At 59.9% G+C, this 56,988-nt stretch carries 52 protein-coding genes and 5 pseudogenes (1 of these 57 only partly in view); 22 read left to right on the forward strand and 35 right to left on the reverse strand.

Going from position 1 to position 56,988, the window contains the following annotated elements:
* The 3 genes from AACY30_RS00005 to AACY30_RS00015 all read left to right on the forward strand — a co-directional run.
* Positions 1-1,413: RHS repeat-associated core domain-containing protein (locus AACY30_RS00005; protein WP_339539311.1), on the forward strand; the 1,413-nt coding region annotated here is incomplete at its 5' end.
* Positions 1,410-1,826, forward strand: coding sequence for a hypothetical protein (locus AACY30_RS00010; RefSeq protein ID WP_339467198.1), 417 nt, complete (start codon positions 1,410-1,412; stop codon positions 1,824-1,826). The genes AACY30_RS00005 and AACY30_RS00010, both read left to right, overlap by 4 nt.
* Positions 1,827-1,997: 171 nt before the next feature.
* Complete coding sequence (locus tag AACY30_RS00015) at positions 1,998-2,330, forward strand: hypothetical protein (RefSeq protein ID WP_339539312.1); 333 nt, start codon at positions 1,998-2,000, stop codon at positions 2,328-2,330.
* Positions 2,331-2,358: 28 nt separating this feature from the next.
* On the opposite strand, the gene AACY30_RS00020 is transcribed toward AACY30_RS00015, so the two are convergent.
* The gene (locus tag AACY30_RS00020; protein WP_339420450.1) at positions 2,359-2,796 is read right to left on the reverse strand and encodes a DUF3995 domain-containing protein; all 438 of its coding nucleotides are present in this window, start codon (positions 2,794-2,796) and stop codon (positions 2,359-2,361) included.
* A gap of 150 nt (positions 2,797-2,946) precedes the next feature.
* Here AACY30_RS00020 and AACY30_RS00025 point away from each other — a divergent pair.
* Positions 2,947-3,329: pseudogene (locus tag AACY30_RS00025) on the forward strand (DUF2946 family protein).
* Positions 3,330-3,398: 69 nt separating this feature from the next.
* Positions 3,399-4,144 (forward strand): annotated as a pseudogene (locus AACY30_RS00030) (TonB-dependent receptor); the annotation flags it as partial.
* 77 nt (positions 4,145-4,221) lie between these two features.
* Here the strand turns inward: AACY30_RS00030 and AACY30_RS00035 are convergent.
* Positions 4,222-5,238 carry an ABC transporter substrate-binding protein gene (locus AACY30_RS00035; RefSeq protein ID WP_339467200.1) on the reverse strand — a complete coding sequence of 339 codons (1,017 nt, stop codon included), beginning with the start codon at positions 5,236-5,238 and terminating at the stop codon, positions 4,222-4,224.
* Positions 5,239-5,372: 134 nt separating this feature from the next.
* Positions 5,373-5,822, reverse strand: a complete 450-nt coding sequence (locus AACY30_RS00040) for a hypothetical protein (RefSeq protein WP_050554011.1) — start codon at positions 5,820-5,822, stop codon at positions 5,373-5,375.
* 417 nt (positions 5,823-6,239) lie between these two features.
* Here AACY30_RS00040 and AACY30_RS00045 point away from each other — a divergent pair, with 417 nt between their 5' ends.
* From AACY30_RS00045 to AACY30_RS00055, 3 genes are all read left to right on the forward strand, one after another.
* Positions 6,240-6,479: a hypothetical protein gene (locus AACY30_RS00045; RefSeq protein ID WP_339420448.1), complete on the forward strand. Its 240-nt coding sequence runs from the start codon at positions 6,240-6,242 to the stop codon at positions 6,477-6,479.
* A 148-nt stretch (positions 6,480-6,627) separates the two neighbouring features.
* Positions 6,628-6,858, forward strand: coding sequence for a hypothetical protein (locus AACY30_RS00050; protein WP_159961506.1), 231 nt, complete (start codon positions 6,628-6,630; stop codon positions 6,856-6,858).
* A gap of 68 nt (positions 6,859-6,926) precedes the next feature.
* Positions 6,927-7,163, forward strand: coding sequence for a DUF2789 domain-containing protein (locus AACY30_RS00055; protein WP_339539314.1), 237 nt, complete (start codon positions 6,927-6,929; stop codon positions 7,161-7,163).
* Between the two features lie 103 nt (positions 7,164-7,266).
* Here AACY30_RS00055 and AACY30_RS00060 read toward each other — a convergent pair whose 3' ends face one another.
* The 14 genes from AACY30_RS00060 to AACY30_RS00125 form a co-directional block, all read right to left on the reverse strand.
* Entirely contained in the window at positions 7,267-8,943 is a 1,677-nt protein-coding gene (locus AACY30_RS00060) for a methyl-accepting chemotaxis protein (protein ID WP_445261404.1), read from the reverse strand.
* Positions 8,944-9,038: 95 nt separating this feature from the next.
* The gene (locus tag AACY30_RS00065) at positions 9,039-9,443 is read right to left on the reverse strand and encodes a TraR/DksA family transcriptional regulator (RefSeq protein ID WP_003191666.1); all 405 of its coding nucleotides are present in this window, start codon (positions 9,441-9,443) and stop codon (positions 9,039-9,041) included.
* A 325-nt stretch (positions 9,444-9,768) separates the two neighbouring features.
* Positions 9,769-10,791, reverse strand: coding sequence for an ABC transporter permease (locus AACY30_RS00070; RefSeq protein WP_339539317.1), 1,023 nt, complete (start codon positions 10,789-10,791; stop codon positions 9,769-9,771).
* A gap of 26 nt (positions 10,792-10,817) precedes the next feature.
* Positions 10,818-12,371 (reverse strand): sugar ABC transporter ATP-binding protein, encoded by a 1,554-nt coding sequence (locus AACY30_RS00075; RefSeq protein WP_339467206.1) that lies wholly within the window; start codon positions 12,369-12,371, stop codon positions 10,818-10,820.
* A gap of 65 nt (positions 12,372-12,436) precedes the next feature.
* Positions 12,437-13,372, reverse strand: coding sequence for a sugar ABC transporter substrate-binding protein (locus AACY30_RS00080; RefSeq protein WP_339420442.1), 936 nt, complete (start codon positions 13,370-13,372; stop codon positions 12,437-12,439).
* Positions 13,373-13,421: 49 nt separating this feature from the next.
* Positions 13,422-13,607 (reverse strand): hypothetical protein, encoded by a 186-nt coding sequence (locus AACY30_RS00085; protein WP_339420441.1) that lies wholly within the window; start codon positions 13,605-13,607, stop codon positions 13,422-13,424.
* A 127-nt stretch (positions 13,608-13,734) separates the two neighbouring features.
* Complete coding sequence (locus AACY30_RS00090; RefSeq protein WP_339539319.1) at positions 13,735-14,763, reverse strand: Gfo/Idh/MocA family protein; 1,029 nt, start codon at positions 14,761-14,763, stop codon at positions 13,735-13,737.
* A 95-nt stretch (positions 14,764-14,858) separates the two neighbouring features.
* Positions 14,859-15,869 (reverse strand): Gfo/Idh/MocA family protein, encoded by a 1,011-nt coding sequence (locus AACY30_RS00095; protein WP_339420439.1) that lies wholly within the window; start codon positions 15,867-15,869, stop codon positions 14,859-14,861.
* Positions 15,870-15,887: 18 nt separating this feature from the next.
* A complete protein-coding gene (gene iolD / locus AACY30_RS00100; RefSeq protein ID WP_339467210.1) occupies positions 15,888-17,819 on the reverse strand; it encodes a 3D-(3,5/4)-trihydroxycyclohexane-1,2-dione acylhydrolase (decyclizing) in 1,932 nt (643 codons plus the stop codon).
* 157 nt (positions 17,820-17,976) lie between these two features.
* Complete coding sequence (locus AACY30_RS00105; RefSeq protein WP_339539321.1) at positions 17,977-18,804, reverse strand: TIM barrel protein; 828 nt, start codon at positions 18,802-18,804, stop codon at positions 17,977-17,979.
* A gap of 26 nt (positions 18,805-18,830) precedes the next feature.
* The gene (gene iolB / locus AACY30_RS00110) at positions 18,831-19,619 is read right to left on the reverse strand and encodes a 5-deoxy-glucuronate isomerase (RefSeq protein WP_339539322.1); all 789 of its coding nucleotides are present in this window, start codon (positions 19,617-19,619) and stop codon (positions 18,831-18,833) included.
* Positions 19,616-20,524 carry a myo-inosose-2 dehydratase gene (gene iolE, locus AACY30_RS00115; protein ID WP_339420435.1) on the reverse strand — a complete coding sequence of 303 codons (909 nt, stop codon included), beginning with the start codon at positions 20,522-20,524 and terminating at the stop codon, positions 19,616-19,618. Before iolE ends, iolB begins: the two co-directional genes overlap by 4 nt.
* Before the next feature lie 163 nt (positions 20,525-20,687).
* Positions 20,688-22,625 (reverse strand): bifunctional 5-dehydro-2-deoxygluconokinase/5-dehydro-2-deoxyphosphogluconate aldolase, encoded by a 1,938-nt coding sequence (locus tag AACY30_RS00120; RefSeq protein WP_339539324.1) that lies wholly within the window; start codon positions 22,623-22,625, stop codon positions 20,688-20,690.
* A 102-nt stretch (positions 22,626-22,727) separates the two neighbouring features.
* On the reverse strand, positions 22,728-22,910 hold the full coding sequence (locus AACY30_RS00125) for a hypothetical protein (RefSeq protein WP_339539326.1): 183 nt from the start codon (positions 22,908-22,910) through the stop codon (positions 22,728-22,730).
* On the opposite strand from AACY30_RS00125, the gene AACY30_RS00130 reads away from it, so the two are divergent.
* Positions 22,909-23,817, forward strand: coding sequence for a MurR/RpiR family transcriptional regulator (locus tag AACY30_RS00130; RefSeq protein ID WP_339420432.1), 909 nt, complete (start codon positions 22,909-22,911; stop codon positions 23,815-23,817). The two genes, AACY30_RS00125 and AACY30_RS00130, sit on opposite strands and share 2 nt — an antisense overlap.
* A 216-nt stretch (positions 23,818-24,033) precedes the next feature.
* Here AACY30_RS00130 and AACY30_RS00135 read toward each other — a convergent pair whose 3' ends face one another.
* Positions 24,034-24,939: a hypothetical protein gene (locus AACY30_RS00135; protein WP_339467219.1), complete on the reverse strand. Its 906-nt coding sequence runs from the start codon at positions 24,937-24,939 to the stop codon at positions 24,034-24,036.
* Between the two features lie 301 nt (positions 24,940-25,240).
* Between AACY30_RS00135 and AACY30_RS00140 the strand changes: the two genes are divergently transcribed.
* Positions 25,241-25,924 (forward strand): response regulator transcription factor, encoded by a 684-nt coding sequence (locus AACY30_RS00140; protein WP_065876088.1) that lies wholly within the window; start codon positions 25,241-25,243, stop codon positions 25,922-25,924.
* On the forward strand, positions 25,902-27,296 hold the full coding sequence (locus AACY30_RS00145; protein WP_339467220.1) for a sensor histidine kinase: 1,395 nt from the start codon (positions 25,902-25,904) through the stop codon (positions 27,294-27,296). The genes AACY30_RS00140 and AACY30_RS00145 overlap by 23 nt, the downstream gene beginning before the upstream one ends.
* A gap of 70 nt (positions 27,297-27,366) precedes the next feature.
* Here AACY30_RS00145 and AACY30_RS00150 read toward each other — a convergent pair whose 3' ends face one another.
* A complete protein-coding gene (locus AACY30_RS00150) occupies positions 27,367-27,783 on the reverse strand; it encodes an SRPBCC family protein (protein ID WP_339420429.1) in 417 nt (138 codons plus the stop codon).
* A gap of 25 nt (positions 27,784-27,808) precedes the next feature.
* Positions 27,809-28,198: pseudogene (locus tag AACY30_RS00155) on the reverse strand (SDR family oxidoreductase); the annotation flags it as partial.
* Between AACY30_RS00155 and AACY30_RS00160 the strand changes: the two are divergent.
* Positions 28,176-28,424: pseudogene (locus tag AACY30_RS00160) on the forward strand (LysR substrate-binding domain-containing protein); the annotation flags it as partial. The pseudogenes AACY30_RS00155 and AACY30_RS00160 sit on opposite strands and share 23 nt — an antisense overlap.
* A gap of 42 nt (positions 28,425-28,466) precedes the next feature.
* Here AACY30_RS00160 and AACY30_RS00165 read toward each other — a convergent pair.
* From AACY30_RS00165 to AACY30_RS00175, 3 genes are read right to left on the reverse strand one after another with little or no spacing between them, the layout of a single operon-like run.
* The gene (locus AACY30_RS00165) at positions 28,467-29,573 is read right to left on the reverse strand and encodes an acetoin dehydrogenase dihydrolipoyllysine-residue acetyltransferase subunit (RefSeq protein WP_339467222.1); all 1,107 of its coding nucleotides are present in this window, start codon (positions 29,571-29,573) and stop codon (positions 28,467-28,469) included.
* Entirely contained in the window at positions 29,570-30,589 is a 1,020-nt protein-coding gene (locus AACY30_RS00170; RefSeq protein ID WP_339467223.1) for an alpha-ketoacid dehydrogenase subunit beta, read from the reverse strand. The genes AACY30_RS00165 and AACY30_RS00170 overlap by 4 nt, the downstream gene beginning before the upstream one ends.
* 27 nt (positions 30,590-30,616) lie before the next feature.
* Positions 30,617-31,594 carry a thiamine pyrophosphate-dependent dehydrogenase E1 component subunit alpha gene (locus AACY30_RS00175; protein ID WP_065909607.1) on the reverse strand — a complete coding sequence of 326 codons (978 nt, stop codon included), beginning with the start codon at positions 31,592-31,594 and terminating at the stop codon, positions 30,617-30,619.
* A gap of 310 nt (positions 31,595-31,904) precedes the next feature.
* Here AACY30_RS00175 and AACY30_RS00180 point away from each other — a divergent pair, with 310 nt between their 5' ends.
* Positions 31,905-33,770, forward strand: a complete 1,866-nt coding sequence (locus AACY30_RS00180) for a sigma-54-dependent Fis family transcriptional regulator (RefSeq protein WP_339539327.1) — start codon at positions 31,905-31,907, stop codon at positions 33,768-33,770.
* Positions 33,771-33,877: 107 nt separating this feature from the next.
* Here AACY30_RS00180 and AACY30_RS00185 read toward each other — a convergent pair whose 3' ends face one another.
* Positions 33,878-34,657 carry an acetoin reductase gene (locus tag AACY30_RS00185; RefSeq protein WP_339467229.1) on the reverse strand — a complete coding sequence of 260 codons (780 nt, stop codon included), beginning with the start codon at positions 34,655-34,657 and terminating at the stop codon, positions 33,878-33,880.
* Between the two features lie 195 nt (positions 34,658-34,852).
* Between AACY30_RS00185 and AACY30_RS00190 the strand changes: the two genes are divergently transcribed.
* Positions 34,853-36,997 carry a TonB-dependent siderophore receptor gene (locus AACY30_RS00190; RefSeq protein ID WP_339539329.1) on the forward strand — a complete coding sequence of 715 codons (2,145 nt, stop codon included), beginning with the start codon at positions 34,853-34,855 and terminating at the stop codon, positions 36,995-36,997.
* A gap of 4 nt (positions 36,998-37,001) precedes the next feature.
* Here AACY30_RS00190 and AACY30_RS00195 read toward each other — a convergent pair whose 3' ends face one another.
* Positions 37,002-37,439: a carboxymuconolactone decarboxylase family protein gene (locus AACY30_RS00195; RefSeq protein ID WP_339539331.1), complete on the reverse strand. Its 438-nt coding sequence runs from the start codon at positions 37,437-37,439 to the stop codon at positions 37,002-37,004.
* Between the two features lie 463 nt (positions 37,440-37,902).
* On the reverse strand, positions 37,903-38,811 hold the full coding sequence (locus AACY30_RS00200; RefSeq protein ID WP_339420422.1) for a LysR family transcriptional regulator: 909 nt from the start codon (positions 38,809-38,811) through the stop codon (positions 37,903-37,905).
* Between the two features lie 204 nt (positions 38,812-39,015).
* Between AACY30_RS00200 and AACY30_RS00205 the strand changes: the two genes are divergently transcribed.
* Both AACY30_RS00205 and AACY30_RS00210 read left to right on the forward strand, forming a co-directional pair.
* Positions 39,016-39,414 (forward strand): AraC family transcriptional regulator, encoded by a 399-nt coding sequence (locus tag AACY30_RS00205; protein WP_339467234.1) that lies wholly within the window; start codon positions 39,016-39,018, stop codon positions 39,412-39,414.
* 56 nt (positions 39,415-39,470) lie between these two features.
* Positions 39,471-42,233 carry an ATP-binding protein gene (locus AACY30_RS00210; RefSeq protein WP_339539333.1) on the forward strand — a complete coding sequence of 921 codons (2,763 nt, stop codon included), beginning with the start codon at positions 39,471-39,473 and terminating at the stop codon, positions 42,231-42,233.
* Here AACY30_RS00210 and AACY30_RS00215 read toward each other — a convergent pair.
* Both AACY30_RS00215 and AACY30_RS00220 read right to left on the reverse strand, forming a co-directional pair.
* Complete coding sequence (locus tag AACY30_RS00215; RefSeq protein ID WP_339428480.1) at positions 42,180-43,703, reverse strand: winged helix-turn-helix domain-containing protein; 1,524 nt, start codon at positions 43,701-43,703, stop codon at positions 42,180-42,182. The two genes, AACY30_RS00210 and AACY30_RS00215, sit on opposite strands and share 54 nt — an antisense overlap.
* Before the next feature lie 95 nt (positions 43,704-43,798).
* On the reverse strand, positions 43,799-44,749 hold the full coding sequence (locus tag AACY30_RS00220; protein WP_339467238.1) for a GlxA family transcriptional regulator: 951 nt from the start codon (positions 44,747-44,749) through the stop codon (positions 43,799-43,801).
* A 179-nt stretch (positions 44,750-44,928) separates the two neighbouring features.
* Between AACY30_RS00220 and AACY30_RS00225 the strand changes: the two genes are divergently transcribed.
* Both AACY30_RS00225 and AACY30_RS00230 read left to right on the forward strand, forming a co-directional pair.
* A complete protein-coding gene (locus tag AACY30_RS00225) occupies positions 44,929-45,651 on the forward strand; it encodes a pirin family protein (RefSeq protein WP_339457391.1) in 723 nt (240 codons plus the stop codon).
* 146 nt (positions 45,652-45,797) lie between these two features.
* Positions 45,798-46,184: a hypothetical protein gene (locus tag AACY30_RS00230; protein WP_339539334.1), complete on the forward strand. Its 387-nt coding sequence runs from the start codon at positions 45,798-45,800 to the stop codon at positions 46,182-46,184.
* Between the two features lie 61 nt (positions 46,185-46,245).
* Here the strand turns inward: AACY30_RS00230 and AACY30_RS00235 are convergent.
* Positions 46,246-46,791 (reverse strand): annotated as a pseudogene (locus AACY30_RS00235) (zinc-binding dehydrogenase); the annotation flags it as partial.
* Positions 46,792-47,136: 345 nt separating this feature from the next.
* Between AACY30_RS00235 and AACY30_RS00240 the strand changes: the two are divergent.
* From AACY30_RS00240 to AACY30_RS00255, 4 genes are all read left to right on the forward strand, one after another.
* On the forward strand, positions 47,137-47,865 hold the full coding sequence (locus AACY30_RS00240) for a winged helix-turn-helix domain-containing protein (protein WP_339467241.1): 729 nt from the start codon (positions 47,137-47,139) through the stop codon (positions 47,863-47,865).
* On the forward strand, positions 47,858-48,553 hold the full coding sequence (locus tag AACY30_RS00245) for a hypothetical protein (protein ID WP_339467242.1): 696 nt from the start codon (positions 47,858-47,860) through the stop codon (positions 48,551-48,553). The genes AACY30_RS00240 and AACY30_RS00245 overlap by 8 nt, the downstream gene beginning before the upstream one ends.
* A gap of 32 nt (positions 48,554-48,585) precedes the next feature.
* On the forward strand, positions 48,586-49,245 hold the full coding sequence (locus AACY30_RS00250; RefSeq protein WP_339467243.1) for a winged helix-turn-helix domain-containing protein: 660 nt from the start codon (positions 48,586-48,588) through the stop codon (positions 49,243-49,245).
* A 230-nt stretch (positions 49,246-49,475) separates the two neighbouring features.
* Positions 49,476-50,867 carry an undecaprenyl-phosphate glucose phosphotransferase gene (locus tag AACY30_RS00255; protein ID WP_339467246.1) on the forward strand — a complete coding sequence of 464 codons (1,392 nt, stop codon included), beginning with the start codon at positions 49,476-49,478 and terminating at the stop codon, positions 50,865-50,867.
* A gap of 33 nt (positions 50,868-50,900) precedes the next feature.
* On the opposite strand, the gene AACY30_RS00260 is transcribed toward AACY30_RS00255, so the two are convergent.
* The 6 genes from AACY30_RS00260 to AACY30_RS00285 all read right to left on the reverse strand — a co-directional run.
* Positions 50,901-52,976, reverse strand: a complete 2,076-nt coding sequence (locus AACY30_RS00260) for a YjbH domain-containing protein (protein ID WP_339539336.1) — start codon at positions 52,974-52,976, stop codon at positions 50,901-50,903.
* Entirely contained in the window at positions 52,973-53,740 is a 768-nt protein-coding gene (locus AACY30_RS00265) for a capsule biosynthesis GfcC family protein (protein ID WP_339467248.1), read from the reverse strand. Before AACY30_RS00265 ends, AACY30_RS00260 begins: the two co-directional genes overlap by 4 nt.
* Positions 53,737-54,390, reverse strand: coding sequence for a YjbF family lipoprotein (locus AACY30_RS00270; protein WP_339539337.1), 654 nt, complete (start codon positions 54,388-54,390; stop codon positions 53,737-53,739). Before AACY30_RS00270 ends, AACY30_RS00265 begins: the two co-directional genes overlap by 4 nt.
* Positions 54,391-54,402: 12 nt before the next feature.
* Positions 54,403-55,515 carry a polysaccharide biosynthesis/export family protein gene (locus tag AACY30_RS00275; protein ID WP_339539339.1) on the reverse strand — a complete coding sequence of 371 codons (1,113 nt, stop codon included), beginning with the start codon at positions 55,513-55,515 and terminating at the stop codon, positions 54,403-54,405.
* 86 nt (positions 55,516-55,601) lie between these two features.
* Positions 55,602-55,841, reverse strand: a complete 240-nt coding sequence (locus tag AACY30_RS00280; protein WP_339467250.1) for a hypothetical protein — start codon at positions 55,839-55,841, stop codon at positions 55,602-55,604.
* Positions 55,842-56,021: 180 nt separating this feature from the next.
* On the reverse strand, positions 56,022-56,988 hold the 3' portion of the coding sequence (locus tag AACY30_RS00285; RefSeq protein WP_339467252.1) for a mannose-1-phosphate guanylyltransferase/mannose-6-phosphate isomerase. The gene runs 443 nt beyond the window's last position; only the last 967 of its 1,410 coding nucleotides appear in the window; its start codon lies beyond the right edge, outside the window — the gene reads right to left on this strand; its stop codon occupies positions 56,022-56,024.

The following is a 56,988-nucleotide window of genomic DNA, read 5'->3' on the forward strand; positions in this document are numbered from 1 at the left end:
CACGATAAAGGCGGACACCTTTCCACAGTTGAACTGAATGGTGCGGTACTGACCTCACACCTATTCAGCGCCGGCCGCGAGCAGCAACGTGCCCAAGGAAAACTGCTCAGCAGTTACCAACACGACGACCAAGGGCGCCTGTTCAACCAAGGCATCGCCGATGCCGAAGGCACTGTTTACCGCCGCCACTACGACTACGACAAATCCGGCAACCTCACCCGCCTCCTCGACACCCGCAAAGGCGAACACCACTACCACTACGACCCGCTAAGCCGCCTCACCCGCGCCGACCACTCCCAAGGCGAGCACGAACACTTCGGCCACGACCCGGCCGGCAACCTGCTCATGCAAGACCGCCCCGGCCCGGACATCGTCGCCGGCAACCGCCTAATGATCCAAGGCGACCGCCACTACGACTACGACGCCTTCGGCAACCTGATCCGCGAGCGTCGCGGCAAAGGCCACCAGCTAGTCACCGAATACCGCTACGACTGCCAACACCGCCTCATCGGCCTCACCCAACCCAACGGGCAAACCGCCAGCTACCGCTACGACCCCTTCGGCCGCCGCATCAGCAAAACCGTAGACGGCATCACCACCGAGTTTTTCTGGCAAGGCGACAAACTCATCGCCGAACACCACGCGGACCGCCACCGCAGTTACCTCTACGAACCCGACAGCTTCCGTCCGTTGGCGCTGCTGGAAGGCTTCGGCCCAAAAGACACCAAGCCCTACCACTACCAACTCGACCAGCTCGGCACGCCACAGGAGCTCACCGCCCCGGATGGCGAAATTGTCTGGTCCGCGAATTACCGCGCCTACGGTGAAATCACCCGACTCGACATCAATAAAATCGACAACCCGCTGCGCTTCCAAGGCCAGTACTTTGACCAGGAAAGTGGGCTGCATTACAACCGCCATCGCTACTACAATCCGGATCTAGGTCGTTACCTGACACCCGATCCGGTGAAATTGGCGGGTGGGATCAATGCGTACAAGTACGTGCCCAATCCTACGGGGTGGATAGACCCACTAGGGTTGGCGTGCGTCCCTGGGAATTGCCCAGGACAAAGAGATAGAGCACTAGATAAAAGTCATGAAAAAAGGCCTCCAGAGGCCAGCGGCTCTTACCGGTCATCGACATACGAGCAAGCATCAAACAAAGCGTTGGAATGGTTACTTGAGAATGGCTTCCGAGCAGAGAAACCAACAATCGGAAAATTCCCTCCGCGTATAGGAGAGCCAGTAGGAATGCAGACAATTGATGGAAAAACCGGTTATCGCGTTGAACATGACGAAAGAAGTGGTGCCCACATAAATGTTTGGTCTGCCAAGAAAAAGGGACCGCACTACCTTTTTGATGCTAGTTCAAAAACCGTATTTCAAATTACTAAAAGGTTTGCAACAAAATGAACTATTTTGACGAAGAAGTCGTGGCCGACTTGAAAGCGTTCAACATAAAATTTGACATCCTCCTTGAGGAGGATCACGCATCATTAGTCAGTAAGATCAACGAAAATGTACCGTTCTCGGGGAGCAAAGTTGCTTGGAATAACTTAGAAACCAGCTTTAACTTTGGCTTCGCCTCATCAGATTTATCGATATCAAACCTAGCTAAAGAAATTCAAAAACTCACTAGCGATAATCCAATTTTCATTGGCGACTCTGCTTGTGACGAGGCTTATTCCATAAATCTAATTCACATAGAGAAGGCACTCAGAGTTTTTTCCGAAATCCCTCAACATACCTACATTGTGTCGAAATCATTGGCGTGGATTGCATGCATGTCATTTGAAGGAGACTTAGATCTCGCTAGACTGCCATAAACAAATAAACCAACTACGTGCGACCAGAATAAATCATTAGTAAAATCCTGTTCAACAAACGGCAATTACATTGCCGTATGGGACGGAACAGCCCCCAAAGTCCGGGACAAATCGGCAAAACGCAAGCAAATACAATGAAACCAACCACGTTAATAAAAAGGCACATAAAAAATGAAATTAATCTGCACACCGCTCACCTTGGAGGGCAGGTATTTATTAAATGTTGACGACTGCCCGGACTCTTTACTCGAATGCGTCGCTCTTACCCGCGAAGAGTACGAACAAATTCTTGAGTCAGGCGCACTAGAAGCGATAAACACCACGCTTGGAAAAATAATTGACGACTACGGAGACGAAGCCATCCACAACATTGAGGACCTCACCAAAACCTTATCGATCCTCAAGAAATATCTGACGCTCGAAAACTCACCTACGACAAGAAAATTAATCGATCTAAACATCCTTGCGATCAAAAACCGAACTGGTCTCTTTTTCTTCTTCTAGCTTATTAAAAAATCTGCATTAGTCCCTGTCACCCCCACGCCACCACCAACAACCCCACCCCCAACACCAAACACAACGGCGAATAAAAATACGTATCCAACCTCGCAAACCTCGACCCGCCGACTTTCTTGAAAAACCCCACCAATTCCGAATCCCCAATCGCCCTGGCAAACATTACCAAGGCAATCGCACTGATCCCCCACTGCAACGCCCCATGGGATACCGCCGAAAAGTACAACCCCGCCCGCAGGCACACCATCAGCGCAATCGCCACCAATCCCATGGCGACCAGAAACGTGGCGAGCGCCGAGGGCTTGAACGCAGGCTTGGGTCCGCTGGCGAATTCTCCGGGCAGTTGGGGGATGGCGGCTAAGAAGCCGAGTTTGCCGCCGGCAGCCCAGTACAGATGCACCATGCTGATGAATGTAAAAACGCCGACAATCCATCGTGCGACTACGAAGCTCATGACTGGCTCTCCCTGACAAGGTCCGAATCAGGATAGCCCCCCTGAGATTTTCTGCAGGCATTTCGTCGGCGGCTGACGGTAAAGTGCCGCCCCATGAAACTTACCCGTGCCGACCGTTCGATCATCGCCTGAACGTTCTATTGCTGCGTCCTGTTCAATGTGTTCGCCTGCAGTATCGGTCATGGGCAGATGGTCGGGATGCAGCTCAATGGCATCGGCGGCCAGTTCTGTACAGTGGACCCGCGCACCCAGGCGCCCAAGCCGTCCAACTCCACTGAGGAGAACCTGCCCACGCTGTCCAAGGCGTTTGGCTGTCCGCTGTGTTCCACTGGCGGTATGGGCCCGGCGGGGAGTTCCAACCTGAATGTGGCGGTGTTGCCACAGCACCATGCGCCACCGCCAGCTATCGTCCTGGCTGCTGACACCCTGCCCGCTGTTCAACGGGATCAACGTCGCCGACGGCCGCTACGAGCAGCGCACGATCTGGGCGCGCTCGATCATCGACTACCGCATCAACGACAACACCACCCTGAAAAACACCCTGTACGACTTGGACAGCCAACGCGATTACCGCAACCTGGAGACCTCTACGACATCCCGCGAACCCTCGGCACTTCAAACGCAACTGGGAACCGGTGACCGGCCGCGCAGGCCTGACCTATCAATTCATCCCATCGGCCAACGTGTACGTGCAATACAGCACCGCCGCCGAGCAGCCAAGCACCCCCACACAAGTGTTTGATGTCTCGACAGGTAAGCAGTGGGAAGTGGGCAGCAAGTTCGACTATCTGGACGGCCGTGGCTCGGCCACCATGGCCGCCCACAAGATCGAGCGCAACGACTTTGCCGTGACCGATCCGCAGGATCCCACCCGCAACATCCCGGTCGGCGCGCAGTCATCCAGGGGCATCGAGCTGGCCAGTTCCTTGCGCATCACGCCAAGCCTGCTGGCGGAGGGCAACTTCGCCTGGGTCGATGCCGAGTACGAGGAGTTCAACGAGAAAATTGCCAGTGGCGCGGTGGTCTCGCGCAAGGGCAACACACCGACCAACGTCCCCACGCGCTTAGGTAACCTGTGGCTGACTTATGATTTTGCCGAGGATTGGCAAGGGGCTGTGGATGCGCCGTATGTGGCTGAGGTGTATGCGGATAATACCAATACGCAAACGGTGCCGGCCTATACGCTGTTCGGGACTTTCCTGCGCTATAAGGTCGACACGCATACCTCAGTGACGGGCCGGGTGCGCAACTTAACGAATGAGATGTATGCCGAGTTTGCCCATGTGTCGCCGGCGTATTATCTGGGGCGCCGAGAACCTTCGAGCTGGCAGTACAAACCAGGTTCTAAACCTGCAATGCAATCGAATGTGGGAACGGGCTTGCTCGCTCCCACATTTTGATCTCCATTCGCCAGCGAGATCGAGGTTACTTCAGGCTCGCCTCAACCTTCTGCGCCACATCCTCCGTCAACCAAGCCTTCCACACTTGCGGATGCTCCTTGAGAAATGCCTGGGCCACCTCTCGTGGCGCTGTGTGATTTTCACTCATGGTCGCCAAGGCTTTATTCAGCGGCTCGATCGGAAACTCAACTTTCTCAAAGAACTGCGCAATCTGCGGATGGGCCTTCTGGAACGGCGCAGACACCCCGATACTCAACTTGGACGCCAACGAGCGCGTGGGCTTCGGATCAGGATTATCCGCATCCGTCAGGGTCTTCCAGGCCTCGGCATCGAAGGGCGGTTCCTCCAGTTGGATCAACTTGTAGCGCCCCATCAACGGCGTCGGCGACCAGTAGTAGAACAACACTGGCTTGCCCCGGCGGATTGACGAGGCAATCTCGGCATCCAGTGCCGCGCCTGAGCCGCTGCGGAAGTTCACGTAGCTGTCATCCAGACCGTAGGCCTTGAGCTTCTGTTTGTTGACCACTTCCGAGGTCCAGCCGATAGGGCTGTTGAGAAAGCGGCCCTTGCCTGGGGATTCCGGGTCCTTGAACACATCCTTGTAGCGCGCCAGGTCCTTTACGCTCTTGAGGTCCGGCGCCAGTGGCTTGATGCCTTTGGCGGGATCACCCTTGACCACGTATTCCGGCACCCACCAGCCTTCGGTTGCGCCTTTGACCGTGTCCCCGAGACCAACCACCTTGCCTTCGGCCTCCGCCTTGACCCACACAGGGCTGCGGCCGGCCCACTCTTCGCCGATCACCTGGATGTCGTTCTTGGCCAGGGCGGTTTCCAGGGTGATGGTAGTGCCGGGCAAGGTGTCGGTGGGTAAGTCGTAACCCTTCTCGACAATTACCCGCAGCACTTCGGTGATCAGGCTGCCGCTTTCCCAGTTCAGGTCGGCAAAATGTATCGGCGCCTCAGCGGCGCGCACCGGCAATGTGGCCATTGACAGCCCTAGGGTCGTCAGGGACGCAGCCAACAGCGTTCTCAATCCTTTCATGCCTCAGCACCTCGCGATATCGCAGCCAATAGCGGAAGGCTTTGCTGCGTATGCGCGAAGCCTCTGAACAAGTAAGTCAACTCAACTGTAGTAGAGGTTCCGGGAGATAACGGGTGTTCGCGTTTTTTTGCTGATTATTCACTGGCCTTGAACGTGACCAGCTCACCCTTGCGCCATTTGGCAGCCTTGCCGGTCACGGCCTTGAGGGTTTTGGTCAGGCCTTCCTGCAGTTGCTCATTGGCGGCAAACACTAGCATCACGCTGTGGCCTTCCTTGAACACGATGCCCTGGCCTTCGGCCGAGGACACGAAGGCGTAGTCGCCCAAGCCATAGACGGTCAGCTTGATGTCGCGGAACTTCAATTCGAACTTGCCACCCTCACGACTGGGCAATACCGCCGCACGGAAGTGATCGCCGACTTTGAGTTCCAGGCGAGGTTTGTCGTCCACCACCATCGCCGCCTCAGTGTCGATTTCGGCGATGTAGATACCTTCCGGCGTCTGCTCGGTGATGTAAACGAAACGGGATTGAAACTGTTTGACCAACTTTGCGCGCAAATCACCCAGCACGAACAACGCGTGCATATCCAGATTACTGACTGCCAAGGAAACGCCCCCACATCGAAAAGAGCGCTGTCCGCCAGAGCGGACAGCACAAAAAAACGGCCTTCACGGCACGACCACATCACTCAGTCTTTGAAAAAAACTGAAGAAGATCCCGCTGTCACGTCACAAGACTAGTACAGACGTACGTGATGGACCTTGTGCAAGGTCATCAGGCACCACAGGAGATCACAGGTTCAACGGCCCGAGAATACGGGCCGACCAACTTCAGAGAATAACCCAATTAAAAATGCAGTTTTCCGACACGCAAACTCAAATAAACACACTGCCATGGAACCGGGCGCTGGTCGCCTACGACAATACTAAAACAGCAACACCGATGAAAACCACCTACAACGCTGCAATCAAGTCGTCCGGATCGATCGAAAGGAGCAGGCCATGCAACGATCAACCTACAACGCGATGTCTTCGCCCCCCCGTTCATCCTCTCAGGACGAGGCTCAATACTACCGCTTGAACGGCTTTGAAGGGTACTCGGATTCAATTCTTTACCAAGTCGTACCTGCCGGCAGAAACTTCTTCCACATCCGCGAAGTGCTCAGCGGTCGAATCAAAGGCTTTCGCAGCGACCATGTCAAGGCCTGTGAGCTGGCCAAGAAACTTGAAGCCATGTTGTAAGCGCACCCACGGAGCAATCGTTTCGTCAGCCCGCTAACTTAACTGCGCCGCCGACCCGCAACAACTGCCATACTGGCCCGTCCACTGAAGTTTGTGCCCACCCGGGCCAGGTTTCTCCAGTGCAGTTATCTCCAAGGGAAGGCTCTACGTGACGGAATTTGATATCGGCGAATTTTTCATCCATGGCGACGTAAGGGAAGTAGACGGTGAGTTTCAAGCAGTGATCATCATGCGGGCCAAGCCACCGCTGACCACTGTCACCACCCACCAGGTCGAAAAAGACCGCTGGTTCAAAACCGTCGACGCCGCCGCCATCGCAGCAAAGGACGCCGCCAAAGCGTTAAAAACCGCCGTAGATTCTGGTGCCCTGAATTCCTGACAATCCGATAGAACTCTACTGCGTCACAACCCTCCCATGCATAACGACCACCCTGCATGGAGAACGATATGGACGCGCCAATCCCTACCCTTGAAACCCTGTTTGACCAATTGGGCCTGGATTCAACCCCAGACGCTATCGACGCCTTTATCGCCGCGCACCCTTTGCCTGACGACGTGAAGTTGGTCGATGCGCCTTTCTGGTCCGCACAACAAGCAAGTTTTCTCAAGGAAGAGCTGCGCGAAGACGCCGAATGGGCGATCGCGGTGGACGAACTGAACCAACGCCTGCATCAACCGCACTGACGGTAGATATCTACTCACGTTCAAAGGCTGAAGAGCGGGCTTGTCCCGCTCATTACAACGATGTGTCGATGCCTATGCCCATTCCGGAAAAACCCACGTCACGTTAACGCTTCACAGCCTCGGGTTTATAGCCCAGGCGCAGACCACCCCAATGCCGGCCCTTGACGACGATCGGCACCGATAGGTCGTGCATCAGCTCACCGGTATCGCGGGTGTAAGTCTGCAACAAAACCGCCTGTTGATGGCTGCCACAGCGGATCCCGGTGCGGTCTTCAAACTTGCGCTTGGTGCGGTTCTGCACTGCATCCACCTGCACATCGCCGGTCAATGCCTGGGAAAACGCCTTGTTGTGCGTCGGCACGTAGCCCTGGGGCGTGCAGGCAATGGCGAACACCAACCCTTCATGCCTCGGCAGCAGATCTTCCTGGATCGCCGGCAACACCTGGTCGGTATAACCGTCAAACCGGGTGTGGTACTTGCTTGGGCTGGTATTGGCAATCGGCGTGTAGCTGCGGTCGAATAGGTCATCCAGGCTGATGCGGTTCTGTAGCACGTCGGCCTCGAATTGCGCGGCAATTCGGCTGGCGCCTTCACGGGCCAAGTCGTAGATACGCTGGTGATAGTCATCCAGGCCGACTTGCGCCAAGCGTTCACTGATGGTTTCGGCTTGGCCTTCCATTTGCACGGCGGCGTCGGCCAGTTGGCGGGTTTGCTGATCGCTGACCGCCAGGTCGCTGCGCATTTGTTCCACGGCATGGAACAGGCTGTCGAGCTGGGTGCGGTTGGTGTCGGCGCCCTCGGCGATTTCATTCACCTGGCCTTCGACATCCGCCGCCAGGCTGGCGATGCTATGCAGTTGCTCACCGGCGCGCTCCACTTGCTCCACACCCGTGTGCAAGTCTGCCGAGAGCTGGCGAATCTGCTCCACCACCTGAGCCGTGCGTTGCTGGATATCGGCCACCATCACCCCAACCTCATCAGTGGCTGTAGCCGTACGACCTGCCAGCCCGCGCACCTCATCCGCCACGACTGCAAACCCCCGACCATGCTCACCGGCTCGCGCCGCCTCAATCGCTGCATTGAGCGCCAACAGGTTAGTCTGGCTGGCGATGGACTGGATCACCAAGGTCACCCGCTGGATTTCCTCACTGCGCTGGCTCAAGGCTTCGATCAGTTCACGACTGGCATTGGCGCGCTGGCTGAGCTGGTGCATGCGGGTGATCGACTGGGCCAGCACTTCGTGGCCTTCGGTGCTGCGTTGATGGGCCTGGCTGGCGGCCCCGAGGGCCTCGCGGCTGAGCTGGGAGGTGACCTTTTCGGTGCCAATCATCACCTCGGCACTGCTGACAATCTGCTTGGCTGCACTCAACTGAGACTGCAAGCGAGCCGCCAGTTGCTTGACCGAATAGGCCACGCCGGCAGCGGAGAGTGCGTTATGGCTGGTGGTATAGGACAGGTCGCGAGTCAACTCACCCATCGCATCGACAGCCTCGCAAGACGTAACAACGGGTGTGCGACGTGTCAGGCGAGGCAGCCAGATGACCAGCACGGCCAGTGGCAGGCAGACGTACAGCGGAAGGCTGGCAAATGCCAGTCCCAACAGTATCAGCACCAGGGCGATGCTCTGCGTAAGCTGCGTCAACCAGGCGGCCAACCCGCGCACTACCGATTGCGGCGCCACTGCTGCGCCCGTCAGAGATCCATCCCCAGCCATCTTCGTCACCCCACTGCTTATCGTTATTGTCGCTGCATTAAACGCCACTATCGGGCCATTATCCATGGGCCTTTAGTGGGGTAGCTTGCAACAGATCAATACACGGGGGTGTAACGAGTCTTTCCCTGGGGGACCGCTTAGCGCCCCCCAGCTTCACCGCATCAGGCTTGGCGCTGGTGCTTGTCGATCTGCTCGTGGCGCTCTTGCGCTTCGATGCAGTACTTGGTGGTAGGGCTGATCAGCAACCTCTTGAGGCCAATAGGCTCGCCGCTGTCATCGCACCAGCCAAAGGAATCTTCCTTGATGCGTTCCAGTGCACGCTCAAGCTGCGGCAGCATGCGCTGGTCGCGGTCGATGGCGTTCACCAGCCAGGTGCGCTCTTCTTCAACGGAAGCGGCGTCGGCAGGGTCGGCCGGGGTGTCCAGGCTTTCAATGGCGATACGGTTCTGTTCGATGCGTTCGTGGTGCTCCACTTTCATGTCTTGCAGCAACTTCTCGAAAAAAGCGTGCTGTTCGGCATTCATGTAGTCATCCGCCGGCATGGCCAGCAACTTTTCCTTTGTCATTGATTTCTCTATAAAAAATACGTGCATTAAGGCGAATAAGGGAGCGTTCCGGCCGACCTCTGCAGGTCTCGGAAGGGCGCTGTCCATTTCAAGCGCCACCCGGCACTCAATTTACGAGGGGCGGCAGTCTAAGGCCGACTTGAGGGCACAGCAACTGAAAAGACAGGCAATTTTTCCGAGATAACCCCCAAAAGCACCAGGACGGGCTCGGCGAATGGTTATCGGAGTGCGTTTATAGCAGGAAAGTTCGTGGAACAGCTATAAGCTGCAAGCTGCAAGCGACAAGCTGTAAAGCTAATCAAACTTGCAGCTTGCAGCTTGCAGCTCAACGCTTACGCTGCTTCTTATTGCGGTATTGGTCGATCACCACCGCCACCACAATGATCAGGCCCTTGATGATGTCCTGGATGTACGCATCCACCCCGACAAACGTAAACCCGCTGGCCATCACCCCCAGAATCAGTGCGCCGATCACGGTCCCCGTGATGCGCCCTACTCCGCCCGCCAGGCTGGTGCCGCCGATCACCGCGGCGGCAATCGCATCCAGCTCGTAGGACATGCCCATACCGGCCTGGCCGGTCGCAGCCCGTGCCGAGGCCACCACACCGGCCAGGCCCGCCAGGAGCCCGGCGATGCTGTAGACGATGATCAAGTGGCGCTTGACGTTGATCCCCGACGTACGCGCCGCCTGCATGTTGCCGCCGATGGCGTAGGTGTACTTGCCGTACTTGGTGTAGCGCAGGGCGATATGGAAGATCACAGCCACCACCAGGAAGATGATCACTGGCATCGCGCCATGGCCGATGGCCGTGTACGAGTCCGAGAGCATGCTCACCGGTTGGCCTTCGGTGTAGTAACGCGCCACGCCACGGGCAGAGACCATCATGCCGAGGGTGGCAATAAAGGGCGGGATACCGGTAACGGCAATGATACTGCCGTTGATCGCCCCTGCCAGCAGCCCGACGCCAAGCCCCATCGCCACCGGAATCCACACCGGCAAATCGGTCAGACTGGGAAATACCGCCCTTGAAAAATCAGAGGTTTGCGCCAAACTGGCAGCGATCATCGCCGACAATGCCAATACTGAGCCCGAGGACAGGTCGATACCGGTGGTGATGATCACCTGGGTCACACCGATGGCGAGCAGGCCGATGATCGACACTTGCAGGATCATCAGCACCAGGCGCTGGGAGTTCATCAGGAAGCTCTGGTCACGCACGATCCAGCCGAACACTTCAAACACCAGGCCGATGCCGATCAGCACCAGGAAGATGCTCAGCTCGGTGGGCACGCGTCGACGACTTTTGGTTGGCACCGTCGCGGGTTTGTTATCCGTTATTGCATTCATAGCCCATCACCTTTTTATTCTGTACGTCAGTGGACTACCGTCATCCCGGAGGCCAACTGCATGACTTTTTCCTGGGTCGCTTCGCTGCGGTCCAAGGTGCCCATCAAATCACCTTCGTGCATCACCATGACCCGGTCGCTCATGCCCAGGACTTCAGGCAGCTCGGAAGAAATCATGATCACCGCCATGCCTTCGCTGGCGAGGAAGGAGATCAACCGATAGATCTCCGCCTTGGCGCCCACATCAATGCCCCGCGTCGGTTCATCAAGGATCAGCAGGCGCGGGTTGGTCATCAGCCAGCGCGCCAGCAAGGCCTTCTGCTGGTTGCCGCCGGACAAGGTGTCGATGCATTGCTCAAGGGACGGGGTTTTCACCCGCAGCTTCTTGCACATGTCTTCGCACAGCGCACGCAGGGCCTTCTGCTGGATAAAACCGTTGCCCGAGTAGTGCGGCAGCACGGCCATTTCCATGTTTTCCAACACGGAAAGGCAGGGGAACAGGCCACTGAGCTTGCGGTCTTCGGTCAACAGAGCAAAGCCCTTCTCAATGGCCATGTGCGGATCGGTAATGCGCACCGCCTTGCCGTCCAGACTGATCTGGCCGCTGCTGCTAGGGGTGATGCCAAAAATGGTTTCGGCCACGTTCGTGCGGCCCGAGCCCATCAACCCGGCAATGCCGAGGATCTCGCCGGCGTGCAGGTCAAACGAAACGTCCTTGAATACGCCGTCCAGCGTCAAGTTGCGCACCGACAGCAACAGGTCACCGATGGGCGTCTCGCGCACCGGAAACAGCTGGCTCAGCTCACGGCCGACCATCATCGAAATCAGGCTGTCGCTGTTCATGCTGTCGGCGCGTTGCAGGCCTACGTACTGGCCGTCGCGGAACACCGCCACTTCATCGGCGATGGCGAATACTTCATTCATTTTATGGGTGATGTAGACGATGCCTTTGCCCTGGGACTTGAGGTCGGCAATGATCGAAAACAAGTGGGCCACTTCCTTGTCGGTAATGGCCGATGTCGGTTCATCCATGATCAGGATGTCGGAGTCGTAGGACACGGCCTTGGCAATCTCGACCATCTGTCGCTCGGCGATGCTCAGGTTGCCCACCTGTTCCTCGGGGTCGAGGTTGATGCGCAAGCGCGCCAGCAACTCGGCGGTGCAACGGTGCATTTCGCGGTGGTTGACCATGTGCAGGCTGTTGAGCTGCTCGCGGCCGATCCAGATATTCTCGGCGATGCTCATGTGCGGCATCAGGTTGAGTTCCTGGTGGATCATCGCGATCCCGGCCTTCTGAGCCGCCAGGGGTGTTTCAAACACGATCGGTTTGCCGCGCAGGCGAATTTCTCCGGCGTCGGGCTGGTAGATGCCAGCGATGATTTTCATCAACGTCGACTTGCCTGCTCCGTTCTCGCCCATCAGCGCCAGTACGGTACCGGGGCGCACGCGCAGCTGTACATCGGCCAGGGCCACGACACCGGGAAAGCCTTTGCTGATATTCACGATTTCCAGCAGGTAGGGTTCTTCCAACAGCTGGGGTTGGATACCGGGAGGCTGCGAGACAACGGCTTGAGCGAGCATAGAAAGGTACTCCATCGGCAAGGCGGGCACGACCGCCCTGCCGGCTTATTGTTGTTATGTCAGGGCTACTTGAACTGGGCGACGTTGTCCGGCGTGATCAGTTGGAACGGGATGATCACGTTCTGCTCGACCGGCTCCTTCTTGACCATCTTGCGCGCCGCTTCCACCGAGCCCACCGCCTGCCCCTTGGCGTCCTGGAACGCCGATGCCGCCATATCACCCTTGGTGATCGCGTTCAAACCGTCCGGCGTACCGTCGACACCCGCGATCAACACGCTGCCCGGCTTGATACCCGCCGACTTCAGGGCCATGGACGCGCCAATCGCCATCTCATCGTTGTTGGCCAGCACCGCGTTGAATTCGCGGCCTTGGGTCAGCCAGTCGTTGACCAGGGTCATGCCCTTGTCGCGCAGCCAGATGCCGGTCTGTTCCTGCTCGATCTTGATGTCCGGGTACTTGGCCAGGACTTCCTTCACGCCCTTGGTGCGGTTGGTGGTGGCGTTGTTCGCCAGGTCACCCAGCAAGATCACAATCTTGCCTTTGCCGCCGAGCTTTTCAGCGATGTATTGCATTTGCAGGCGGCCGGCCTCGGTGTCATCGGAGACCACCACGGCGACACCCTTGGGCAAATCTTTCTGATCAGGACGGCGGTTGACGAACACCAGCGGAATGCCCGCCTTGGTGGCGGCATTGATGATGTTCTTGGTCGAAGCGGTATCCACCGGGTTGACGATGATGGCATCGACTTTCTGGCTGATAAAGTTCTCGATCTGGCTCAACTGCTTGACCACGTCGGCACGCGCGTCTTCGAACTGTAATTGCACGCCGTCACCCTCGGGGTAGGACTTGGCTTGCTTGTCCATGTCCTCGCGCAGGTAGGTCAGGAAGGTGTCATCGAAGGCGGACATGCTCACGCCCACCTTGATATCGGCGGCACTGGCAAAACCACTCGCCAGCATCATGGACAAGGCCAGCGCGGTAAAACGGATCGGGGTCTTCATGAACGGTCTGTCTCCACATTATTGTTGGTTTTGTTGGACGTTACGTTGATCAGAGCGGGGCTTGCGAATGGGGCAGTCGAACCAGCGGTGCGCCTGGAATGCAGCAGACCAGCGCGCCCTTGTTTTCGACGCAGAGCACATTAAGGAAGGAGAAGTAGAACGGCCGGGCGCGGGGCAGACCGCGTGGCGCTAGGACAGGGCGTAAAACTCGCAGTACAGCGTTGAAGATTTTCATCTGACGGTACCTGGTTGTTTTTGATCTTGTTTTTGTTGAGTCGTGCAGATCGAGTCCGAACGTACTATTTGCAACCTGGAAAAGACTTTATTGGAAAAAATTTTCCATATCAACCTGTTTTAGAATTTTATTCTATTTTTGTTGAGACCACCTGCTGGCGCTCGGCGCTCAGGCGTGCAGCGTCCAATATACGGGTGGTTTCCAGCGCATCATAGGCATCCACCGGCAGCGGCCCCTGCCCTTGCACGGCCAATTGCAACTGTCGATAGAACTGCATCCAACAGCCCTTTTCCGACGGCACCCGCTCGCGGTCCGGGCCTTGTTCGAACCAGCCCCAGCGGCGGTGTTCTTCAGCGCCCCAATGCTCACCTTCGGTCTTCGGCGACTTGCCGGCCATCAGCGCTTCTTCCTGGCCGTCCAAGCCTTCGACGGTGTAGCAGCCAGAGGTGCCACTGACGCGAAAGCGCGGCGCCTGGCTGTTTTGCAGGGCATTGCCCCACAGATGTGAAATCACACCGTTGGCGTGGGTCAGGGACACAAAAAAACCGTGGTCCACAGTAGGGTGTTCGGCGGTGTATTGCAGTTGCGCGAACACCCGATCTACCGGGCCGAACAGTTGCAGGGCCTGGTCGACCAAGTGGCTGCCCAGGTCGCGCAGCCAACCACCGCCGCTGGCGTTACCTACGGCTTGCGGGCTGTAGCGTTCCACGCGGGATTCGAAACGAGTGATCTTGCCCAAGGCGCCGCCGTCGATGAGTTTGCGCAGGGTCAGGTAATCCGAGTCCCAGCGCCGGTTCTGGTAGACGCTGAGCAGCGAGCCTTGGCGTTCGGCCGCGGTGATCAGCGCCTGGGCCTGTTCGGCGTTGGCGGCGAAGGGCTTGTCGCTGACCACGGTTACACCGTGTTCGATGGCTTCCAGCACCAGGGCTGGGCGGCCTTTAAGGGTGGTGGAGATGACCAAGGCGTCGACGCCGGCTTCGACGATTTGGCCGATGTTGTCAAAAGCCCTGACACCAGGGTGGTCGGTTGCCAGTTGCTGGCGGCGTTCGGGTGAGCGAGTCACCACGCCGACGAACGTCGCGCCTGGCAGGGTTGCAATCAGCGGCGCATGAAAGAAGCGCCCTCCATGGCCGTAGCCGACTAGACCGATTCGCATGCATACACTCCTTACTTGAAGTGGAAACCCAATTCAAATGTGGGAGCGGGCTTGCTCGCTCCCACACTGACTGCATTCCATCTGTGGGATCGCGGTCAGCCGTAGAAGTGCGGACGCTGCGGCAAGCTCACCTTCACAATCTGCTCGCTATTCTGCGCTTCAATACACGCATCCGCCGCCACCGCCGCCGCAAAACCATCCCACGCCGACGGCCCGCCGACCTGCCCGGCGCGTACGCTGTCGATAAACGCCTGCAACTCCACGTCATAGGCACCAATAAACCGATCCTTCCAGTCCATCAGAATCGCATTGGACAACTTCGCGCCACTGCGCATTTGCACCTGGGACGGCTCCGGCAGCTTGGCGATACCGGTCTCCCCCACCACTTCGCACTGGATGTCATACCCGTACTGGCAGTTCACGAACACTTCGACATCGATACGCGTGCCCCTGGCGGTTTCCAGCAGCACGATCTGCGGGTCGCGCAGGTGGGCCAGGGCCTTGCTGGATTTGCGTGGGAACACCACTTGCACCGAGACGTAGTCGTCGTTGAGCAGCCAACGCAACACATCCAGTTCGTGGATCAAGGTGTCGGTGATCGCCATGTCGGTCTTGTAGTTCTCGCCCACCGTCGGGTTGCGGTGCGCGCAGTGCAGCATCAGGGGTTCGCCGATCTGGCCGCTGTCGATCACGGCTTTCAATGCGCGATAACCCTCGTCGTAGGGGCGCATGAAGCCCACTTGCACCAGGCGCTTGCCGAAGGCCACCTCGGCGTCGACGATCTTGCGGCAGCCTTCAGCCGTCACGGCCAAGGGTTTTTCGCAGAACACCGGTTTGCCGGCGGCGATGGCGGCGAGCACGAACGCTTCGTGGCTCGGCCCCCAGGAAGTGACCAGAATGGCCTCGACCTGTGGTGAATTGATCAGCGCATGGCCGTCGGCGTACACCTCGGCATCCAGCTTCAACTCTGCGACAACCTTGGCGGCTTGCTCAAGATTGATGTCGGTTACCGCCACTACCTGGCTGTTGAGCAAGGTCTGGCTGCAACGACGAATATGGTCACGGCCGATAGCGCCAGTACCGATGACTCCAAGCTTCAAAGACATACACAACTCCTCTTGTTATTAGTACTGCCGGGCCTTCGCCAGGTATTCATTGAGTTTTTTTGCGGCGGCATTTGTGCGCTCGCTGGTGGAGACCTGCGCCACACCCACCCGCCACCAGGACAGGTAACCGTGGATCATGGTCTTGGGCAGCACCTTGATATCGATCAGCGTAGAAACCGTTTGAGTGCGTGCATCGGCCAGCGCCGCTTCGAGCTGTTCCATGGTGCTGACCTTGTAGGTCTTGCAGCCATAGGCCGCCGCGCTCATGGCGAAATCCACCGGCACCAGGCCGCCGTCGAGCTTGCCGCTCTCGGGGTTGCGGTAGCGGAACTCGGTGCCGAAGCTGTCCATGCCATTGCCGATCTGCAGGTTGTTGATGCAGCCGAAAGCCATGTTGTCGAGCAGCACCACGTTGATCTTGCGGCGCTCCTGGATCGAGGTGGCCAGTTCCGAATGCAGCATCATGTAGGAGCCATCGCCGACCAGGGCGTAGACCTCTTTTGTTGGCTCGGCGAGCTTTACACCGAGAGCAGCGTTGATCTCATAGCCCATGCACGAATAACCGTACTCAACGTGATAGGTGTTGACGCCCTTGCTGCGCCAGGCGCGCTGCAGGTCACCGGGCAGGCTGCCGGCGGCGGCGACGATAATGGCGTCGTCGGCCAGGGTTTCGTTGAGCACGCCGAGTACGCGGCTTTGGGTCAGGCACGAGCCGGTCAGCTCGATAAATTCACGCAGCACCGCGCGGTCCAGGTGGTCGTCGACCTCAGGCACGAAGCCGTCACCGTCATATTCCACCTGATGCACACGGTCCACTTCGGCGTCCAACTGCGCCTTGGCGTCGCGGATCTGCTCGTCCCAGCCCGAACGATAATCGCCCAGGGCAACGGCCAGTGCTTCAAGGGCGACTTGCGCGTCAGCCAACACCTGCACGCCGTCCAGTTTCAAGGCGTCGCAGGGGCTGATATTGAGGTTGAGAAACTTCACCTCGGCGTGCTTGAACAGTGATTTGGACGAGGTGGTGAAGTCGGTATAACGCGTGCCGACACCGATGATCAGGTCTGCTTCGGGCGCCAGCAGGTTCGCCGCCAGACAGCCGGTTTCACCGATCCCGCCGACGTTCAGCGGATGGCTGGAGACCACAGCGCTCTTGCCCGCCTGGGTTTCGGCGAAGGGGATATCAAACCGTTCGGCGAAGGCCTGCAGTGCGGCATTGGCACCGGAATACTTCACGCCGCCACCGCAGATGATCAGCGGCTTGCGCTTGCCGCGAAAAGCCGCCAGCGCATCAGCGATCATCGCGGCGGTGGCCGGGCGACGTTCGATACGGTGCACGCGTTTTTGCAGGAAATAATCTGGATAGTCCCAGGCCTCGGCCTGCACGTCCTGGGGCAACGCCAGGGTCACGGCACCGGTTTCAGCCGGATCGGTAAGCACGCGCATGGCGTGGATTGCAGCAGTCATCAACTGCTCGGGGCGGTTGATGCGGTCCCAGTATTTGCTCACGGAGCGGAAGGCATCGTTGGTGCTGATACTCAGGTCATGGAACTGCTCGATCTGTTGCAACACCGGGTCGGGCTGGCGACTGGCATACACATCTCCAGGCAACAGCAACAACGGGATACGGTTGGCGGTCGCCGTCGCGGCGGCGGTGAGCATGTTGGCAGCGCCGGGGCCCACAGAAGCTGTGCACGCGTAGATCTTGCGGCGCAGGTGCTGCTTGGCAAAACCGATGGCGGCGTGGGCCATGCCCTGTTCGTTGCGGCCCTGATGCACCACCAGGTCACCGCTGCCTTGCTCCAGGGCCTGGCCCAGGCCCAACACGTTGCCGTGGCCGAAAATCGTGAATACCCCGGCGACGAACTTGCTCTGCACGCCATCGACTTCGATGTACTGGTTATCCAGGAACTTCACCAGGGCCTGGGCCATGGTCAATCTTGTTGTGGTCATGTTCGCACCTTGAATGAATGCAAATCTGTCGATCAACAGTGATCCCATGTGGGAGCGGGCTTGCTCGCGAATGCGGTGTGTCAGGCAATGAATCTGTATCTGATAAACCGCTATCGCAGCGATGCGGCGACCCGACAAGCCAGCTCCCACATTGGGTTCAGCGTTGAACCAGAGATTGGTTCAAATGGGCGATGCTCGCGCCCAACGCCTGCTGGATATCCACCAACGCATGCACGCTCTCGGCAAATGGCTCGAACGACAAATAGCCGCTGTATCCAGTACTGAGCAGCGTATCGATCTGCGCCGCGTTGCCAAGGATGTCACCCTCGCCCACCAACACGCGGTGGCCGTCACGAATCGAATCGAGCGGCGCCTCGGCATCTTCCACACCCGAGATATGCACCAGCCCGGTCAATTCCGGAAAGAACTCATGTTCGCTGGCCAAGTGATGATGGAAGGTATCGTGCACCAGGCGAAACACGTCCAGGCCGCCAATGGACTGGATCGCATCCACCGCCACGCGCTTGCGGCGCAGGGCACATTCCTCAAAGCCCAGGGGTTCGATAAAACCGAGAATCGCGTATTCGCGCAGAATCGGCGCCAGCTCGCTCAAGGCCGTACGCAAGCCGGCGGCACGCTGCGCTTCGTTGCGCGTATCGCCTCGCTCGTTGAACGGGCACATCACCAGGCCCTGGGCGCCGCACTCGCGGGCATAGGTGGCGAGCTGGATCGCTTGGGCGCGACGCTCCTCGCTCCACACGTCAAAGGGGTACAGCGCGTTGATCGACAGCACCTGGATGCCCTGCGCTGCGCACAACTCGCGCACGCGGCTGGCCGGGGTGCCGAATTCGATTTGCTTGTCCGCAAGGTCATTGCGGATCTCGATGGCATCGCACTTGAGCGCTACGGCCAACTGGATGAAGTCCGGCAGAGACAGGTTGGGGGCGACCATGCGGTTAAGGGCAAAACGTAAAGGCGACTTCATTGTTGTTGTTCTCCGTCCAAAACCGCTTAGAGGTCCAGCAGCCAACTGTGCTGCGGATCGTTATGGAAATGCCAGGCGCGCTTGGGGCCGGCCATCACGTTCAGGTAATACGATTCATAGCCATACGGCACGCTGACCGGGTGATAGCCCTTGGGCACCACCACCAGGTCGCTGTTTTCCACGGCCATGGCCTGGTCAATGCTGCGATCGTCGGTGTAGACGCGCTGGAACACAAAGCCCTGGGGCGGGTTGATCTGGTGGTAGTAGGTCTCTTCAAGAAAGCTCTGGTGCGGCAGGTCGTCGGTGTCGTGTTTGTGCGGCGGGTAGCTCGACGAATGCCCGGACGGCGTTCGTACCTCCACCACCAGCAGCGAATGGGCCGGCTCGCTGTCGGGCAGGATGTCGCACACGTAGCGGGTGTTGGCGCCTTTGCCGCGCACGCTGCGTTTGCAGTTCTCCGGGCGGATCAGGCGAGGTTCGTAGCCGTCCGCACCCGGCGCAGCGCAGACGGCAATCTGTACATCGCTCAAGGCGGTGACCTGGGCATCGGTGCCCGGTGGCAGGTAAGCGGCGAACGGCGATTTGTCTTCAAACACGGATTGGCGATCACCCAGGTTCTGCCAGTTGAAGCCTTCGCCTTCAATGTTCACGTGACCGCTGAGCAGCACCAGGCACAATTCCTTATCACCGGCGCTGACCGGCAGGGCTTCGCCCAGGCTCAGCCGGTAAGCGGAAAAGCCCACGTACTCCAGGCGCCCTGCTTCCAGCGCGACCAGGGTTTGTCCGTGTTTGCTGCTCTTGACCAACAAGCTCATTTTGCAGTCCTCTCATTCAGCAGGGCATCATTCAGCAGAGTACGTAGGGTGTCGTAACCTTTCTTCGCATAGATATAGCTGGGCGCCACAGCCGGGTCCTGCTCGGCTTCCACGACCAGCCAGCCTTCATAGTTCGCGGCCAGCAACTCATCGAGCAATTCGGCGAAGTCGATATCACCGTCGCCGGGCACGGTGAAGGTGCCGTTGACGATGCAGTCGGGAAAACTCCACATCTGGTTACGCGCCAGTTGCACCACAGGCTTGCGCACGTCCTTGAAATGCACGTGGCAGATGCGGTCGATGTGTTTACGCAGTACCTCCAGTGGTTCGCCGCCGCCCATGTAGCAGTGGCCCGAATCGAACAGCAGGCCGACTTCCGGGCCTGTTCGTTTCATCAACTGGTCGATGTCTTCCGCGGATTCGACGTAGGCGCCCATATGGTGGTGGTACGCCAGGCGCACGCCTTGGGACAGGGTGAAACGCGCCAGTTCGGTGAGCTTGTCGGCGTAATCCTGCCAGGCCTGTTCGCTGTGAAAGCGCGGGCGCTCGATCAAGCGGATGCGCGAGCCCTGGATCGAATCGGCGACTTCGCCGTAGACCAATACATTGGCGCCGTTTTGCTTGAGCAACTCGACATGGCCGGCGATGGCCTCGATTTCTTCGGCCACTGAACGCCGGGCCAGCCGGCTGGAGTACCAGCCGGAGACCAGTGCCAGGTCATAAGGGCGCAGCACATCGCCGACGCCTTTGGCGTCTTTGGGGAACTTTCCGTTGAGTTCGAAGCCTTCGTAACCGATTTCCTGGCCTTCGCTCAAGGCGGTGCTCAGGGGCGTTTCGCCGCCCAGGGCGGGGAGGTCGTCGTTGCTCCAGGAAATCGGGTTGATGCCAATTCGGATTGCGGGCATGGCTGCACCTTTTATTGTTCTTCAAAGTTGCATGAGATCTGCTTTATGTGGGAGCTGGCTTGCCTGAGATGGCATCAACTCGGTGTACCTGATAGGCCGAGTTGCCAGCATCGCAGGCAAGCCAGCTCCCACATTTGATTGCATTTCAAGTTGGAAAACGGGTTTAGGTTCGGGCACTTCGCCAGGCATTGATCAGCTGTTCGAACGTGGCCTGGGCTTGCTGGATCAGGGTTTCATCATCAATCTCCCCCGCCATCCACGCCCGGCTCGGCTCCTGGAAGATTGTGCGGCCCACGGCAAAGCCTCGGCACGTCGTACTCTGGCTGGCTTGCTGGAAGCCATCGGCGAGACACTCAGCCGAGGCATTCAGGCCCAGCAGCACCACGCCACGGCAGTACGGGTCGCGGTCCTGGATCAGTTCGTCGAGTTTCTTCCAGTCCTCGGCCGACTGCGCCTCAATCTTCCACCACGCCGGATAGATACCCAGGTTGTACAAGCGCTTGAGGCTGCGATAGAGCACATCCGGGTAAGTGGACGGGTGATCCTTCGGCGGGATGACTTCCAGCAGCAGTTCATGGCCACTGACCAGTGAAGCTTCGTACACCGCCTTGAGTTGCGCTTCCTGTTCCAGGCGCAGCAACGGCTCGTCGTCGGGGTGAAATTGCACCAGGCATTTGATGATTTGCTCCTGGGGCCAGGCGATCAGGTTGCTGCCAATCGAGCGGCCGTGCTCGAACGCCAGTGGACGCGAGTTCTGCACTTCCACCGGACGCGCGATCCACCAGCCACGGCCGCTGGCCGCATTAAGAGCGTCCTGGCCGAAGCGTTGGTCGGCCAGCAGGCCCACATCGGCATTTATGCCTTGCTCGGCGAGCTTGTTCTCGACGCGTTCGATGGCCTGGATAAACAGCTGCTTGATATCGCTGATGCGCGTTGGGTCCTGGCCACCTTTTTGCGCCAGGTCCACCAACTGCCAACGGTGGTCGAAAGCAAACACAAACAGTTGCTTCCAGGCCTTGCGCGGCACCGAGACGCGGTGCAGGCGTTGCAGGGTCACGTCTTGATCCGGCCGGGTGATCGGCACCGGGCTGTTGAACAGGTACTCAAGCTCGGCGGGCGTGGGCATGGCCGGCGCGCAGGCGTGACGCGATACCACAAGACCGCCGCAGGCATTGGCCAACTGGCTGCAACGCTCATCGCTGGCGTCATTGATCCAGCCACTGAGGAAGCCCGACATAAAGGCATCGCCAGCACCGAGCACGTTGAGCACTTCAACGCGCACACCGGGGTAGATGGCGCCGTCTTCCAGTCGCACGGGGATGACGCCGTGAATCACCGTGCAACCCTGCGGGCCGAGCTTGACCACCAGGGTCGCCGGGGTCAGCTCGCGGACTTTACGCAGTGCGGTGAGCAAATCTTCACTGCCACCCGCGATGAGGAATTCTTCTTCGGTACCGACGATCAAGTCGAAGCGCGGCAGGATTTTCTGCACATGCTGGCTGACGTTCTGGTCGGCGACAAACCGCGTCTCGCCATCCGCCTTGCCCGCCAGGCCCCACAGCACTGGGCGGTAGTCGATATCCAGCACGCGCTTGACGTTGTGCTTGGCCGCGTAGTCCAGGGCCTGGATACTGGCCTTGTACACGCCATCGGTGGAGAAATGCGTGCCGGTGATCAACAGCGCCTTGCTGGAGGCAATAAAAGATTCACTGATGTCTTCGGCGCGCAGGGCCATGTCGGCGCAGTTTTCGCGGTAGAACACCAGGGGGAAGGTTTCGCGGTCCTTGAGGCCGAGCAGCACCAAAGCGGTCAGGCGCTCAGGGTCGACCTTGATGGCGCTGACATCGCAACCTTCGCGGGCCAGGGATTCCAGTAGGAAACGGCCCATGTGGTCATCACCCACCCGGCTCAGCATCGCCGACTTTAGGCCCAACCGTGCGGTGCCAAAGGCGATATTGGCAGAAGAACCGCCGAGGTATTTGGCAAAGCTGGACACATCCTCAAGCCGCGCACCGACTTGCTGTGCATAGAGGTCGACGCCCAGGCGCCCGAGGCAAATCAGATCCAATTGACGCCCACTGGCAAAACGAGTCTGGCCCATGCTGGCTCCTGTTATTTTTATCAGCCTGCGCTGTGCCGTCGTGGTGGCGGCAAACGCTCTTGGTGGGAGCAGACTAGAACGTCCGTCGACGCCAATCAATATTTATTCTAGATATTTTTTCTTTGGAATATTTTTTCCATTAGGCTTGCGCAGGGGCAGCCCAGCGAGACTGCATCGTTTCAGCAGGCCACGGCTGCCGTGATGCGCAGGTATTTTTTTGCGCCTACCCTGTAGACTTGCGCCACTCATCAGCGCATCAGAAGAACCGTCAGAAGGATTGCCCATGTCCCGCACCGATCACGAGCCCGCCCTGGAAGAAACTCCCGCCAGCCCTCCGATCAATGCCGAACGCCTGTTGCAGCTGATCACCGACGAATACGAAAGCCTGCCACGCCAACTCAAACGCATCGCCAGCTACATGAGCCAGCAAAGCGACCGGATCATGGTCGACCGTATCAGCGATATTGCTCGCGAGTGCGAAGTGCACCCGTCGGCCATCGTGCGGTTTTCCCAGCGTTTCGGTTTCAGCGGGTTCAGTGAGATGCAGGCGCTGTTTCGCGAGGCCTACACCCACAAGACCACCCCGGTGCAGAACTACCAGCAGCGCATCCGCAGCATGATCGCCAACAAGTCGCAGAAGGCCAGCGGCGGCGACCTGGCGCGTGAGTGCGTCAACGCGACCCTGTCGGGCATCGAGCGCCTGGGGCTGGAACTCGATGACGTGGCGTTCGACAAGGCCGTGGACCTGGTGGTCAACGCCGACAACATCTACGTGGTCGGCGTGCGCCGCTCGTTTGCGGTGGCCGATTACCTGGTCTACAACCTGCAGCACACCAACAAACGCATCCACCTTATCTCGGGCCTGGGCGGCAGCTACCGCGAGCAGATGCGCAGCGTGCGCGCCAATGACCTGGTGATTGCAATCAGCTTTACGCCCTACGGCAAAGAGACCCAGCATTGCCTGCGGATTGCCCAGCTTCATCAGGCCAAAACGTTGATTATCACCGACAGTAACTTGTCGCCCCTGGCCAAACGGGCGAACGCGGTGTTGCTGGTAAATGAGGGCTCGTCGTTTGCGTTTCGTTCGTTAAGCGCCACGTTGTGCCTGTGCCAGGCGTTGTTTATTGCGGTGGCGTATCGTTTGGAGTTGAAGGTGGACGAGATACACGAGCAGGTTGGGTTTGACGACTGACCGCGCTTACGCCACCTGCGCGACGGGATCTGCGCGCGCTCGGCCACGCTGCGCGTGATGGCTGGCATTACAGCAAAAAGCCGCGCCTGTTGGTCAGGCGCGGCTTGGATAAGGCGATAGCAAAATTACATGAAGATCGCAATCAGGATAATGATCGGGATGGGAATGCCGAGGAACCACAGAAGTAATGAGCGCATGATGTTCTCCTTGAATTAATTAACGGGCGAAGTGTTCGGTTTCGACATACACCACGGCATCGCGACGACGACCACCATAAGTTGCAGCGAAACTGGCGAAAAAGGCACCGATCAGCAGGGCAATGAAGGTCCACAGCGACGTATAGGCAGCGACTTTCGCAGCGGTATCGGCGGCTTGCTTGGCTTTGAGCTTGGCGTCTTCAACGGCTTTACGGGCGTCGCCGTAGACCTTGTCGATACGCGCCTCGGCATCAGCCTGGCTGAGGTTGGTGCGCTGGCTGATCAACTGGGCCAGGTAAGCACGGTCTTCAGCGGCCAGTTGGCCGTCGTTGCTCAGGGTGCGGGTGAAGATGCGGGCGACCACGCCATGTGCAGCGTCGTCACCGACGGCCACCGGGCGATCATCGCGAAACAGGCTGTCGACGTAGTAGTCGAAATCACCGCCGCTGACACCCTTGGCTGCACTGCCGGCGGCCTGGGTCATACCACTGGCCGCGCCGGCTGCAACGCTGGCACCGGCTTTCACGCCACCGCTCACCACACTGCCGACCGAGCCGACCACCAGTACTGCGGTAATCAGCGTGGCAACTGCCCAGGCCAGGAAGCCATGGGCGGTGTCGCGAAAGTACACCTCATCGCCGTGCATATTCGCCCACTTCACACGCAACCGGCCGGCGATGTAGCCGCCTAGCCCGGATGCGACGAGCTGGGTAAAGGCCAACCAGATAATCGTGGAAACGCCAAGGCCCTTGGCGCTGATGCCGCTGTCAGCCCACGGCGACACCGCCGAAAAGCCCAGGCCGAAGCCCAGCAGTACCAGGATCAGCGACAGTGCAGCCGCCGCCGCCGCCCCAGCAAAAATCGCCCCCCAGGAAACCCCGGAGAGCGTGCTCGACTCTTGTAGCGTGGATGAGGATGTAATCATTGTTTTTTTGCTCCCGGCAGGAAAAATGGTGTTACAAGTCTCAAAAGGGACAGTGCAGGCAGCGTGCCAGTCGACATCGAATTTAATATCTTTGTAAATCAGTAGCTTAAGTAATTTGAACTTACGAAAATCATGCAAGTTGCAAGAATTGATCGTTTGAGGCGGGCGTTATGCATTCCATCGTTCGCGGCCATAAAATCTGTGTCAGTTTTGCCAAGATGACTTTTTATTTAGTAAGCGTTCAGCCATTTCTTGGCAAAATGCCCACACTTCTAGTGTGAATCGCTCACCAGGTAATCCTATGACCCGTATTTTGACCATCGAGGATGACGCCGTAACAGCCCGCGAGATCGTCGCCGAGCTGAGTAGCCATGGACTGGATGTAGATTGGGTGGACAACGGCCGCGAAGGCCTGGTCCGTGCCGTGAGTGGGGATTACGACCTGATCACCCTCGACCGCATGCTGCCGGAACTCGATGGCCTGGCCATCGTCACCACCCTGCGCACTATCGGGGTGTCGACACCGATCCTGATGATCAGCGCCCTCTCCGATGTCGATGAGCGTGTGCGCGGCCTGCGCGCCGGGGGTGACGACTACCTGACCAAGCCGTTCGCTTCCGACGAAATGGCGGCGCGCGTCGAAGTGCTGCTGCGGCGCAAAAGCACGGTCAAGGAATTCGAAACCGCCCTGCGCGTGGCCGACCTGGAACTGAACCTGATCAGCCGCGAAGCCAGCCGCGCCGACCAGCCGCTGAGCTTGCTGCCCACCGAATACAAACTGCTCGAATTCCTGATGCGTAACACCGGGCAGATCCTGTCGCGGATGATGATCTTTGAAGAAGTCTGGGGCTATCACTTCGACCCGGGCACCAACCTGATCGACGTGCACATCGGCCGCCTGCGCAAAAAGATCGACCCACCGGGCCTCACGCCGCTGATCCGCACGGTACGAGGTTCCGGTTATGTCATTGCTGAACCCATCTAAGGGCTGGCGCTCCTCCAGCAGCCGCTTGCTGGCGCTGTACAGTTCGTTGTTCGTGGCCTGGAGCTGCATCCTGATGGGGGTGCTGTATTACGAGGTGTCGGGTTACCTGAGCGACCTGTCGCGCCACTCCCTGATGCAGCGCCAACACTTATTCCAGCGCTTCGACGGCGAAGAACTGGTGGAAGCCCTGACCACCAGCATGACCTTCGACATGAAGGGCGTGGATGCCTATGGCCTGTTCGATGAGCAATTCCGCCCGCTCAGTGGACCGATCCGCGCAGTGCCGCCGGACCTGCCCTTGGACGGCAAGATCCACGCCCTGGTCAATTGCGTCGACTCCGACGACCCCAAACTGCCCAAGGACAGCTGCGACGCGGTGGCCACCCACACCGAAGACGGCCGTTGGCTGGTGCTGGTGCGCGCCAACGGCTCGCTGTTTGGCGTGACCCGGATCATCTGGCATGCCCTGCTCTGGGCCCTGTCGTTGACCATTATCCCAGGCGCGGCTGGCTGGCACTTGCTGCGCCGGCGCCCGTTGCGGCGGATTCGCGGGATCCAGGCCAGCGCCGAAGCCATCGTCGCCGGTGACCTCACACACCGCCTGCCGCTGTCCAACCGGCGCGACGAGCTGGACATGCTCGCGGCCATCGTCAACGCCATGCTCGACCGCATCGAGAAGTTGATGAACGAGGTCAAAGGCGTGTGCGACAACATCGCCCACGACCTGCGCACACCGCTGACGCGCCTGCGCGCGCAGCTGTACCGCATCAAGCAGGAGGCTGAAGCAGAGTCGGGCTACGCAGTGAAACTCGACGACGCGATTGCCGAAACCGACACGCTGATGGCGCGCTTTCGCGGGCTGTTGCGCATCTCGGAGCTGGAAGACCACCAGCGCCGCTCCGGCTTTCTGGTGATGGACCCACTGCCACTGCTGCGTGAACTGCACGACTTCTACCTGCCCCTGGCCGAGGAAGGCGAATTGCAGTTGGTGCTCGACACCCCAGAGTCCCTGCCCTGGATCACCGGCGACCGGGCGCTGCTGTTCGAAGCCCTGTCCAACTTGCTGAGCAATTCGATCAAGTTCTCCCCGCCGGGCGGCGCAGTGATCTTGCGCGCGGTAAATGACGCCGGCAGCACACGCATCGAAGTCCACGACTCCGGGCCCGGTATACCACTGGCAGAACGTGCATCGGTATTCCAACGCTTCTATCGCGTGGATGAAAGTGACCAACAAGGCGGGTTCGGGTTGGGTTTGTCGATTGTGGCGGCGATCATCAACTTGCATGGGTTCAAGTTGGACGTGGGTACAAGCGAACAAGGCGGTGCCAGATTGGTGCTGGAATGCCGCCAGCAGCTCATGCCCAAAGCCTGAGGTTCACACCGATCAAAAATGTGGGAGCGGGCTCGCTCGCTCCCACATTCGATGTGCAGTGCTTGGCAGATCAGGCCGGGAAGTTGGCTCGCAATGCCTCAAGCCCGCCGCTGTAAACACCCGCGAACAGTTCTTCCACCGCCGCATCCGTGGTGCCTGCCGCCGGCGTAAACACCCCGGACCAGGTCACTTTCGCCGACGACTCGCTCAGCGCCTCAACCTGCAACGTCGCCAGGTACGCACTCACCGGAAACGGCGATTGCTCAATGGTGTAGCTGTACGTACGCCCGACGTTATCAAACGCCTGCAAACGCTCCACAATCTGGCCACCGTCAGCGGTTTGAAGGTGACGCACGCGGCCGCCCTCGCTCGGCTCGCTCTTGACGATAAGCGCCAGCCAGTCCGGCAGGCTGTTGAAGCCGCCAATCAATTGCCAGACCTGATCGGCCGATACCGGGATTTCAATTACAGAAGAGGCTGTTGCCACAATAAATACTCCAGAAATGAAAAAATCAGATCGCCATGCTGTCGACCACACCCCCATCGACCCGCAACGCGGCACCCGTGGTGGCAGACGACAGGGGTGAAGCAATGTACGCCACCAGGTTGGCGACTTCATCCACATTCGCCGCACGCTGGATGATCGAGGTCGGCCGCGCGTTACGCACAAATACGTCCGCCTCGTCCCGCGCACTGCGCCCGGACTTTTGCGTCGCGTCCTTGAGCATCTGCTCCAGGCCGTCGGTGAAGGTCGGGCCCGGCAGCACAGCGTTGACCGTCACACCGGTGCCCGCGAGGCGCTTGGCCAAGCCATCGGACTCCGACGACAGGAAGATCACCCGCCCCCAGCCCTGCCCGACCATGCCCGGCACATAATGTCGCGCCAGGCGTACGCCGCAGATCCCCATGGAAGCCAGCGAGCCGTTTACCGCATTGGGTTTGGTTGCCTCAGGGCTGGGCGTGGCGATGGTGCAAAAAGGCCTGAGCCGCAATGCACCGCCCGGCGTGGTGCTGCGGGAATTGCCATGGTTGACCTACACCACCCCGTTATGGGCGGCGTGGCATCGGATCAACCTGCGGCCATTGGTGGAAACCTTTCGCAAAGTACTCACCGAACCCAAGGGCTGATGGAGTTCGAAATGTGGGAGCAAGCCCCCCACATTTGGATCTTTATCCGGTTTGGGCTTTTAAGAAGGTTGCCATTAGTTGGTTAACCCGCTCTGCCGCCTCCAACTGCACCATATGCCCCTGCCCCGGCACTATCTCAACCTGGGCTTCCAATCCCTCGGCATGCCTGGCCGGGATGATTGCATCCTCACTGCCCCAGATCACCAAACTCGGCTGCCGGCCCACCACGTTGCGCACATCAATCATCTGCCGCCCGCCCTCAAACAGCTTTTGATTGAGCTGCCGCAATGCCTGGTCCACACCTTCCAACCGCTTGAACTTGAGCATGTCCTCCAGCATCTGCCGCGTCACCAACGCCGGGTCGCTGAACAGTTGGGTCAACTGTGGCTTGAGCGCATTTCGATTATTGGCCTCGGCAAACCCTTGCAGGTAATCGCCGTTGATATCCGGACCCAGGCCGGCGCTGGCGATCAGGGTCAGCGAAGCGACGCGCTCGGGTGCCTGGCTGGCAAGCGTCAGTGAAACCAGCCCACCCATGGAATGCCCGGCCAGGTGCACGCGGTCGAGATCGAGGTGGTCAAGCAGGTCCAACACCGCCTGGCTCAACTCCTGCGCATCGCCGTTTTGCAGGTGTTTGCCCGACTCGCCGTGCCCCGGCAGGTCCAGGGCGATCACGCGGCGCTCGGCGGCCAATGCCGGTTGGTTGAACAGCCAGTTGTTCAAGTCACCGCCAAACCCATGCACCAGTACCAAGGGTGTGCCGCCTTCGCCCAGGTCGAGATAGCGCAGCAAGCGCCCGCCTATTTCGACCTTTTGCGCACTCGGCCCGGCTGCTTCGGCCTCGGCGCTGCTTGAGACAAACCCGGCGTTGAAGCTTTCGATCACCGCATCGATCTGGGCCTCGGTGGCCTCGCCTTCCACCACAATCCCCAGCAATGCGCCTACCGGCAAGGTCTCATCGCTCAGCGCCAGCACCCTGCGCAACACACCACTGAAAGGTGCTTCGACACTGCTGGAGATCTTGTCGGTCTCCACGTCCAGCACTTCCTCGCCCTTCTCCACTCGGTCACCGGGCTGCTTGAGCCAGACGTCGATGCGGCCCTCGGTCATCGACAGCCCCCACTTGGGCATGGTCAGGGTATGGATCATGCGGCATTCCTCTTGTCAGCGATCTTCAGCACAGCGGCCTCGATCTTCGCGGCGTTGGGGATGTACAAGTCTTCCAGCGCGTCGGAAAACGGCACCGGCGTGTGCGGCGCGGTGATCATCTCAATCGGCGCGCGCAGGGATGCAAACGCCCGCTGGGCGACCAAGGCACTGATATCGGTAGCAATGGAACAGCGAGGGTTGGACTCGTCGATCACCACCAGGCGCCCGGTTTTTTCCACGCTTTCGAGGATGCTGTCTTCATCGAGCGGGCTGGTAGTGCGCAGGTCCAGCACTTCGCAGTCGATGCCCTGGCGGGCCAGGTTGGCGGCGGCTTCCAGGGCGATATGCACCATGCGCCCGTAGGTCACCAGCGTCACGTCTTTGCCTTCGCGCACGAAGTTGGCTTCGCCGAAGGGCACCGTATACAGCTCCTCCGGCACCTCACCTTGCAGGCTGTAAAGCATCTTGTGCTCGAGGAAGATCACCGGGTCATTGTCGCGGATCGCCTGGATCAACATGCCCTTGGCGTCATAGGGCGTGGCCGGGCACACCACCTTGAGGCCTGGGATGTGGGTCCACATCGAAGTGAGCATCTGTGAATGCTGGGCCGCCGCACGCAGGCCGGCGCCGTACATCGCGCGGACCACCAGCGGCGTAGTGGTCTTGCCGCCGAACATGTAGCGGAACTTGGCGGCCTGGTTGAGCAATTGGTCAAGGCAGCAGCCGATAAAGTCGACGAACATCAATTCGCACACCGGGCGCATACCTCGAGTGGCGGCGCCGACCGCCATGCCGACGTAACCGACTTCGGACAGTGGCGCGTCGAGTACACGGTCGGGAAACTCCGGGTACAGGCCTTTGGTCACGCCGAGTACACCGCCCCAGGCATCCTGTTCGCCAGGGGAACCGGTGCCGCCGGACACGTCCTGGCCGATGATGAACACGCTCTGATCACGGCGCATTTCCTGGGCCAGGGCTTCGTTGATCGCCTGCTGATAGCTGATTTTGCGAGCCATAAAGTTCTCTCCACGTGGTTGTTGTTATTAGCGGTAGGCGACGTAGACATCGCTGAGCAGGTCGGCGGCCTGCGGCTTGGGATCGGACTTGGCCAGGCGAACGGCGTCCTCGATCAACTGTGCAACCTCACCGTCAATGCGTTCGAATTGCGCGGCATCCAGCCAGCCTTCGGCGCTGCAGCGTTGGCGGAACAGCGCCAGGCAATCCGCACTTTCCCGCAGTTTTTTCACCTCATCCGGGCCGCGATAGGTTTGCGCATCACCTTCGAAGTGGCCGTAGAAGCGGCTTAATTTCACTTCAACCAGCGTCGGCCCATCGCCTTTGCGCGCTCGCTCCACCGCGACGCCCAGCGCCTCATGCACGGCGAAGAAATCATTGCCATCGACGATCACGCCCGGCATGCCAAACCCCACGGCGCGTTCGGCAATGTCCTTGCACGCCACCGACCAGCCGGAACCGGTGGCCTCGGCATAGCCATTGTTTTCGGCGACGAACAGGCACGGCAGTTTCATGATCGAGGCCAGGTTCATCGCTTCGAACACAGCGCCCTCGTTGGAACCACCGTCGCCAAAAAACGCCACGGCCACGCCCTGGCTGCCCTTGAGTTTGGAGGCCAGCGCCGCACCCGCGGCCAACGGCGCACCGGCACCGACAATGCCATTGGCGCCGAGCATGCCCTTCTCCTGGTCGGCGATGTGCATGGAGCCGCCTTTGCCACCGCACACGCCGGTTTTCTTGCCATAGATCTCGGCCATCATGCCGAACACATCCACGCCCTTAGCGATGCAATGGCCGTGGCCACGGTGGTTGGAGGCGATGCAGTCTTCATCGTTGAGGTGGGCCATGACCCCCGCGGCGCTGGCTTCCTGGCCGGCGTAGAGGTGCACGAACCCGGGGATCTCGCCGGTGGCGAATTCCACGTGCAGGCGTTCTTCGAAATCACGGATGGTGCGCATCACGGTGTAGGCATGCAGCAGTTGATCGGTGGACAGGTGAGTGGACATCTTGTTGTTCTCCAGGTTGTCTCGACACACAAAAGGCTGGCTGCGGCCAGCTACAAGGGCATTCAGCACAGGCTGTGCCAAGCCCCCGTAAAATCTCGCAAAGCATTGATCCAGAGCAGTGCGTTGGCGTTGTGCGGGTGCGACTTGCCAGCGCAGAATGAGACGGCGCATTGCACAGTGAACGGCGTGTCTCAGGCCGTTTGAGACGCTGCGTCTCATCCCTGGCAGTTGGTCAGTCCCTGCTTGTCCCACCCGACGCATGCGCGCTTAATGGCGGGCATAACAACAAAGACCGAGAACCGGAGGCCTTATGCTCGCCGCGAACTCCAGGGAGCACGTCGACTGTGTCAGTCGCGTGGTCCGCAATGCCGATCGCCTGCCCCAGGCGCCGGTGCCGTCGCTGATTTTCGATTCGTGGCGGCGGTCCATGGAGCAACACCACCTGGACCCCGGTTCCCTGCAGGGCCCGCGCATCCTCAGCGAACCCTTGCTCAAGGAATGCCGCGAGCGCGCCGAACTGTTCATGCGCATCGCCAGCGAAGAAGTCGGGCAACTGCACCACCGCGTGCGCCAGGCCGACTACTGCGTGATGCTCACCGACGCCCAGGGCCAGACCATCGACCACCGCGTGGACACCTCGATACGCACCGACTGCCGTAAGGCCGGCCTGTACCTGGGCACGTGCTGGTCGGAAGCTGAAGAAGGCACGTGCGGCGTGGCCACGGTGCTCACCAGCAAGTCCGCGGTGACGGTGCACAAGCGCGACCACTTCCGTGCGGCATTTATCGGCCTCACCTGCTCCGCCGCACCGATCTTCGACCCTCAGGGCAACCTGCTCGGGGTGATGGACGCCTCCGCGCTCAAATCCCCGGATGACCGCCGCAGCCAGCACCTGGTGCGGCAGATGGTGGCGCAGAGTGCCGAGGCCATCGAAAACGCGTTTTTCATGCACAGCGCCCGCGAGCATTGGGTGCTGCAAGCCCACAGCACGCCCGGCTATGTGGACAGCCAACCCGACCTGCTGCTGGCCTGGGACCGAGACGGTCGCTTGCATGCCCTCAACAGCAAAGCGCGCCAGGCCCTGCGCCTGCGCTTTGGCCAGGTGCCGGAGCACATCGGTGAAGTGTTCGACCTGGATGCACTGCGCGCAGTGACCGACCAATCGGCCCAGCAACTGCACTGGGTTGGCGAGCCTGGCGCCCTGCATGTACGCGTCAATGCACCGCGACGCAAACCGGCGCGTGCGGCGCTGATCCCGCTGGTCGACGCGCGCGTGGAAGAGCACTTGCGCCTGGCCGTGCGGGTCAAAGACCGCAACCTGCCCGTGCTGGTGCAAGGTGAAACCGGTGCCGGCAAGGAAGTCTTCGCCCGCCAACTGCATGCGCGCAGTGCCCGTCGCGATGGGCCGTTTGTGGCGGTGAACTGTGCGGCGATTCCAGAGAACCTGATTGAAAGCGAGTTGTTCGGCTACGTCGCCGGCGCGTTCACCGGCGCCTCCAGCAAAGGCATGCCGGGTCTGTTGGTACAGGCCGATGGCGGCACGCTGTTCCTGGATGAAATCGGCGATATGCCCCTGACCTTGCAGACGCGCCTGCTGCGCGTGATGGCTGAGGGGGAAGTGGCCCCGCTGGGCGCGGCGAAAACCCGCGCGGTGGATATCCAGGTGATCTGCGCCAGCCACCGCGATCTATCGGTGTTGGTCACTGAGGGCAGTTTTCGTGAAGACCTGTACTTTCGCCTCGGCTGCGCGCGTTTCTGCCTGCCGCCCCTGCGCGAGCGTACCGACAAACTGGCCTTGATCAATCGTTTGCTGGAGCAGGAAGCGCGCAACAGCGGCGTCGCGGTGGGCATCGGTCAGGCAGCGCTGGAATTGCTGCTGGGTTACGCCTGGCCGGGCAACGTGCGGCAATTGCGGCATGTGCTGGCGTATGCCTGTGCGGTGTGTGAAGGCGGGACGTTGCAGGTGGCGGATCTGCCGGTGGAAGTGCGAGGGGATCAGGTTGAGGCGCGGGTGGAAGATAAAGTGAGCCCGGAGCGGCAGGTGGTGCTGGATGCGTTGATTCGGCATCGTTGGAAGCCGTTGCCAGCGGCGCAGGCGCTGGGCATTTCAAGGGCAACGCTGTATCGCCGAGTTAACCAGCTAGGTATCGACATGCCCGGAAAAGCACTGACGTAACGCGAACAAAATGTGGGAGCGGGCTTGCTCGCGAATGCGGTACATCAGTCACAGAAGAGTCGACTGAACCACCGCTTTCGCGAGCAAGCCCGCTCCCACATTGGATCTCAGCGGTAGACCAGGCCGCCGTCAATCAGCGGAGCTTGCCCGGTCATATAGTCCGAGTCCGGCCCTGCCAGATAAGACACCAACCCCGCCACATCCTCCGGCGTTTCTGCGCGGCCCAGAGCAATCCCATCCACATACTTTTTGTACGTCGCCCCCACTTCAGCCCCGGTAATCTCGGCCATGCGCTTGTCGATCTCGACCCACATATCGGTACCCACCACACCCGGGCAGTAGGCATTCACCGTGATCCCGGCGCTGGCCAGTTCCTTGGCCGCCGCCTGGGTCAAGGCGCGCACGGCAAATTTGGTCGCCGAGTACACGCCGAGCAGCGCAAAGCCTTCATGGCCTGCGATGGAGCAGGCATTGATGATCTTGCCCTTCTGCCCCAGCGCCTTGAATTTCTTGCCGGCAGCCTGGATACCCCAGAGCACCCCCTGCACGTTGATGCCCAGGGTGCGTTCGACCTGTTCCGGGCTGACATCCAACAGTGAATCGATCTGCGCGACCCCGGCGTTGTTGACGATGATGTCGAAGCCGCCCAGGGTCTGGTGCGCGTGTTCCACCGCCGCCACGACTTGCTCACGCTTGGACACGTCGGCGACAAACACCGAGGCCTTGCGTCCCAACGCCACGATGTCGGCAGCCACCGCTTCGAGCTTGGCGCCATTGATGTCCACCAGGGCGATGTCGGCACCGTCCTGTGCCAGGCGCAGGGCGATGGCCCGGCCAATGCCCTGCCCGGCGCCGGTTACCAACGCAACTTTTCCAGCGATACTCATGGCTATCTCCTGCAAATGATGAGGGAAGCCTTGTCTATCGCAGGTGCACCTTGGCCTGTCGAGGCGCAGAAGGTTCGGCGGGGAGGTTGAGACGGGTTGTCTCAAGCCGCGAACCATTCTCGAAAACTTGTAAAAGTGCGCGGTTATGCCTAGTTTATGCGCCCCCCCCGCCCTGCGCTTTAAGGCCTTGCCCCCATGGTTTTGCGTTTTCGTCCCGTCGTCACCTCACGTTTCGCCCTCGGCTTGCTACTCAGCGGCGGCATCGGTAACAACCTGGCGGCTGAAATTGAACTGCCGGCGGTGAAGGTTCAGGGCCAGGATGAATCCGGCTACCGCAGTGAAACCGCCTCGGTGGGTGGCGTCGATAACGCGCCGCTGCTGGACACTCCGGCGTCGATCAGCGTGATCAACGCCGCCCTGATCAAGGACCAGCAAGCGCGCCTGCTCAGTGAAGTGCTGCGCAACGACGCCTCGGTGGGCGACAGCTATGCGCCCATTGGTTATTACGAAAACTTCGTGGTGCGCGGCTTCTCGCTGAACGCAGCCAGCAGCTACAAGATCAACGGTCGTACCATCACCGGCGAGCAGAACGTCGCCCTGGAAAACAAGCAGCAGGTGGAAGTGCTCAAAGGCCTGGCGGGTCTGCAAAGCGGGATATCCGAGCCGAGCGGCGTGATCAACTACGTGACCAAGCGCCCGGAAGATGTGCGCTCGGTGACCGTCTCCACCGACGATCGCGGCAGCGGCTACATCGCCACCGACGTCGGCGGTTGGTTTGGCAGCGAGCAGCAGTTCGGCCTGCGCGCCAACGTGGCCCATGAAGACCTCAATGCCTATGTCGAACACGCCAATGGCCAGCGCGATTTCGTTTCCTTGGCCTTCGACTGGAACATCAGTCCCGATGCGGTGCTGCAACTGGATGCCGAATACCAGGACAAGCAACAGCGCTCGGTGCCGGGTTACCAGTTGTTGGGCGGCACTGAGGTTCCACACAACGCCTCGCCGAAAAAACTGCTGGGGCACCAAAGCGGGTCCAGGCAGGTGGGCATTGAATCACTGAACCTCAACGGCAAGTTTGAATACCGTTTCAGCGACCAGTGGAAAGGCAGTGTCAGTGCCGCCCGCAGCAAAGTGGTGATCGATGACTACAGTTCGTTTGCCTGGGGTGGCGCCACCCGCGGCGTAGGCAACACCTTTACGCCCGAAGGCAACTACGACATCTACGACTACCGCAGCCCGGACGACACCCGTCGCGACGATGAAGTACAGGCGGCAATGACCGGGCTGTTCGACACCGCCGGCCTGGGCCAAGAACTGACCGTTGGCACCAGCGCTTTTCGCCGCGTGATCGACAAGCGCACGCCAGTCAACGCGTGGATCGGCAGCGGCAACATCAACGCCGACGCGCCGACCTTTACACCGACTGACGTCCCATTGAACGACAGCCATCGCAACCTCGACAGCCGCCAATACGGCCTGTTTGTCAGCGACCGCATTCGCTTCAACGAGCACTGGCAAACCCTTCTCGGCGGCCGTGAAGTGCGCCTGGATGAGCGCGCCTTTGACGATAACGGCAATGAAGCCCGCCACACTCAACGGTATGTGTTCCTGCCACAGGCATCGGTGATCTTCAAGCCGGTGGACAACCTCTCGCTTTACACCCGCTACAGCAAGGGCCTGTCCCTGGGCGGCACCGCCCCCTGGTACGCCAGCAACGCCAATGAAACCCTGGCCCCGACCACCTCACGCCAAATCGAAGCCGGGGTGAAGTACGACTGGCGCCGCATCAGCTTCGCCGCCGCCGTGTTCCAGACCCGCCAGGCCTACCAGTACGCCCAGCCGGACGGGGCAGGCAACTTCACCTATGTGCAGCAAGGCGAGCAGAAGAACACCGGGCTGGAGTTGTCGGCCAACGGCTGGGCCACCGACCGCCTACAGATTGCAACCAGCGTGGCGGCGATTCGTGCGCGGGTCACCGGCAGTGGCACGCCGGAGTACGAAGGTCACCAGGCGATCAACGTGCCCAAGCTGCGTGCCAGCGTGTATGCCGACTATGCCCTGCCGTGGGTGAACGGCCTCGCAGTGCTGGGTGGCGTACAATATAGCGCCAAGAAGTCCGCCAACCGCACCGGCAAGGTGGAAGTGGGCGATTACGCGGTGGTGAATGTGGGTAGCCGCTATACCACCAAGGTGGACGGCTATGAGACGGTGTTCCGCCTGAGCGTCGACAACCTGTTCGACAAGCGCTACTGGCGAGACGCGGGCGAGTACATGGGCGATGACTACCTGTTCCAAGGCGCGCCATTGACGGCGCGCCTGAGTGCCTCGGTCAATTTCTGACGGGTTACTTCGGCATCTTGCGCAAACCTACTGCCAGGCGGCTCCAGCTGTTGATGGTGGCGATGGCCACGCTCAGGTCGACTTGCTCCTGGGCGCTGAATTGGGCGGCCAACGCGTTGAAGTCTTCATCCGGGGCGTGGGTCTGGCTCAGCAGGGTCAAGCTCTTGGCCCAGGCCAGCGCGGCGCACTCACGCGGGGTGAAGAACGGTGTTTCACGCCAGGCCGACACGGTGTACAGGAGACGCTCGGTCTCGCCCCCTTTGCGCGCATCAGCGGTGTGCATGTCGAGGCAGAAGGCACAGCCGTTGATCTGCGAAACACGCAGGCGGATCAGGTCCAGCAATGGCAGCTCGATGGACCGAGTGCCGACGGCGCCTTCCAGGGCGAGCATGGCTTTCATCGCGTCTGGCGAGGCGGTGTAGAAATCGGTGCGGGTTTGCATGGTATTGCTCCGCAACGGTGGGGTTGGTGGCTAGGTTAGTCACCGGGGGGTTGGGGAGGAATATCCAATTTTGGGGAAGAATGGGTGACCAATTTTCTTTGGGATATGAGTACATATCCGTTATTTGAGTAGCGGCTGATATGGGTTCCGCCCTTACGGCGGGTCACTTTTGGAAAAGAGCCCCAAAAGTAACCAAAAGGGCTCTTGCCCCACCACTCGGTGTCTCGCCTAGGCTCGACATGCCCTCACTCCGGCTTGAATCCGTGGGCCGCCGCGATGGGCCATCCTTGGCCCAGCGCGGCGGCCCACGCTCCAAAGCCGGAGTGAGGGCACACCGAGCCTAAGCGAGGTGCCGAGTGTTGGGGCGAGGACCTTTTGGTTACTTTTGGGTCCTTCCAAAAGTGACCCGCCGTAAGGGCGGAACCATAAGCCGCCGTTACCTAAATAACGGATATGTACGCAATCAAACCACCCGAGCCATATGCTCCCCAATCCTCCCCCTCAACCACCGCTCCGCCGGGTCATTGTCATGCACCCCGCTCCACACCATCGACAACTCCGCCGCCTCGATCGCAAACGGCGGATCCTCCGCCCGTAACGCCGTGCCCTCGGTCAACGCACACGCCGCATAATCAGGCACCGTCGCGATAATCTGCGTGCCCGCCAGCAACGCGCGTAACCCGCTGAACTGTGGCACCGCGAGCACCACCCGCCGCGCCCTGCCAATGCGCGCTAGGTCCAGGTCGATATTGCCGCTCAAGTCCCCGGAAAAAGACACCATCGCATGGGGCCGGTCACAGTAGTCATCCAGGGTCAGCGGCTCGGCGCCGTCGTCCCCACGCAGGACCTTGCACGGGATGTCTCGCAGTTTCTTGCGCTTGGCATTCGCCGGCAGTTCGGTGGTGTAGCTCACGCCAACGGATATCTCACCACTGGCCAGCAACGATGACATCAGCAAGTAATTAGCCCGGCGCACCACCACGATGATGCCTGGGGCCTCTTCGCGCAGTTGGCTGAGCAGTGGCGGGAACAGGCCGAACTCGGCGTCGTCGGAAAGGCCGATGCGGAACACCGCACAGCTGGTGGAAGGATCAAAATCCTTGGCACGGCTGACCGCGCCGGAAATGGTGTCCATGGCCGGTTGCAACTCCTTGAGTATCGCCAGCGCACGTGGCGTGGGCTCCATGCCCCGCCCGTTGCGCAGCAGCAACGGGTCGTCGAACAAATCGCGCAGGCGCCCCAGCGCCGCGCTGACCGCGGGTTGGCCCATGAAGAGTTTTTCGGCGACCCGGGTCAGGTTCTTCTCGAACATCAGCGCTTCGAAAATCACCAGCAGGTTCATGTCGACGCGGCGCAGGTCGTTGCGGTTCATGGTGGTATCCAAACGATTGGAAAGCCTACAGATAAACACACGAAGCGCTATTGGGATTGCATGGCTGTGCTGTCTTTTCCAGGCCGATACCTGACGAAATTAACAACGATTAACTCGTCAGCCGGGCGGCCCGGCAACAAGATTAACGGCGTCTACACTGCATCCATTCAACGGGAACGCTCCCATCGACTGCGGATATTTGTCATGGCCCGACTCGAGCAATATGTCCCTCGTTTATCCGCCACCGGTGGCTTATGCCCCCGGCGCGAGCGTATCGCCAAGCAGTTGATCCTGGCCAATCTCGGCGAAAGCCTGGCCATTGCCGACCTGGCCCAGGCCTGTGCGTTGTCGCGCAGCCATTTCTCCCGCGCCTTCAAGTGCACCACCGGGCTGTCGCCGCAGGAGTGGATCCGCCAACAGCGCATCCAGAGAGCCAAGGAATTGATCACCAGTTCCTCCTTGAGCCTCACGCAAATCAGCCTGGAGTGCGGGTTTTGCGACCAGGCGCACTTCTGCCATATGTTCACCCGCAGCGAGGGCGTCAACCCGATGACCTGGCGAAATCACCACTCGCGCCCCAAGCCTCAAGTGATCGCGGCCTAGTGGTCTGTACGGACCTGGAATATGCTGGCCGCTCCCCCTCCCGAGCATGGCCACCGATGAGTGACCTCAGCGATCAGGCCGTGCATTTCGGCCCTTACCGCATCCACCCGCGCCAACGCCTGGTGCTGGAGGCGGGTCGCCCGTTGCGCCTGGGACGGCGGGCAGTGGATATCCTGCTGATCCTGCTGGAGCAGGCCGGCAATGTGGTGAGCAAGCAGGAACTGATCGCCCGGGTCTGGCCGAAAAGCGTGGTGGAGGACGGCAACCTGCGCGTGCACATGGCGGCGTTGCGCAAGGCCTTGGGCGACGGCCAGGCCGGGCAGCGCTATATCGTCACTGTGGCCCAGCGCGGCTACAGTTTTGTTGCGCCACTGAGCATCGAACCGATGACGCTACCCACCGACGGCGCTCCCCAAAGCCCGTGCCACAACCTGCCCTTGCGCCGCACCCGGATGATCGGCCGCCATGCCCTGATCGATAGCCTGGTGCAACAACTGCCCGAACAACGCTTCATCACCCTGACCGGCACCGGCGGTATCGGCAAGACCACTGTCGCCTTGCGCGTGGCGGAATTGCTGATCGGACATTACCGCGATGGTATTCGCTTGCTCGACCTGGCGCCGCTGAGCGCGCCGTCGATGATCCTGCCCAATCTCGCCGTCCTGCTCGACCTGACCCACGTCGAGCACGAACCATTGGCCACGTTCGCCCGCAGTTTGCAGGAGCGCCAGTTGCTGCTGGTGATCGACAACTGCGAACACCTGCTCGATGACATCGCCCTGATCAGCGAAACCTTGCTGCGCCACGCGCCCAGGCTGAACATCCTGGCCACCAGCCGCGAGGCATTGCGCGCCGAGGGCGAGTACGTGCAGCGTCTGGAACCCCTGGCCTGCCCGCCTGCCACCGGTAACCGCGCCCAGGCGCTGGGCTACCCGGCCCTGCAATTGTTGATCGAGCGGGCCATGTCCCATCAGGACAGTTTTGAACTGAGTGAAACCGAACTGCCGCTGGCGATTGATATCTGTCAGCGTCTGGACGGCATCCCCCTGCCGATCGAACTGGTGGCGGCGCAAATCGAACGCTTCGGCCTGCCCGGGCTACTGGTGCAGATGGAAGACAACTTCCGCCTGCTCACCCGTGGCCGACGCAGTGCGCTGCCGCGGCATCAGACCCTGCGCGCCACGCTGGACTGGAGCTTTGACCTGCTGACCGCCTGCGAGCAAGTCTGCCTGCGGCGCCTGGCAGTGTTCCGGGGTGGGTTCAGCCTGGCGAGCGCCGCGGCGGTGATTGCCGGGGAACAGGTGGCGCCGGCTGAGGTGCTGGGCTCGATCACGCAATTGGTGGCCAAATCCTTGCTCAATGTGGAGGCCGGTGATGACGAGATGGGCTATCGCCTGCTGGACATCACGCGCACCTACGCCCTGGAAAAACTCAGCGTTGCCCATGAGCTCGACGCCACGCGCGAGCGCCATGCAGCGCGCTGCCTGGCACTGATGGAACAGGCGCGCGGCGATTGGGAGCTGATCGCGACCCAGCCCTGGATCGACCGCTATGCGCCGCTGCGCGAAGACGTCCGCGCCGCGCTCGACTGGGGGCTCGCACCGGACGGTGAAAACCTGCTGGCTATCCGCTTGACGGTCAGCGCAATGCCGCTCTGGCAAGAGTTATCGTTGCTCCGGGAACACGGTTTGTATGTGGGCAAGGCGCTGGCATTGATTGAGCAGGTCCGTACACCCCGCACTCAGTTGAAGATGCAACTGCAATTGGCGCTGGGCAGCCTGTCTTACCACGCCATGGGGGCTGCTCCCCAGACCATCGCGGCCTTTGTCGGGGCTCAACGCCTGGCTGAGGAGCGCCAGGATGTCGCTGGCCAAATGCGCGCCATCTCCGGGCAAATGGCGGTGAACCTGTGCGCAGGCCGCTATCGCCAGGCGCTGGCGCAGAGCATGCAATTTGATCGCCTCGACCCACGCACCGACCCGCTGCTGGGCTTGAGCGCCCAACGCCTGCGGGTACTGGCGCAGCACTACAACGGCAATCAGGCACTCGCCCGGCATAACGCCGAACAATTGATCCAACGCATGGCGCACAGCGGCCACCTCAACCGGTTCGCCCACGCGATTGGCGTGCAATACGAGCAAAACGTTGCCTCCCTGACTGTATTAGCGCGAATCCTCTGGTTGCAAGGTTTCCCCGAGCAAGCCTGGCGTACCGCCAGCCAAGCGTTGGAACTGGCGCTGCAAATCAATCATGGCACCTCCATCTGCTACACCCTGGCCCTGGCAGGCGTGATGATCGCCCGCTACAACGGTGAAGAGGACAACGCCCAGACGCTGCAGGCACTGTTGCAGGAACACGCGCACAAGCATTCGGTGCAACTGTTCCAGACTTGGGCGGGGCACTACGCCGGCATCCTCGGGCATAAAAAATGGCAAGGCTTGGGGCTGATCGAGGACATCCTGATCACGCTGGGTGCACACTCGGTCGATGAGCCTGCCTTCGAACGTGCACGCACAGGCAGCGCGGGCTGGTGCGCGCCGGAAATTCTGCGAGTACGCGCCGACAGCATGGCGGATACCCACGCGGCCGAAGCACTGCTGCACGATGCTCTGGCGATGGCGCACCAGCAAGGCGCGCTCGCCTGGGAGCTGCGTTGCGCGACATCATTGGCGCAGCTGTGGCTGCCCCAAGGTCGCGAGCAAGCTGCGCGCGACCTGTTGAGTTCAATCTACGCGCGATTCACCGAAGGCTTCGCCACCCAGGACCTAGTTCGCGTACGCAGCCTGCTCGACGAGCTTGAGGACAAACGGCCGGCCTGAAAACGGTCCCAGGTAATGTCCATAACCCTGCTGCAAACGCGTCACCTGCTCCGGATCGCGCAGTTGTGCCAAGGCATAGCTGCCCACGCAATTGAGCAGACGGTAACGCGGCTTGCCGGGGCCGGGTTCGAGGGTCAGCAACGACATGCCGACAAGACGCCCCAGCAGGTAGGACAGATCGGCGTGTTCCAGCTCGGTGCCGGCGACCAGTTCACTCAAGGTGGGCAAGGTCACCGCCATCTTGAACAACCCCAATTGCAGGAACAGCCAGCGCTCCGGCAGGCTGAGGCGCTCGCAGGTCCAGTCGAGGGCGGCGGTCAGGGATTGGTGACGTTCCACTGCCGTACGGCGGCCGCGGGTCAGCACTTGCAAGCCCCTGCACAGTTGCTGCTGCAGACCGCGCACACCCAGGGCGTCCACTTGAGCGGCTGCCAGTTCCAGGGCCAGGGGAATGCCATCCAGGCGTCGGCAGATATCCCGCAGCGGCACCAGGTCCTGGGGCCGCAACACAAAGCCCTGTTGACTGGCACGCCCGCGGGCGACGAACAACTGCACGGCCGGGTAGGCCATCGCCTGTTCAACACTGCTCAGTGCCGACGGTGCAGGCACCGCCAACCGGGGCACGCGTTGCACCCATTCGCCGTGAACTTGCAGGGCCTCACGGCTACTCACCAGCACACTGACTTGAGGCGCTGTTTCGCGTAGCACCCGCACCAGGTGACGGCACGCGCCGAGCAAAAGGTCGGCGCCGTCGAGCACCAGCAACAACTGGCGGGAGGTCAATTGACGGCTCAACTCGGTAGCGCTGGCGCCCGTTTCAAGGTTCAGCGCGGTGGCCAGGTGGCGCAGCATACTCATCGGCGCTTCCACAGTGGCCAGATCGACCCACCACACACCGTCCCGATAGCGCGGCAATACACGTTCGGCCAGCGCCAGGGCCACGGTGCTCTTGCCTACGCCGGCGCACCCGGTGAGGGTCATCAGGCGCTGCCCCGACAGGCGCCGCACCAGCACACCCAACAGTTCATCGCAGCCAATCACAGGGCTGAGCCGTGCCGCCAGATTGTGCCGGGGCAGCACGGCGTGTACCGCGCCCTGTACAGGTGCTGCGAAACAGTAGCCGCGCTGCGGGTCGTTGAGAATGAAGCGTTGCCCATCGAGGGCGCGACGCAGTGCGGCGATGTGCACGCGCAAGTTGTTTTCTTCCACCACGCTCTTCGGCCAGACCCGCTCGATCAGGGTGGCCTTGCTGATGTACTGCCCCGGCGCCTCGAGCAGCGCCGTGAGGATATCCAGCGCGCGTCCGCCCAGAGGCACCGGCCAGCCAGCCTTGCTGACCAACCGCTGTTGCCGGTGAAAGACATAGGCGCCGAAGCGGACCGTGCCATCAGCGTCAATCGCCAGAGGATTATTCATGTGGGTAATCGCGCTGAAACACCCGGCCTTGGGCGTTTGCGCATCCTTTTCCATGGGCTTGACGCTATCTTGCCAGTTGGCGATGACAGGACAATGCTGGAACGGGGAGCGACACGGACAATCGAGTGCGCGAGACGGACATTCTGCCGTTAACTGAACTGCTGTCGGTATTGGGTCGGGTTGAGGCCCAGTTTCTCACTGAACAAAAAGCGCATATGCCGCACGCTGCCAAAGCCTGCGTGGAAAGCCACGGTCTTGAGCGGCAGATCGGTGGATTCCAGCAACTGCCGGGCGCGGTCGATGCGTGCACCTTGCAGGAACGCCATGGGCGTCATCTGCACATCCTTGGCAAACACCCGCGCAAAATGGCGTGCGCTCATGCCGGCCAGCTCGGCCATGGACTCGATGGTGAAGGGTTGCTCCAAATGCTCCAGGACATGGTTCTGCACGCGGGTAATCGCAGTTTCCTGGGGCGCAACCGCTGCTGTCATCGGGCTGAACTGTGCTTGGCCGCCCTGGCGCTTCATTACCACCAGCAGCACCTTGGCCACGTCCACCGCGACTTGCTTGCCATGGTCCTGGGCGACCACCGACAGCGCCAAGTCGATACCGGCCGTGACGCCACCCGAGGTCATCAAGCGCCCGTCCTGCAAGTAGATTCGATCCGTCTCGACAATCGCCTTGGGGAACGCCCTGATCAGCCGTTCGGTGTAGTGCCAATGGGTCGTCACACGGTGCTCGTCAAGCAGGCCTGCATGCCCCAGCACGAACGCCCCGGTGCATATCGAGCCGAAGCGCCGCGCCCTCGGGGCAGCTGCCTTGAGCCACCGCAACAGCGCGGGGTGGCATTCGTTATAGGCACCGGGCCCGCCGGGCACCAGCAGCAGATCGTAGGCATCCTGGGCCTGATCCAGCAGCAGATCGGTCTGCACCATCACGCCGTTGGAAGCACGCAGCGGGCCGGGCTCGGTGCCGATGGTGAGGATCTGGTAGTGCGCCGCTACCGGCAGGTAGCGGTTGGCAATGGAGAACACTTCGAGCGGTCCGGCCATGTCGAGCAGGAGAAAGTCCGGAAACAGCGCCATGGCCACGGTTTTCATTTGGGAAAAGATCCATCAAAAAGGAAACGGCGGACATTATGCCATGCCTGCAACTGTCAACTGATAAGAGACAGTTATTCAGAATTCACCTTCTTAATCAATAAGCTAGTAACCATTAATCTCTTTCTCAACGACGGAGCCCTGCATGTCGCAGCCCGCTCCCACTTGAGGACAAGACCATGCTGACCCTTCGCAAAGCTTCCGAACGCGGCGCCGCCAATCACGGTTGGTTGAAGTCGTTCCACACCTTCTCGTTCGCCAGCTACTGGAACCCGAATGAACAAGGGTTTTCCGACCTGCTGGTGATCAACGATGACCGCGTCGCCGCTGGCAAAGGCTTCGGCCAGCACCCACACCGCGACATGGAGATTTTCTCCTACGTGCTCGAGGGCGCCCTGGAACACAAGGACACTCTGGGCACCGGCTCGGTGATCCGCCCTGGCGATGTGCAACTGATGAGCGCCGGCAGCGGCGTGGCCCACAGCGAGTTCAACCACAGCCAAAGCCGTGGCGTGCACTTCCTGCAAATCTGGATCGTGCCCGCCGTGGCCGGTGCCGAGCCGCGCTACCAGCAGGAGCACTTCAGCGAGGCGCAGAAACGTGGGCGTCTGCAACTGATCATCTCGCCAGAGGGCAACGACGGCTCCCTCAGCGTGCGCCAGGACGCACGGGTGTATGCCGGGCTGTTCAACGGTGACGAAGCCGCAACTCTGGACCTGCCGCCGGATCGCCACGTGTACATCCATGTGGCCCGGGGCAGCGTTGAAGTGAACGGCCAGCGCTTGCAGGAAGGCGATGGCGCTCGGGTACGGGATGAGCGGCAGCTGCGCCTGAGCCAGGGTGAAGACGCCGAGGTGCTGGTGTTCGACCTGCGCCCCCAGGAATTGCCGCAGATGCCATGACCGGCCCCGCGATGGCCCGCCAACACGAGCCATCGCTGGCGTCGATAGTCACCATCAGCCCAATGAAGTTCTCTTAAAAAATGCAACGCGTACCATCAAACCCATACCAGGCAACACCCAAACTAAAACACTCGGAGCACACCATCATGAAACGCCAAATCTTGCTTAGCCTCGCTTTCTCGGTACTTGCTGCAAACGCATTTGCTCACCCCGTGGTGGCTGAAGGCGGTTCGGATCGCCTGATCGAAAGTCGTGTTGCAGAGGGTGGTTCGGACCGCCTGCTGGAACGCCGTGTCGCCGAAGGCGGTTCTGATCGCCTGCAAGAACGCGGTCTGGCTGAAGGCGGTGCTGATCGTCTGCAAGAACGCGGTCTGGCTGAAGGCGGTGCTGATCGTCTGCAAGAGCGCGGTCTGGCTGAAGGCGGTGCTGATCGTCTGCAAGAACGCGGTCTGGCTGAAGGCGGTGCTGATCGTCTGCAAGAACGCGGTCTGGCTGAAGGCGGTGCTGATCGTCTGCAAGGCAACAACGCTTAACCTCCCGCTGCTTGCGGGAACCCCAAACCGGCCTGATCAGCCGGTTTTTTTTCGCCCGCTATTAATGCAACTCACGGTCCACCCACAGCACCGCCTTGCCGACCTGTTGCCGCGCTTCGATGCGTTCGTGCACCTGCTGCAAGGTCTCCAGCGTGTAATGCCCCTCGATATCCACCGTCAAAGCCCCTTTGAGCATCGCCGCAAAGACCGCATTGGCACGTCGTTGCACGGTGGCGCCATCGGCCATGTGGTCGGCCAGCCGTGGCCGCGTCAAAAATAAAGACCCGGCCTCGCCCAGTTCAATCGGGTCCAGGTCCGTCAGCGAGCCCGAAACATTGCCGTAGTTGACGATCAAGCCACGTGTGCGGCAGGCGCGAAAACTGTCGCGCAAGGTGCTTTTGCCGAGGGAATCGAAGACCACATCAACGCCCTTCCCGTCTGTTGCCCGCAACACATGGTCGGCGAATCGGCCGTTGTCGCACTGCCACGCCTGGTGGGCGCCACGTTCACGCGCAATCGCGCATTTTTCAACGGTGCTGCCGGTGGCCAACACTGTAGCGCCCAAGTGCCGGGCCATCTGCACCAACAACTGGCCGACGTTGCCGGCTAACGTGCCGGCATGACCGCGGAGCCCCGCAACCGATGAGTTCGCCGAAGCGTAGCTGGCTTAATCCAACCCCACCCCCTCCCACTTGCGATGCAAGGGTTTACCCGATTCCACCAAAAAAACGTTTGGTCTAAAATACTTATCGAGCATTAAGAATTTGCACTAGCATATGTGTACGTTCGTACAAACACCCTCGCAATAGCCGCGCAACACCCCCTCCCTCTCTGAAAAACAAAGTGGCGAATGTTAAAATTTGTCACGTTTTGCCGTATTCAATTCGATTAGTATCTAAACGCTAGCATCGATTGAACTGACGGCCTTGCATGCCGGAAAAGGGAGTAGGTGATGCATTTTTCCAATGTCCTCGCTATTGCACGGACTCAATCTAAATCGGAGAACTTTCGAGCGCTCATAGTACGCACGGTAACGGATGATTTAAAAGTCGATACACGTTACTACGAACAACTAGTTGACCCCCAGGAAAGCCAGGGAAATTACCGCGCCATCATTATAGAAATCGACACACCCTCGGCCAGCAACCAAACCCTGGATATAATAAGAAGAACCCGAGCTAAAAACCCTGGCTGCACGATATTCGTTGTTATCACTTTTGCCTCGACCTTGAGTAAAACCAAATATTATCTGGCCGGCGCGGACTACTGCATCAAAGTGATAGACACATCATCTGAAAAAAAACCGAGCCTGTTTGAAGACTTACTCAGCGAAACTGCACGACTGAATCGTTGCACACTGGTGCTCGATCAGGACCGCATGTGCATTCACGGTGATGGCAAAAAACTGGAGATTTCCTTTGTTGAAATGAAAGTATTGGAAGCGCTTATCCAGCGTCGACTACTCAGTCACAACGAGATCGCCGCCGTCATGGGACTTAATACCAAATACTATGACTCCCGCGCGCTGGAAAAATCCATCAGCCGATTGCGCAGTAAAATCAAGGCGTACTACGGTGACAATATCATTCAGAATATCCGCGGTTATGGATACAAACTAAGCCGGGGTCTTATTTGCGCCAGCCATTTGCAAGCCGCCCAAGAGAGGTCGAATCGTGAATAGCAAGAGAATATCCCCTGCGCACAGTGTGGACTTCAACCTTTTCAGGCAGGCCATTGTTGACCGCAACCATACACTCTGGGGCAATGAAATCAGCCTGACGTCCGAGGACACTCAGGCATTACCTCAACGTGCCTACAGCGAGGCACTGCAGCGTATCAGCGCACGGCGCAATGCCTTGAACCCAACGGTAAGCCACAGGTTCCTGCGGATTAATCAAGCCGTCTTGATGAACGAAGACTTTCACAAGCGCATTATTCAGACTGCCCAGTCACTGGAAAAGCACACACTTCCCTTCACCCTCAGTATCGATAACCCGTTGGATGCCCTCCCCGGTCCGGTTGAACGCAGGGCGATGGTGCGCCAGTTATATAAACTAAAAGACCAATGCAGCCTCACACTTGCCTACCATAATTACAGACTCGATACAAAGCCGGCAGACCTGCTGATCGATCTCAAGCTCTACGACTATATAAAAATGCCGTTCCCGGATTCCGCACTCCGGCTGAGTCTCAACACACGCTCCGATCTGTTCGATCGGCTCTACGACCGCATGCTAGAGCTGATCAGTGCGACCGGGGTATGTTTCATTGCTGACACGGTTGAATTTGCCGATAGCGCCCTTCTGGCTAAAAACCTGCCTTTCGAATACTTTCAGGGCGGTTATTACTCTCCTGCTGACCGCTTATAACAACAGCATCTTTCCTGATACCGGTGAACGCCATGAGCTCTCTCAAGAAATACGCCTTTACATCGACAGTTCCGGCTATCGCACTGCAGGACTTCACGCCCAATGCAGAGCTGTTTCATTATGATATTGGCGCACCAGCAACCACGGAGATCGCCGACAAAAAACGCGAAGTCAGCCATCGACATTCCAGCCCCAGTGAACACCCATGGCTTAACGCCTATGTCATGACCCATACAATAACGCTACCCTCACATTCTTCTACCGCTGTGCGACAAGAATCCAGAATGCCCATGCCAAAGGATCATGACAGCACGCCGAAAAACCATACGCGTCCTCCGGAAATAAACCCTGAGCGAACTCAACTGTACGCTCAGGATTTCTGGCTGCTGACCCAGCATGACCGAACCCTGGTCAAGGGCGGCTTGCGCATCTCCTTGACCACCATTGAATCCGCACTGATTAAAAAAATGTTGCATCATGAAGAGCGCGTCGTGAGCAAGGAAGAGTTGATCCGTAATATCGGGCGCGAGCCCGAGTTATATCGCGGATTGGAAATGTGCCTGAGTCGACTGCAAGAAAAGTTTAAGCGGGCCAACGACGGCGAACGCCTGTTTCGTGCAGTCAGAAACCGTGGTTATTGCCTCACCCAAAAAATCAAAAAACCGCTCGAGCTGAATCAGTCACGCCGTTAACTATAAAAACAGCGACACGTTGTCACTCACCCTGCCTATTGATACCTGCCTTTTTATAACACCCTCTAATAAAATTCCGCTGGCCTTGTTATAAGTCGTCAGCCAATGCGCCCTGCCGTTCATTACTATCCACGGGTACGCGCTTGCGCGTGCCTGTCGTTTTAATGCGGTATTGCACCGCGTGATTAAACCCTGCCACGACGCACGTGGTCACCACCGGGAGCAGAACTATGCTGAATAACACTAGAATGCATCGCAACCTGACGCCCAAGGGTTTGACGTTCTGGGGCCAGTGGACGCTCGCATCGGGTTTGGTCGTGACACTGTTGTTTATGTTGGTGCTCTTGAAAACCGGGCAACTTGAGTATAACTATCGTGTCTTAGCCGCTTTTACCATACTGGCGTCGCTGCCTGCGTATAGCCTGTGTGATGTATATAGTAAGAAAGACGATTATGGCGTGGGCCTAGGTCGACTATTCATGGGTTGGTTGCTGACCATAGGTATATTGTTTGCCGTGGGCATTGCTTGTAATGCAAGTTCATTGTTTCCTCTGGAAATTTTAATGTTGTGGGCGGCAGTCAGCTACCCACTGTTGGCACTGTGTTATATCCCGTTGCACAGCCTGTCTAGGTATTACCATCGCCAACTTCACCAGCGGCACAAGTCATTGATCGTGGGCACCGGCAAACTGGCGGTCGACTTGGCCAAAACGCTGTCGCGCCAGAAGCGTTCACCTTTGGTTGGACTGGTCGGCAGCCACGCCAATGCGGCGTCGGAGGCGCAATCGCAGATACTCGGCGAACTGCCGCAATTACCGCAATTGATCCGGCAGCACGGCATTCGCCGGCTCTACATCACTCACTCGTTGCAGGATGCCACCCACATCGAGGCGCTGTACCTCAACTTGCTGGAAATCAGTGTGGATGTAATCTGGGTGCCCGACCTCAACAACATGCTGCTTCTCAATCATTGCGTGGCCGAAGTGGATGGGCTGCCGGCGATCTTCCTCAACGAAAGCCCGCTGACCAGCCGCCCCACCGCCGCCCTGAGCAAGTCGTTGCTGGACAAGAGCCTGGCCTTGCTCGCGATCCTGGTGCTAAGCCCGGTGTTGTTGGTGTTCGCCCTGCTGATCAAGCTCACGTCTCCCGGCCCGGTGATTTTCAAACAGGACCGCCATGGCTGGAATGGCGAGGTGATCAAGGTATGGAAGTTCCGCTCGATGCGTATGCACGACGACCACGAGGTACGCCAGGCCAGCCGCAACGACTCGCGCATCACCCCGGTCGGCCGGTTTATCCGGCGTACATCCATCGATGAATTGCCACAGCTGTTCAACGTGCTGCAAGGGCACATGGCCCTGGTCGGACCGCGGCCCCATGCCGTTGCGCATAACGACTATTACTCGGGGAAGATTCACGCGTACATGGCGCGCCATCGCATCAAGCCCGGTATCACGGGGCTGGCGCAGATCAATGGTTGTCGGGGTGAGACCGAGACACTGGAGAAGATGCAAAAACGCGTCGATATCGACCTGCTCTACATCAATACCTGGTCGCTGTGGCTGGATATCAAGATCCTGGTGAAGACGCCATTTACGCTGCTGTCCAAGGATATTTACTGAAAAAAAGGGGGACACTCAGTCCCCCTCCCCGCCTCACTCCGTCATCTTGTCGATGTTCTTGTAGAACAATTTACTGTCCCGACCATCCGTCATCGAATGCAATGAATAGGCGCGATTCAGCCGCGCGCCGCCGTCACGCGTCAGCGGTGCCCACACCAGGTTGGCGCGGCGCATGGTCGACAGGCTCATCAACTCATCGAACGGAATGGACAGATAGAGGCCTTTGTCGAAGCTGCCTTCCCCAAACTCTTCCTTGGACACGTTGGTACGGGTGATCCACGCACCGATGCGCACGCCATTACCGAATTCCCGCGAAAGATCCAGCGTCGCGCCCCAGTCCCTGGCCAGGTAGCGACCGACGCTCAAGGCGCCCTGCAGGTTGAACGGCAGGTCCGTGTAGCCGGTGATATGCCCGGTCACCGTGCGGTAATCGCGCAGGCTGAAATCCTGCTCGAAGCCGCGTTGGCGCACGTAGTTCAGGTCAGCCCCGACTGACCAGCCCTGGCCCATCGGCCGGTACAACACTTCGCTGCCGACACCGGCGTACATCGACTCGAGCAAACCACCGTAAACCATGCCGTACAGGTCCTGATCCAGACGCTGCGCATGGTTGAGCTGAAAGGTCGGCAGGGTGACGTCAGCACTGGTCATGTACTTGCGAAGGTCGGTGCGTACGCGAGGCAAACCCGTGGGCGCGTCATAGGTAAAACCGTCGTAGTTGTTCAACAGGTTGACGCTCAGCAAGCCGCTCCACCACGTGTTGCGGGTAAAGCGGTATTCGGCGTCGAGGTCGGCGGAAACCTGGTAAAGCAAACCATCCGGCCCACCGACGTTCTGCTTATAGCCAAGGCCGACGCGATAGCTGAAGGGCTTGGGTGGCTGGGTATAGAGCAGCGTCTGCGTGCGCTCACTGGCGCGATTGACCTCGACCTGGCGGTGCAGGTCCTGCAAGTCTTCGCGGTGGTTGACCACCTCGCGAAAGGTCCCGCGGGGCACGCTGGTTTCCTCGATCGGCATGGCATAACGTTCGCTGACCAACGTGAACCAATCAATCTGGTCGTTCACGCTGTTGTCCAGGATACGACTGGCGCGCCCTACCGCCTTGGCGCTGTAGAAATAGCGCTGCTGTTCGCCATAGACCACCAGCTCCGGCCCGCGTTGGGTGATGCGCTGCACGTTGTAGCCGGCATTGTCATGCAGGCGCTGGGAGACTGCCGCCCAGTCCACCTGGTCGGGCGGTGTGCTCGGGGCCTTGGCCGGCAATGGGGGGGCCGGTGGGTCGTAGGTTTTTACCGGTGCCTTGCGGCGGGCAAAATTGGTGTGCAGAGTGATGCCGAACATCGCGGTGTTGCCACGTTCCCAGGCGGCACTCACGTCGATGGAGTCGGCGAGCTTGTAGACCAGGCCCAGGTTGACCGGCGAGTCCTGGCGAAACGCATTGTCCCGAGGTTCGTGCTTGTAATCGTTACCTTCAACCTCGAGCTTGAGGCTCAACGGCGCCCAGGGCGTCTGGTAAGCGATCCCGCCAAACAGCGCGGGCCGGCCGCGGAAATAGCCGTTGGAAAAGCTGCCGGAACCTTCGGCGGTGGGCCGCCTGTTGTAACGATCATCCAACACGCCCAATGGGTTGCCGAAATCACCGCGACTGCCCATGTAACCCCAGGCGATGCCGGCGCTGAAATCCAAATCGCCATAACGCTTGTTGGCCACTAGGTACTCGCTGGAAAACAAGCTGGTGCCGCCCAGGTCCGTGAACCCCAGTGCCACTTCCGGCAGCCAATGGCTTTCCTGATACAGGCGCACTTTGGCGTCGACGGCCTTGTCCTTGTAGCTTTGGCCGCCGCTGAACGACTCGGCGCCATACAGGCGGTTGGTGATCGCGGTGTAGCGAAAGGTGCCTTCCAGCCAGTCGAGCGGCTGCGCCGAAAAACTGTAGCGGCTGTAGGGCTCGGTGCGGTTGGCGTTGATGCTCAGCTCGCCGGCGGGCGCCATGCGTGCGGTGGGGGTTTGCAGCAACCCCACCCCGCCAAAATCGCTTTGGGTATAACGGGGATCGCCATGCGCGACGCCACACGGCACCAGCAGCACGGCCGCAATACATAATTTCAAGGCGTGACCTCGGCCAGAGGTTGGGTGGCGAGAAACTCGGCCAATTGCTGATTCAGTTCAGGGGTGGGCGGGCCCAGGTCATCGCTGCGAATCGGCACCAGCAGCGTGCTGCCGGGCGCAGGAGCTGCGCCGTCTTCACGGTTCCAGGGGGCAATGCCCAGGCGAGTGACCTGCCCGTCGGGCTGGATCAGCCACAGGTAATCGGCGTCCGCTTCCACGGATGGCGGGCACGCCGCGAGGTAGTCGCGCGCCTGCTGCTGCGGCTGAAATACCAAGGTGCACGCCGCGGCGACCGCGCCCAGCACACGCACGCTGTCAGGCCTCGACGGGTACACCAGGCGGTCGCCCTCGCTGACCGGCAGGTTGGGCGCAAAACCGACCTCCACCGCTACCGGGTCCAGCACCGCCAACTGGCGGCCGGTCACCGGTAAGGCCTGCACCTGTTGATACACCTGCGCGGCAACAGCGGCACGACCTGCACGACCAGCCGCCAACGCGGCCTGGTGCAGGGTTTGCAGGTCAAACAACACGCCGGCCTTGAGCCGCGCCTGACGTTCGAGCAACGGTTGATGCAGCCAGGCAGCGCCCAGCCAATAGCCTTGGGCATCCGGTTGCGCCGCCGTGATCACCTCCAACAAGCGTGCCCCGGTTTGCAGCGCGATGGGGCCTGGGTTGCGTACCTCGCCGCTGACCGTCATCGCAGCCTGGCTCACACTGGCACAGCTGCACGACAGGACCAGCGCCGTGAGTTTTCGACGGGTCATCGGGCGTCCTTACGGGAGGGTTGCAACTGGGTGATGGTCAGGGTCAGGCTGGGCGAAAGGTGTTGTTCACTCTGCACAATAAAGCCGTCGGCGGGGTCGACCCAGTAACGGTTTCGCGCCTGAAAACCAGCGCCTTCAACGTCTTCGTCGATCCGCAACAAGGCATAGGATTTGTCGAGAATCTCGATGGTTTCGATGCCCTTGCGCGTCATGCGGCTGGTCAGTGGGATACCCATGCGATAACCACCCACCCAATCGATTTGCCGCGTACTGCGATAGCCGTCCGGCACGCGGTGCAACCCCAGCTGGAACGGTGATTGCCCCTGCCAGTGCGTGCCATCCAGCTCGGCACCGAGGCCAACCGTGCGCACCACCAGGCCATCACGCATCAGCAGCACCTGCTTGCCCGATGCCACCCAGAATTGCAGGTCGCCGCGCTGGCGAATCAGCGCCATCACCCCTTCGCTGGATACTGTGGTGACCTTGATCTGCGGGAACAGCACTGCGTCCACCTGCGCCTGGGTCAACACCAGCGGCGCGGGCCCGGCAACGGCCGCCCTGAACGTGTCGAGGGAGGCCGTCATCAGCGGATTGCAGCCACCCAGCAGCCACGCCAACCCCATGTAAGTAACGATTTTAAGAGTGTTCACGCAGGTTCCACCCTATCGGTTGCTGGCTTCGCTCAAGTTGTTCTGAGTGGACGCGCCGATGCCGACGATCGTGGCGGAAGGGATCAACTGACTGATAAAGCGGTTCCAGCGCGTGATATTGGCGGGGCCGACAAACACGACATCCTGGGGCTGCACCTCAAAGCGCGTGGCCAGGGCCATGGCCGAAGGAGAAGCCGCTTCCAACTGGAACACCTTGGCCGGCTCTGCCGCAATATTCTGCGCGCCGCGGATCACATAGATGGCGTCGGCGTTGGAGGTGTTCTGGTTGACCCCACCCACCGAGCCGAGCACGTCGGAAAGGTTCATGCTGCGGGTCTTGAAGCTCAGCGCACGCGGCTGCATGACCTCGCCCATCACATAGATGCGCTTGCGGTCGTTGTAGGCCAGGTACAGCTGGTCGCCGTCCTTGAGGTAAATGTCGTTCAAGCGTGACTGCGCCAGGTTGAGCGTGTCGAGGTCCAGGGTGTAGCGCTTGCCGCCACGGGTGAGCGTCAGGTTCGACAGGTCGGCATTCAGCGGGTCGATCCCCGCCGTGGAGACAGCCTCCATCACACTCATCGGGATGGTGGTGATCGGCAGCGGCCCCGCTTTGGCTACTGCGCCGGTCACCACCACGCGTTGGCTGGCAAAACGCAGCACGCTGACGTCTACCTGTGGGCTGTCGATGTATTGGCGCAACTTGTCAGTGATCTCACTGCGCAGCGCTTCAATCGAACGCCCCTTGGCGACCAGTTCGCCCACGTAGGGGTAAAACAGGTTGCCCTCGGGGCTGACCAGGCGCCCGTTGGCGTCGATCTGTTGCTGTGGGCCGGAAGGTGCGGTGAGTTCAGGGTGATCCCACACGGTGATATACAGCGCGTCATTGGCGCCGATCAAATACGGGCCAGGTTTATAACTTAATAGTTCCGCCGGTATGGAATAAGGCACTTGGGTTGCCGCGTCCATGGCGAGCAACTTTGGCGTGATCGGAATTAAATCCACCCGACTGTTTTCAGCCCTGCCGCCCTCGGTCAACGCCGCGGTATCCATATATTGACCCGGGGCAAACATGCAGCCTTGCAACAATGCAGCGGCCACGGCCGCAACAGAAAAAATACGCATCATAGTGCTAGGACACTCGCGATAAACGACAAGAAAAAAAGACCACTTGGGCGGGGAATCCAAGCGGTCCAAAAGCGGAAGGTTTACAACTAGTTGCCGGTACCTGTGGTACCGGTCGTGCCAGTGGTACCTGTGGTGGTGCCGCCGTTGGAACTACCGCCGCTGCTAGATGCCGCGGCAACGCCGGCAACAAGGGCGCTGGCGACCAGCAGGGTTTCCCCGACCGTCACAGACCCCACCACGGCGGTGTCGAGCCCCAACGGCAACTCGGCAGCCAACGCGGACGTACTCAAGACACTGAGCATAATAATAGCCAGTGATGTCCTCATAACAGACTCCTTATCGTCAGTGAGTAGTCAGGCCGATAGTGCCACCCAACTAAACAGCACGCCAGACAAGTAAGATTTAACGTTATTATTTGAAAATAACGTTTTCCCGGCGAAGCGCCCGGCCGTCACTGCATTGCGTGCGATTGAAGTTATATAAAACGTTATTAATTGTCGGAAACTTCAGGCCCGTCCGTACTTGTCTTCAAAACGCACAATGTCGTCTTCACCCAGGTAGGAACCCGACTGCACTTCGATCAACTCCAACGGGATCACCCCCGGATTCTCCAGCGCGTGCACTTGGCCAATGGGGATATAGGTCGACTGGTTTTCCGAGACCAGGTAAGTCTGCTCGCCATTGGTCACCCGGGCCGTGCCGCTGACCACGATCCAGTGCTCGGCGCGGTGGTGATGCATCTGCACCGACAGCTTGGCCCCCGGCTTCACGGTGATGCGCTTGACCTGGTAACGCTGGCCGTTATCCACCGAGTCATACATGCCCCAGGGCCGATACACCTCACGGTGGTTGAGGTGTTCATGCCGCCCGGCTTGCTTGAGCTGGTCGACGATGCCCTTGACCTGCTGCACCTGGTCCTTGTGGGCCACCAGCACAGCGTCCTTGGTCTCGACGATGATCAGGTCCTGCACGCCAACCGTGGCGACCAATCGGCTGTCGGCGTGGACATAGGTGTTGTGGCTATCCAGCAGCAACCCATCGCCGCGCAACACATTGCCGCAGGCGTCTTTTGCACTGGCCTCCCACAGCGCCGACCACGAGCCGATATCGCTCCAGCCCGCCTGCAGCGGCACCATCACCGCGTCACTGGTTTTTTCCATGACGGCGTAGTCGATGGAGTCGTCCGGGCACGTGGCAAAGGTCGCGGCATGCACCCGGGTAAACGGCAGGTCCTGGCTTCCGCCCTCCAGTGCTACGCGGCAGGCTTCAAGAATCGCCGGCTGGAAGCGTTCTAGCTCCTCCAGGTAGCGGCTGGCGCGGAACATGAACATGCCGCTGTTCCAGTAATGCTCACCGCCGGCCACATACTGCGCCGCCGTGGCCGCGTCCGGCTTCTCGACGAAGCGCTTGACCCGATAACCGCCCTCGCCCACCGCACCACCTTGCTCGATATAGCCGTAGCCGGTATGCGCG

It is taken from the genome of Pseudomonas sp. RA_5y_Pfl1_P24 (genome assembly GCF_963970945.1).
Taxonomy (GTDB): Bacteria; Pseudomonadota; Gammaproteobacteria; order Pseudomonadales; family Pseudomonadaceae; genus Aquipseudomonas; species Aquipseudomonas tritici.

Coding starts and splice junctions, on each gene's coding strand:
- AACY30_RS00010 (WP_339467198.1), top strand. CDS start 1,410: ATGAACTATTTTGACGAAGAAGTCGTGGCCGACTTGAAAGCGTTCAAC.
- AACY30_RS00015 (WP_339539312.1), top strand. CDS start 1,998: ATGAAATTAATCTGCACACCGCTCACCTTGGAGGGCAGGTATTTATTA.
- AACY30_RS00020 (WP_339420450.1), bottom strand. CDS start 2,796: ATGAGCTTCGTAGTCGCACGATGGATTGTCGGCGTTTTTACATTCATC.
- AACY30_RS00035 (WP_339467200.1), bottom strand. CDS start 5,238: ATGAAAGGATTGAGAACGCTGTTGGCTGCGTCCCTGACGACCCTAGGG.
- AACY30_RS00040 (WP_050554011.1), bottom strand. CDS start 5,822: ATGCACGCGTTGTTCGTGCTGGGTGATTTGCGCGCAAAGTTGGTCAAA.
- AACY30_RS00045 (WP_339420448.1), top strand. CDS start 6,240: ATGCAACGATCAACCTACAACGCGATGTCTTCGCCCCCCCGTTCATCC.
- AACY30_RS00055 (WP_339539314.1), top strand. CDS start 6,927: ATGGACGCGCCAATCCCTACCCTTGAAACCCTGTTTGACCAATTGGGC.
- AACY30_RS00060 (WP_445261404.1), bottom strand. CDS start 8,943: ATGGATAATGGCCCGATAGTGGCGTTTAATGCAGCGACAATAACGATA.
- AACY30_RS00065 (WP_003191666.1), bottom strand. CDS start 9,443: ATGACAAAGGAAAAGTTGCTGGCCATGCCGGCGGATGACTACATGAAT.
- AACY30_RS00070 (WP_339539317.1), bottom strand. CDS start 10,791: ATGAATGCAATAACGGATAACAAACCCGCGACGGTGCCAACCAAAAGT.
- AACY30_RS00075 (WP_339467206.1), bottom strand. CDS start 12,371: ATGCTCGCTCAAGCCGTTGTCTCGCAGCCTCCCGGTATCCAACCCCAG.
- AACY30_RS00080 (WP_339420442.1), bottom strand. CDS start 13,372: ATGAAGACCCCGATCCGTTTTACCGCGCTGGCCTTGTCCATGATGCTG.
- AACY30_RS00085 (WP_339420441.1), bottom strand. CDS start 13,607: ATGAAAATCTTCAACGCTGTACTGCGAGTTTTACGCCCTGTCCTAGCG.
- AACY30_RS00090 (WP_339539319.1), bottom strand. CDS start 14,763: ATGCGAATCGGTCTAGTCGGCTACGGCCATGGAGGGCGCTTCTTTCAT.
- AACY30_RS00095 (WP_339420439.1), bottom strand. CDS start 15,869: ATGTCTTTGAAGCTTGGAGTCATCGGTACTGGCGCTATCGGCCGTGAC.
- iolD (WP_339467210.1), bottom strand. CDS start 17,819: ATGACCACAACAAGATTGACCATGGCCCAGGCCCTGGTGAAGTTCCTG.
- AACY30_RS00105 (WP_339539321.1), bottom strand. CDS start 18,804: ATGAAGTCGCCTTTACGTTTTGCCCTTAACCGCATGGTCGCCCCCAAC.
- iolB (WP_339539322.1), bottom strand. CDS start 19,619: ATGAGCTTGTTGGTCAAGAGCAGCAAACACGGACAAACCCTGGTCGCG.
- iolE (WP_339420435.1), bottom strand. CDS start 20,524: ATGCCCGCAATCCGAATTGGCATCAACCCGATTTCCTGGAGCAACGAC.
- AACY30_RS00120 (WP_339539324.1), bottom strand. CDS start 22,625: ATGGGCCAGACTCGTTTTGCCAGTGGGCGTCAATTGGATCTGATTTGC.
- AACY30_RS00130 (WP_339420432.1), top strand. CDS start 22,909: ATGTCCCGCACCGATCACGAGCCCGCCCTGGAAGAAACTCCCGCCAGC.
- AACY30_RS00125 (WP_339539326.1), bottom strand. CDS start 22,910: ATGGGCAATCCTTCTGACGGTTCTTCTGATGCGCTGATGAGTGGCGCA.
- AACY30_RS00135 (WP_339467219.1), bottom strand. CDS start 24,939: ATGATTACATCCTCATCCACGCTACAAGAGTCGAGCACGCTCTCCGGG.
- AACY30_RS00140 (WP_065876088.1), top strand. CDS start 25,241: ATGACCCGTATTTTGACCATCGAGGATGACGCCGTAACAGCCCGCGAG.
- AACY30_RS00145 (WP_339467220.1), top strand. CDS start 25,902: ATGTCATTGCTGAACCCATCTAAGGGCTGGCGCTCCTCCAGCAGCCGC.
- AACY30_RS00165 (WP_339467222.1), bottom strand. CDS start 29,573: ATGATCCATACCCTGACCATGCCCAAGTGGGGGCTGTCGATGACCGAG.
- AACY30_RS00170 (WP_339467223.1), bottom strand. CDS start 30,589: ATGGCTCGCAAAATCAGCTATCAGCAGGCGATCAACGAAGCCCTGGCC.
- AACY30_RS00175 (WP_065909607.1), bottom strand. CDS start 31,594: ATGTCCACTCACCTGTCCACCGATCAACTGCTGCATGCCTACACCGTG.
- AACY30_RS00180 (WP_339539327.1), top strand. CDS start 31,905: ATGCTCGCCGCGAACTCCAGGGAGCACGTCGACTGTGTCAGTCGCGTG.
- AACY30_RS00185 (WP_339467229.1), bottom strand. CDS start 34,657: ATGAGTATCGCTGGAAAAGTTGCGTTGGTAACCGGCGCCGGGCAGGGC.
- AACY30_RS00190 (WP_339539329.1), top strand. CDS start 34,853: ATGGTTTTGCGTTTTCGTCCCGTCGTCACCTCACGTTTCGCCCTCGGC.
- AACY30_RS00195 (WP_339539331.1), bottom strand. CDS start 37,439: ATGCAAACCCGCACCGATTTCTACACCGCCTCGCCAGACGCGATGAAA.
- AACY30_RS00200 (WP_339420422.1), bottom strand. CDS start 38,811: ATGAACCGCAACGACCTGCGCCGCGTCGACATGAACCTGCTGGTGATT.
- AACY30_RS00205 (WP_339467234.1), top strand. CDS start 39,016: ATGGCCCGACTCGAGCAATATGTCCCTCGTTTATCCGCCACCGGTGGC.
- AACY30_RS00210 (WP_339539333.1), top strand. CDS start 39,471: ATGAGTGACCTCAGCGATCAGGCCGTGCATTTCGGCCCTTACCGCATC.
- AACY30_RS00215 (WP_339428480.1), bottom strand. CDS start 43,703: ATGGAAAAGGATGCGCAAACGCCCAAGGCCGGGTGTTTCAGCGCGATT.
- AACY30_RS00220 (WP_339467238.1), bottom strand. CDS start 44,749: ATGAAAACCGTGGCCATGGCGCTGTTTCCGGACTTTCTCCTGCTCGAC.
- AACY30_RS00225 (WP_339457391.1), top strand. CDS start 44,929: ATGCTGACCCTTCGCAAAGCTTCCGAACGCGGCGCCGCCAATCACGGT.
- AACY30_RS00230 (WP_339539334.1), top strand. CDS start 45,798: ATGAAACGCCAAATCTTGCTTAGCCTCGCTTTCTCGGTACTTGCTGCA.
- AACY30_RS00240 (WP_339467241.1), top strand. CDS start 47,137: ATGCATTTTTCCAATGTCCTCGCTATTGCACGGACTCAATCTAAATCG.
- AACY30_RS00250 (WP_339467243.1), top strand. CDS start 48,586: ATGAGCTCTCTCAAGAAATACGCCTTTACATCGACAGTTCCGGCTATC.
- AACY30_RS00255 (WP_339467246.1), top strand. CDS start 49,476: ATGCTGAATAACACTAGAATGCATCGCAACCTGACGCCCAAGGGTTTG.
- AACY30_RS00265 (WP_339467248.1), bottom strand. CDS start 53,740: ATGACCCGTCGAAAACTCACGGCGCTGGTCCTGTCGTGCAGCTGTGCC.
- AACY30_RS00275 (WP_339539339.1), bottom strand. CDS start 55,515: ATGATGCGTATTTTTTCTGTTGCGGCCGTGGCCGCTGCATTGTTGCAA.
- AACY30_RS00280 (WP_339467250.1), bottom strand. CDS start 55,841: ATGAGGACATCACTGGCTATTATTATGCTCAGTGTCTTGAGTACGTCC.